The sequence below is a fragment of the Pseudomonas sp. GW821-FHT09C09 genome, from assembly GCF_059418105.1.
On record NZ_JBWKPF010000014.1, the window covers coordinates 1 to 52,637 of the forward strand.

50 protein-coding genes and 1 pseudogene are annotated in these 52,637 nt (G+C 60.5%); 21 read left to right on the forward strand and 30 right to left on the reverse strand.

The genetic code is table 11. The features are described 5' to 3' along the window. Window positions 1-224: 224 nt before the first annotated feature. Window positions 225-995 (forward strand): annotated as a pseudogene (locus AC07NR_RS28810) (MCP four helix bundle domain-containing protein); the annotation flags it as partial. Further along, entirely contained in the window at window positions 987-1,850 is an 864-nt protein-coding gene (locus AC07NR_RS28815; protein ID WP_412546978.1) for a methyl-accepting chemotaxis protein, read from the forward strand. The pseudogene AC07NR_RS28810 and the gene AC07NR_RS28815, both read left to right, overlap by 9 nt. Before the next feature lie 88 nt (window positions 1,851-1,938). On the opposite strand, the gene AC07NR_RS28820 is transcribed toward AC07NR_RS28815, so the two are convergent. The 4 genes from AC07NR_RS28820 to AC07NR_RS28835 all read right to left on the reverse strand — a co-directional run bounded on the left by AC07NR_RS28820 (window position 1,939) and on the right by AC07NR_RS28835 (window position 4,866). Next, a complete protein-coding gene (locus tag AC07NR_RS28820) occupies window positions 1,939-2,346 on the reverse strand; it encodes an HvfA family oxazolone/thioamide-modified RiPP metallophore (RefSeq protein WP_114885602.1) in 408 nt (135 codons plus the stop codon). Between the two features lie 210 nt (window positions 2,347-2,556). Beyond that, window positions 2,557-3,855, reverse strand: a complete 1,299-nt coding sequence (locus AC07NR_RS28825; RefSeq protein ID WP_248740441.1) for an NAD(P)/FAD-dependent oxidoreductase — start codon at window positions 3,853-3,855, stop codon at window positions 2,557-2,559. A gap of 66 nt (window positions 3,856-3,921) precedes the next feature. After that, on the reverse strand, window positions 3,922-4,095 hold the full coding sequence (locus AC07NR_RS28830) for a DUF3094 domain-containing protein (RefSeq protein WP_495079988.1): 174 nt from the start codon (window positions 4,093-4,095) through the stop codon (window positions 3,922-3,924). A 144-nt stretch (window positions 4,096-4,239) separates the two neighbouring features. Continuing rightward, the gene (locus AC07NR_RS28835; protein ID WP_065261573.1) at window positions 4,240-4,866 is read right to left on the reverse strand and encodes a DUF1780 domain-containing protein; all 627 of its coding nucleotides are present in this window, start codon (window positions 4,864-4,866) and stop codon (window positions 4,240-4,242) included. Window positions 4,867-4,999: 133 nt separating this feature from the next. Between AC07NR_RS28835 and AC07NR_RS28840 the strand changes: the two genes are divergently transcribed. Further along, entirely contained in the window at window positions 5,000-5,689 is a 690-nt protein-coding gene (locus AC07NR_RS28840) for an energy-coupling factor ABC transporter permease (RefSeq protein ID WP_248740440.1), read from the forward strand. A 65-nt stretch (window positions 5,690-5,754) separates the two neighbouring features. Continuing rightward, entirely contained in the window at window positions 5,755-5,970 is a 216-nt protein-coding gene (locus tag AC07NR_RS28845) for a hypothetical protein (protein WP_007959584.1), read from the forward strand. Between the two features lie 6 nt (window positions 5,971-5,976). Here the strand turns inward: AC07NR_RS28845 and yacG are convergent, their stop codons facing one another. Genes yacG through pilB form a run of 5 tightly spaced genes read right to left on the reverse strand, consistent with a single transcriptional unit; the run spans window position 5,977 to window position 10,588 of the window. Then, entirely contained in the window at window positions 5,977-6,177 is a 201-nt protein-coding gene (gene yacG, locus AC07NR_RS28850; RefSeq protein ID WP_085712167.1) for a DNA gyrase inhibitor YacG, read from the reverse strand. Then, window positions 6,174-6,797 (reverse strand): dephospho-CoA kinase, encoded by a 624-nt coding sequence (coaE, locus tag AC07NR_RS28855; protein ID WP_423204319.1) that lies wholly within the window; start codon window positions 6,795-6,797, stop codon window positions 6,174-6,176. Before coaE ends, yacG begins: the two co-directional genes overlap by 4 nt. Beyond that, window positions 6,794-7,666: a prepilin peptidase gene (locus tag AC07NR_RS28860; protein WP_248743734.1), complete on the reverse strand. Its 873-nt coding sequence runs from the start codon at window positions 7,664-7,666 to the stop codon at window positions 6,794-6,796. Before AC07NR_RS28860 ends, coaE begins: the two co-directional genes overlap by 4 nt. Before the next feature lies 1 nt (window position 7,667). Then, a complete protein-coding gene (locus tag AC07NR_RS28865; RefSeq protein WP_495079989.1) occupies window positions 7,668-8,885 on the reverse strand; it encodes a type II secretion system F family protein in 1,218 nt (405 codons plus the stop codon). Window positions 8,886-8,887: 2 nt separating this feature from the next. Beyond that, window positions 8,888-10,588, reverse strand: a complete 1,701-nt coding sequence (gene pilB, locus AC07NR_RS28870; protein WP_423204317.1) for a type IV-A pilus assembly ATPase PilB — start codon at window positions 10,586-10,588, stop codon at window positions 8,888-8,890. Between the two features lie 226 nt (window positions 10,589-10,814). On the opposite strand from pilB, the gene AC07NR_RS28875 reads away from it, so the two are divergent. After that, window positions 10,815-11,258, forward strand: a complete 444-nt coding sequence (locus AC07NR_RS28875; RefSeq protein ID WP_114885593.1) for a pilin — start codon at window positions 10,815-10,817, stop codon at window positions 11,256-11,258. Window positions 11,259-11,557: 299 nt separating this feature from the next. After that, a complete protein-coding gene (locus AC07NR_RS28880; protein WP_065261581.1) occupies window positions 11,558-11,914 on the forward strand; it encodes a BON domain-containing protein in 357 nt (118 codons plus the stop codon). Between the two features lie 168 nt (window positions 11,915-12,082). Here AC07NR_RS28880 and AC07NR_RS28885 read toward each other — a convergent pair whose 3' ends face one another. The 15 genes from AC07NR_RS28885 to dksA all read right to left on the reverse strand — a co-directional run bounded on the left by AC07NR_RS28885 (window position 12,083) and on the right by dksA (window position 32,282). Beyond that, the gene (locus tag AC07NR_RS28885) at window positions 12,083-12,379 is read right to left on the reverse strand and encodes a DUF2845 domain-containing protein (RefSeq protein WP_495079990.1); all 297 of its coding nucleotides are present in this window, start codon (window positions 12,377-12,379) and stop codon (window positions 12,083-12,085) included. Then, entirely contained in the window at window positions 12,379-15,330 is a 2,952-nt protein-coding gene (locus AC07NR_RS28890; protein ID WP_495079991.1) for a DUF748 domain-containing protein, read from the reverse strand. The genes AC07NR_RS28885 and AC07NR_RS28890 overlap by 1 nt, the downstream gene beginning before the upstream one ends. A gap of 133 nt (window positions 15,331-15,463) precedes the next feature. Beyond that, window positions 15,464-16,480 carry a class I SAM-dependent rRNA methyltransferase gene (locus AC07NR_RS28895; RefSeq protein WP_085712159.1) on the reverse strand — a complete coding sequence of 339 codons (1,017 nt, stop codon included), beginning with the start codon at window positions 16,478-16,480 and terminating at the stop codon, window positions 15,464-15,466. Window positions 16,481-16,534: 54 nt separating this feature from the next. Continuing rightward, the gene (locus tag AC07NR_RS28900; protein ID WP_495079992.1) at window positions 16,535-17,404 is read right to left on the reverse strand and encodes an oxygenase MpaB family protein; all 870 of its coding nucleotides are present in this window, start codon (window positions 17,402-17,404) and stop codon (window positions 16,535-16,537) included. Between the two features lie 50 nt (window positions 17,405-17,454). Next, complete coding sequence (acs, locus tag AC07NR_RS28905; protein WP_495079993.1) at window positions 17,455-19,392, reverse strand: acetate--CoA ligase; 1,938 nt, start codon at window positions 19,390-19,392, stop codon at window positions 17,455-17,457. Window positions 19,393-19,582: 190 nt separating this feature from the next. Then, a complete protein-coding gene (gene pgi / locus AC07NR_RS28910) occupies window positions 19,583-21,247 on the reverse strand; it encodes a glucose-6-phosphate isomerase (RefSeq protein ID WP_085712156.1) in 1,665 nt (554 codons plus the stop codon). A gap of 358 nt (window positions 21,248-21,605) precedes the next feature. Further along, window positions 21,606-22,466, reverse strand: coding sequence for a pantoate--beta-alanine ligase (gene panC, locus AC07NR_RS28915; protein ID WP_495079994.1), 861 nt, complete (start codon window positions 22,464-22,466; stop codon window positions 21,606-21,608). Continuing rightward, entirely contained in the window at window positions 22,463-23,263 is an 801-nt protein-coding gene (gene panB / locus AC07NR_RS28920; RefSeq protein WP_114885579.1) for a 3-methyl-2-oxobutanoate hydroxymethyltransferase, read from the reverse strand. The genes panC and panB overlap by 4 nt, the downstream gene beginning before the upstream one ends. A 320-nt stretch (window positions 23,264-23,583) precedes the next feature. Then, complete coding sequence (folK, locus tag AC07NR_RS28925) at window positions 23,584-24,069, reverse strand: 2-amino-4-hydroxy-6-hydroxymethyldihydropteridine diphosphokinase (protein ID WP_248740429.1); 486 nt, start codon at window positions 24,067-24,069, stop codon at window positions 23,584-23,586. Window positions 24,070-24,072: 3 nt separating this feature from the next. Next, window positions 24,073-25,473: a polynucleotide adenylyltransferase PcnB gene (locus AC07NR_RS28930; RefSeq protein ID WP_248740428.1), complete on the reverse strand. Its 1,401-nt coding sequence runs from the start codon at window positions 25,471-25,473 to the stop codon at window positions 24,073-24,075. A 734-nt stretch (window positions 25,474-26,207) separates the two neighbouring features. Next, entirely contained in the window at window positions 26,208-27,644 is a 1,437-nt protein-coding gene (locus AC07NR_RS28935; protein WP_495079995.1) for a sigma-54-dependent transcriptional regulator, read from the reverse strand. 22 nt (window positions 27,645-27,666) lie between these two features. Beyond that, window positions 27,667-30,621 carry a sensor histidine kinase gene (locus tag AC07NR_RS28940; RefSeq protein ID WP_167748781.1) on the reverse strand — a complete coding sequence of 985 codons (2,955 nt, stop codon included), beginning with the start codon at window positions 30,619-30,621 and terminating at the stop codon, window positions 27,667-27,669. Beyond that, window positions 30,605-30,781 carry a hypothetical protein gene (locus tag AC07NR_RS28945; protein WP_003176118.1) on the reverse strand — a complete coding sequence of 59 codons (177 nt, stop codon included), beginning with the start codon at window positions 30,779-30,781 and terminating at the stop codon, window positions 30,605-30,607. Before AC07NR_RS28945 ends, AC07NR_RS28940 begins: the two co-directional genes overlap by 17 nt. Before the next feature lie 77 nt (window positions 30,782-30,858). Beyond that, window positions 30,859-31,755, reverse strand: a complete 897-nt coding sequence (gene gluQRS / locus AC07NR_RS28950) for a tRNA glutamyl-Q(34) synthetase GluQRS (protein WP_423204313.1) — start codon at window positions 31,753-31,755, stop codon at window positions 30,859-30,861. 83 nt (window positions 31,756-31,838) lie between these two features. Next, window positions 31,839-32,282 (reverse strand): RNA polymerase-binding protein DksA, encoded by a 444-nt coding sequence (dksA, locus tag AC07NR_RS28955; protein ID WP_085712147.1) that lies wholly within the window; start codon window positions 32,280-32,282, stop codon window positions 31,839-31,841. 333 nt (window positions 32,283-32,615) lie between these two features. Here dksA and AC07NR_RS28960 point away from each other — a divergent pair, with 333 nt between their 5' ends. Together AC07NR_RS28960 and sfsA are read left to right on the forward strand one after the other, a co-directional pair. Next, the gene (locus tag AC07NR_RS28960) at window positions 32,616-33,788 is read left to right on the forward strand and encodes a pyridoxal phosphate-dependent aminotransferase (RefSeq protein WP_085712146.1); all 1,173 of its coding nucleotides are present in this window, start codon (window positions 32,616-32,618) and stop codon (window positions 33,786-33,788) included. After that, the gene (gene sfsA / locus AC07NR_RS28965) at window positions 33,788-34,501 is read left to right on the forward strand and encodes a DNA/RNA nuclease SfsA (RefSeq protein ID WP_495079996.1); all 714 of its coding nucleotides are present in this window, start codon (window positions 33,788-33,790) and stop codon (window positions 34,499-34,501) included. The genes AC07NR_RS28960 and sfsA overlap by 1 nt, the downstream gene beginning before the upstream one ends. Here the strand turns inward: sfsA and AC07NR_RS28970 are convergent. Next, complete coding sequence (locus AC07NR_RS28970) at window positions 34,498-34,815, reverse strand: Rieske (2Fe-2S) protein (protein WP_248740423.1); 318 nt, start codon at window positions 34,813-34,815, stop codon at window positions 34,498-34,500. The genes sfsA and AC07NR_RS28970 overlap by 4 nt on opposite strands. Window positions 34,816-34,978: 163 nt before the next feature. Here AC07NR_RS28970 and AC07NR_RS28975 point away from each other — a divergent pair, with 163 nt between their 5' ends. The 4 genes from AC07NR_RS28975 to AC07NR_RS28990 are packed head-to-tail and all read left to right on the forward strand — an operon-like array spanning window position 34,979 to window position 38,522. After that, complete coding sequence (locus AC07NR_RS28975; protein ID WP_248740422.1) at window positions 34,979-35,851, forward strand: heme/hemin ABC transporter substrate-binding protein; 873 nt, start codon at window positions 34,979-34,981, stop codon at window positions 35,849-35,851. A gap of 50 nt (window positions 35,852-35,901) precedes the next feature. Further along, window positions 35,902-36,885 carry a FecCD family ABC transporter permease gene (locus tag AC07NR_RS28980; RefSeq protein WP_495079999.1) on the forward strand — a complete coding sequence of 328 codons (984 nt, stop codon included), beginning with the start codon at window positions 35,902-35,904 and terminating at the stop codon, window positions 36,883-36,885. Further along, window positions 36,885-37,652 carry a heme ABC transporter ATP-binding protein gene (locus AC07NR_RS28985; protein ID WP_495079997.1) on the forward strand — a complete coding sequence of 256 codons (768 nt, stop codon included), beginning with the start codon at window positions 36,885-36,887 and terminating at the stop codon, window positions 37,650-37,652. Before AC07NR_RS28980 ends, AC07NR_RS28985 begins: the two co-directional genes overlap by 1 nt. 21 nt (window positions 37,653-37,673) lie before the next feature. Then, complete coding sequence (locus AC07NR_RS28990) at window positions 37,674-38,522, forward strand: ChaN family lipoprotein (RefSeq protein WP_248740420.1); 849 nt, start codon at window positions 37,674-37,676, stop codon at window positions 38,520-38,522. A 226-nt stretch (window positions 38,523-38,748) separates the two neighbouring features. Here the strand turns inward: AC07NR_RS28990 and AC07NR_RS28995 are convergent, their stop codons facing one another. The 4 genes from AC07NR_RS28995 to AC07NR_RS29010 form a co-directional block, all read right to left on the reverse strand. Further along, window positions 38,749-39,540: a Crp/Fnr family transcriptional regulator gene (locus tag AC07NR_RS28995; protein ID WP_423204309.1), complete on the reverse strand. Its 792-nt coding sequence runs from the start codon at window positions 39,538-39,540 to the stop codon at window positions 38,749-38,751. A gap of 15 nt (window positions 39,541-39,555) precedes the next feature. Then, the gene (locus tag AC07NR_RS29000; protein ID WP_003228231.1) at window positions 39,556-39,828 is read right to left on the reverse strand and encodes a TfoX/Sxy family protein; all 273 of its coding nucleotides are present in this window, start codon (window positions 39,826-39,828) and stop codon (window positions 39,556-39,558) included. Window positions 39,829-40,047: 219 nt separating this feature from the next. After that, the gene (locus tag AC07NR_RS29005; protein ID WP_085712138.1) at window positions 40,048-40,392 is read right to left on the reverse strand and encodes a pentapeptide repeat-containing protein; all 345 of its coding nucleotides are present in this window, start codon (window positions 40,390-40,392) and stop codon (window positions 40,048-40,050) included. A gap of 91 nt (window positions 40,393-40,483) precedes the next feature. Beyond that, the gene (locus AC07NR_RS29010) at window positions 40,484-42,040 is read right to left on the reverse strand and encodes a bifunctional aminoglycoside phosphotransferase/ATP-binding protein (RefSeq protein WP_248740418.1); all 1,557 of its coding nucleotides are present in this window, start codon (window positions 42,038-42,040) and stop codon (window positions 40,484-40,486) included. 117 nt (window positions 42,041-42,157) lie between these two features. On the opposite strand from AC07NR_RS29010, the gene mrcB reads away from it, so the two are divergent. The 3 genes from mrcB to AC07NR_RS29025 are packed head-to-tail and all read left to right on the forward strand — an operon-like array spanning window position 42,158 to window position 45,586. Continuing rightward, on the forward strand, window positions 42,158-44,482 hold the full coding sequence (gene mrcB / locus AC07NR_RS29015; protein ID WP_085712136.1) for a penicillin-binding protein 1B: 2,325 nt from the start codon (window positions 42,158-42,160) through the stop codon (window positions 44,480-44,482). A 16-nt stretch (window positions 44,483-44,498) separates the two neighbouring features. After that, window positions 44,499-45,251: a tetratricopeptide repeat protein gene (locus AC07NR_RS29020; RefSeq protein WP_085712135.1), complete on the forward strand. Its 753-nt coding sequence runs from the start codon at window positions 44,499-44,501 to the stop codon at window positions 45,249-45,251. Then, the gene (locus AC07NR_RS29025; protein WP_096820921.1) at window positions 45,251-45,586 is read left to right on the forward strand and encodes a YqcC family protein; all 336 of its coding nucleotides are present in this window, start codon (window positions 45,251-45,253) and stop codon (window positions 45,584-45,586) included. The genes AC07NR_RS29020 and AC07NR_RS29025 overlap by 1 nt, the downstream gene beginning before the upstream one ends. Window positions 45,587-45,604: 18 nt before the next feature. On the opposite strand, the gene AC07NR_RS29030 is transcribed toward AC07NR_RS29025, so the two are convergent. Next, window positions 45,605-46,021, reverse strand: a complete 417-nt coding sequence (locus tag AC07NR_RS29030) for a DUF4124 domain-containing protein (protein WP_423204307.1) — start codon at window positions 46,019-46,021, stop codon at window positions 45,605-45,607. Window positions 46,022-46,422: 401 nt separating this feature from the next. Between AC07NR_RS29030 and AC07NR_RS29035 the strand changes: the two genes are divergently transcribed. The 6 genes from AC07NR_RS29035 (at window position 46,423) to msrQ (ending at window position 52,402) form a co-directional block, all read left to right on the forward strand. Continuing rightward, the gene (locus tag AC07NR_RS29035) at window positions 46,423-48,147 is read left to right on the forward strand and encodes an acetolactate synthase 3 large subunit (protein ID WP_134828122.1); all 1,725 of its coding nucleotides are present in this window, start codon (window positions 46,423-46,425) and stop codon (window positions 48,145-48,147) included. A gap of 2 nt (window positions 48,148-48,149) precedes the next feature. After that, complete coding sequence (gene ilvN, locus AC07NR_RS29040) at window positions 48,150-48,641, forward strand: acetolactate synthase small subunit (protein WP_003205610.1); 492 nt, start codon at window positions 48,150-48,152, stop codon at window positions 48,639-48,641. Between the two features lie 48 nt (window positions 48,642-48,689). Continuing rightward, a complete protein-coding gene (gene ilvC / locus AC07NR_RS29045) occupies window positions 48,690-49,706 on the forward strand; it encodes a ketol-acid reductoisomerase (protein WP_007959661.1) in 1,017 nt (338 codons plus the stop codon). A 147-nt stretch (window positions 49,707-49,853) separates the two neighbouring features. Next, on the forward strand, window positions 49,854-50,711 hold the full coding sequence (pssA, locus tag AC07NR_RS29050; protein ID WP_085712132.1) for a CDP-diacylglycerol--serine O-phosphatidyltransferase: 858 nt from the start codon (window positions 49,854-49,856) through the stop codon (window positions 50,709-50,711). Between the two features lie 63 nt (window positions 50,712-50,774). After that, complete coding sequence (msrP, locus tag AC07NR_RS29055; protein WP_248740416.1) at window positions 50,775-51,788, forward strand: protein-methionine-sulfoxide reductase catalytic subunit MsrP; 1,014 nt, start codon at window positions 50,775-50,777, stop codon at window positions 51,786-51,788. Beyond that, window positions 51,788-52,402 carry a protein-methionine-sulfoxide reductase heme-binding subunit MsrQ gene (gene msrQ, locus AC07NR_RS29060; RefSeq protein ID WP_495079998.1) on the forward strand — a complete coding sequence of 205 codons (615 nt, stop codon included), beginning with the start codon at window positions 51,788-51,790 and terminating at the stop codon, window positions 52,400-52,402. Before msrP ends, msrQ begins: the two co-directional genes overlap by 1 nt. Window positions 52,403-52,637 lie beyond the last annotated feature (235 nt).

The window sequence follows — 52,637 nt, forward strand, 5'->3', positions numbered from 1 at the left end:
GGGGTATAGCGCAGTCCGGTAGCGCGCCTGCTTTGGGAGCAGGATGTCAGGAGTTCGAATCCCCTTACCCCGACCATATTAAAAATCCTCGTATCGAAAGATACGGGGATTTTTTTTGCCCTTTGCTCAAGTCATCGTACAACTTGCCGATAGCCCGCTAACGAAAGGGGCCTGCCATCGATCGCCCCTTGAATCCGGCCAATACAAGAAAAAGGGCGTTCGTCATGTTGCTTCGTCAGTTGAATATTGCTCCCCGTGCCGCTTTGGGCTTCGCCCTGATCGCGGTGCTGGTGGCGTTGCTTGGCGTGTTTGCCCTGGGGCAGATGTCGAGCATCCGCGAAAGCGAGGTCGCGGTGGAGAACCAGTGGCTGCCGAGCATTCGTGGCGGCGACGAGATTCGCGAGATCATGCTGCGCATCCGCACCATTTCTTTGCGCATGGCGCTGGATCCTGATCCGAACAACGTTGCGACTTACCGCAGCCAGATGGACATCCGCGACAAGGAACTGAGCGAGAAGATCGCCGCGTACGACCGACTGGTGACTACTCCGGAAGGCCAGCAGTTGTACGATCAGTTCAAGAAAACCTTCGCGGCCTACCGCGCCGGCATCGCGCAATCGTTCGTCCTTGCACAGCAGGGCAAACGCGACGAGCTGACCAAGCTGCTGCTGGTCGACATGAAAACCGTGGTCGACGGCTCCGGCAAGCAACTCAACGACCTGGCGGACCTGTTCGCCAAACAGGTCGCGGCAGAAAGCAGCAACTCCGCCGCCCACTACGAAACCTCGCGCACCATCGTCAGCCTGTTCATCGCACTGGCGGCATTGGCGACCGTGGCTCTGGCGATGTTGCTCACCCGCAGTATCGTTCGCCCGTTGAGCACCGCCGTCAGCGCAGCAGAAAGTGTTGCGAAAGGGGATTTGACCCGACCGATCGAGACCCAGGGCAACGACGAAGTCAGCCGTTTGCTCAAGGCGCTGGCGACCATGCAACAGAACCTGCGCGAAACCCTGCAAGGCATCAACGGTTCTGCGACGCAACTGGCGACCGCCGCCGACGAACTCAATGCCGTCACGCTCGACAGCACCCAGGGCCTGCAACAACAGAACAACGAAATCGAACAGGCCGCCACCGCCGTCAACGAGATGACCACGGCGGTCGAAGAAGTCGCACGCAACGCGGTGTCGACCTCCGACGCGACGCGCCAGTCCAGCGAATCGGCGCATCTGGGGCAAGAACGGGTCAGTGAAACCGCCAGCGCCATCAACGCCCTGGCCGGTGAAGTGCAGCACACTGGCGAACTGGTGCAATCACTGGCCGACCAGTCACAAGACATCGGCAAGGTGCTGGACGTGATCCGCGCGATTGCCGAACAGACCAACCTGCTGGCGCTCAACGCCGCCATCGAAGCGGCGCGGGCCGGGGAGAGTGGGCGCGGGTTTGCCGTGGTCGCCGACGAAGTCCGGGCGCTGGCTTATCGCACGCAGCAATCGACCCAGGAAATCGAGCAGATGGTGCAGGGCATGCGCAACGGTTCAAGCCTCGCGCTGGAGTCGATGCAGGCCAGTGCCTCCCGCGCGTCCACCACGTTGGTGCTGGCCGAGCGGGCCGGTGAGGCGCTGCAAACCATCACCGCGTCGGTGCATGAGATCCATGAACGCAATCTGGTGATCGCCAGCGCCGCCGAAGAGCAGGCGCAGGTGGCGCGGGAAGTGGATCGTAATCTGGTGAACATTCGCGACCTGTCGGTACGTTCGGCGGCCGGCGCCGATCAGACCAGCGCGTCCAGCCATGAGCTGTCGAAACTCGCCAATGCATTGCAGGGCATGGTGCGGCGCTTCCAGCTGTAATCCCGGCAGACATAAAAAAGCCGCGCTTCTCGTGAGAGACAGCGCGGCTTTTTTTTGCCGGGGCTGTTTTGCCGGGACGGACTGAATATCAGGCACCGTCACGCTCTTTCAGGTGTTCGAACAGGCCTTTGGGCATTTTCTTGCCGTTGGCTTCGTAGTTGGCTTTGACGTTGTCGTAAGCCTCTTGCTCGTCGATGAAGCCATCGTGGTTGGTGTCGATCTTGTCGAAGTCGGAGTGCGGTGCGACCTTCAGGAATTCGGCGCGGGAGACTTTGCCATCACCATCGGTGTCGGTCTTGGCCATCGACGCGTCGCCGCATTTGCCTTCACCGCATTTGCCTTCCGGGGTTTTCACCGAGGTTTCGGCCGAGGCGACCATGTAGCCCTGGGCTAGCGGTTGTGCGGCGAACACCGAGCCGGACAGCATCAGGCCGCCGGCCAGTACGGCACCGACCAGGCCAAGGGAGGTTTTGCCGATTTTCGAAGTGCGGGTCATTTCATTCTCCTTCGGTTGCGCTGCGCAACCACACGTTAAGGGCGATCAGCCGGAGCAGGTGCGCTCGGGTGTGGCCATTAAGCGGTGACGGTGTATCGCGTCTGTGTCGAGGAGCGGGGCGTTTGTAAGCGAAGGTGGGAAAGCGGGGGGCAGATACAGTAGAAGACAAAAACCGTGGGGGCGAGCAGGCCCGCCCCCGCGGTTTTTACATCAGTGCAGCTTCAGACGTGGCTCGGTGCCGCGTCCGATCTTGCTGCCCAGCATCAGCATCGCCGTGCGGAATGGGCCGTACAGCGCCATCTGGTGCATGCGGTACAACGAAACGTAGAACATCCGCGCCAGCCAGCCTTCGAGCATCACGCTGCCGGTCAGGTTGCCCATCAAGTTACCCACAGCCGAAAAACGCGACAGCGAAATCAACGAGCCGTAGTCGGTGTACTTGTACTCCGGCAGGCTCTTGCCTTCGATCCGCAGTTTCAGCGACTTGGCCAGCAACGATGCCTGCTGGTGTGCAGCTTGGGCCCGTGGCGGCACGTTGCGATCCGAACCCGGTTGCGGGCAGGCGGCGCAATCGCCGAAGGCGAAGATGTTTTCGTCGCGGGTGGTCTGCAGCGTCGGCAGCACTTGCAGCTGGTTGATGCGGTTGGTTTCCAGGCCATCGATGTCCTTGAGGAAACCCGGTGCGCGGATCCCGGCGGCCCAGACTTTCAGGCTGGCCTTGATCTCGTTGCCATCGGCGGTGATCAGGCTGTCGGCAGTAACCTGGCTGACCGAGGCGTTGGTCATCACGTTGACCCCGAGTTTCTCCAGGGTCTTGTGCACCGGCCCGCTGATGCGTTCCGGCAGTGCCGGCAGCACCCGTGGCCCGGCTTCGATCAGGGTGATGTGCATGTTTTCCGGTTTGATCCGGTCCAGACCATAGGCCGCCAGTTCATGGGCGGCGTTGTGCAGCTCGGCCGCCAGTTCAACGCCCGTGGCGCCGGCGCCGACGATGGCCACGCTGATCTGCTGAACCACGTCGGTCTGCCCGGCGTGAGCACGCAGGTAGTGATTGAGCAGTTGCTGATGGAAACGCTCGGCCTGTTTGCGGGTGTCGAGGAACAGGCAGTGCTGCGCTGCGCCCTGGGTGCCGAAATCGTTAGTGGTGCTGCCGACCGCGATCACCAGCGAGTCGTAAGGCACTTCCCGCGCCGGCACCAGTTCCACGCCGTTTTCGTCGTAGGTGGCGGCGAGCTGGATCTTCTTCTGCTCACGATCGAGCCCGCTCATGCGCCCCAGCTGGAACTCGAAGTGGTTCCATTTGGCCTGGGCGACATAGTTGAGTTCGTCTTCGGAGGAGTTCAGCGATCCGGCGGCCACTTCGTGTAACAGCGGTTTCCAGATGTGCGTCAGGTTCGCGTCGACCAGCATGATGCTGGCAGTGCCGCGCTTGCCCAGAGTCTTACCCAGACGGGTAGCCAGCTCCAGACCGCCGGCGCCGCCGCCGACAATGACAATACGATGGGACATGGTGATAGCTCGCAAGGTTTTTAAAGGAAATCGTTGTCGTCGTAACCCGAGCGAGCGCGATGCAGCTCATAGCGTCAGGTAACTGATAAATCGGCTCAACAGGCCCAGACCGATGGTCACTGCCAGCACCACCACCAGGAGCATCCACGGCCGGAATGGCCGGCGCTCGACACGGTGCTGGGACAACTGCAGGTACTCTTCGACATGCTTCTGGTCTTCGGGGTTCAGGCGGCTGGTCATATGAGGCCTCGTCAGGGATAGACGTTGCTGAATGCGCAGACGTTACAGCGGTTTGTCTGCGAGCGTTGAACGGCGCATGTCATCCGGGCGAATGATTGCGCTTTTGTAACATCCGGCCAGTGTTTGCGCCATCCTGCTTAGGGCTTACAGGCTGATCCCGACATCGAACAGAATGCTGCGGCCCAGATTGCTGCGCAGGAAATCCGGTGCATCGGGGTGGGCGAACAGCACTCGGGCGAACGTCGGCCCGACCAGTGACAGCGAGCGCCAGCCTTGACGCAGGTATTCGGTGGGCGGTGGAAAGTGGCTGTTGAGGTCGAGCACCTCTCGCTTGAGGCTGGCGAAGGCGATGATGTCCAACTCACCGAGGTCCATGCCGCGTTCCTTGTAGTTGTGCGCTTTCTTGCGCAGGGTCGGCGCCAGCCTGAGCAGGAATTCGTTGGCCGGAATTCGTCGTGGCTTGGCTTCGCGACGCACCAGTTGGCTCAGGGAAAACGCACTGCGCCGACGTTGCAGCTCGTCGCGCCATTCATCGTTGAGCCGGCGGCCTTCGTCGAGGACGAAAAACACCTCGAAGTTGGCATCGCGAAACAACACGTCCGGCGGCTCACCGGCCGGGGCGAATTCGTCGGCGCGATACGGAATATTCAAGCCTTGCAGCAGGCGCTGGCAGACCCAACGCTCACGCTCCCATTTGCGGGCATTGGACAGGAACGCGTTGGCCTGCTCGGCCGCGATGGTCAGCAGGCGTAAATAATCTGAGTCATCCATAGGCCCAAGCTTAGCGTTCAATTGCGACAAGCAGAAAGCTTTGCATCGGCAGATTCACCCGGGTGGCGGTGTAGACTTCGACACAGGAGCGCCAATCAAGGGAGTCTGCGGTGCGAATGAAGGTGATGGGATCATGATCGGTGCAGAACTGCTGTCATCGACGAGTCTGACCCTCGGCTGGCTGATTTACCTGCCGGTGCTGCTCTGGGCGATCTGCCGTGCGCCGTGGGTCGAGTTGTTCAGTGACAGCCGTCGACAGCACCTGCTGTTCGGCACCGTGTTTGCGCTGTTTCTGTTGTGGATGGTGCGCAGGGACTTCGACACGGGCGTGTCGTATCACTTCATCGGAATGACTGCCGTGACCTTGCTGCTCGACTGGCCGCTGGCGATTGTCGGCGGACTGGTGGCGCAGATCGGGCTGGTTCTGCTGGGACGCCAGGATCTGGTGGCGGTCGGGGTCAATGGCGCGTTGCTGATCCTGCTGCCGGTGCTGATCACCGAGGGTGTGGCGATTCTGGTCGAACGGGCGCAACCGCGTAATCCGTTTGTGTATATCTTCTGTTCCGGCTTCTTCGCGGCGGCCTTGTCGGCGCTGTCATGTCTGATTCTGAGCCTGACCTTGCTCTGGTACGACGGCCTGTTCGCCATGCCCGAATGGCTGGAAGACTTCATCGGTTACCTGTGGCTGTTGATTTTTCCGGAGGCGTTCATCAACGGCATGGTGATCAGCGCACTGGTGGTGTTCTGCCCGGAATGGCTGGAGACCTTCAACCGCACCCGCTACCTTTCGGCGCCCTGGAAGGACGACGATCCCAAGTCTTGATCCACATCAAATCCACACCGCGCGCGGCATTTCATGCTCGGCCAAATCCCTTCAGGAGCAGCGGCATGAGCGTTTACGAGTGGGCGAGGCAGGAAACCCGGCAGAGTCTGGAGATGGCGCAGGAGGTGGGATTCGATCCGGGTCTGAGCCTGCGTGCCTTGCTCAGTGCGGTGGTGCAGCAGAGCAAGGCGGTGCGCAATGCCGAAGACCTGGCCGACGAGTTGCGCTTTCTGGCGGAAAACCTCGACGACGATCAGGACTACGGCTTCATGCGGCCCTGACCGGGATCAGTGGCGCGGGTCGAAGTCGCCGGAAAACAGTTCGTCCTCGGCATCCGGGGCTACCGGGATCTTGTGTTCTTCCGACGCCCAGGCGCCGAGGTCGATCAGTTTGCAGCGGTCCGAGCAGAACGGCCGGAATTTGTTTGCGGGGGTGAATTCCACCGGGGCGCCGCAGGTCGGGCAATTAACGGTTGGGGTCTGGCTCATGACTGGCCTCCGGATAAAGTCAGGTAAAAGTGATGCAGGCGCTCGACCTCGCTGTGCAGCCAGGCGAGGTCGCGGTCGTTGACCACCACATCGTCGGCACGGCTCACGCGGTCTTCGCGGCTGGATTGGGCCTTGAGGATCGCCTGGACCTGCTGTTCGCTGGTCTGGTCACGCTGCAGGGTACGTTCGATCTGCAGTTGCTGCGGCGCATCGATCACCAGGATTCGGTGGGTCATCGCGTACTGTCCGGACTCGATCAACAGCGGTGAAACCAGAATCGCGTAAGGTGATTTTGCCAGCGCCAGGTGATGGGCGATTTCCTCGGCGATCAGCGGATGCAGCAGCGCTTCGAGCCAGCGGCGTTGCTCCGGCACTTCGAAGATCAGCTTGCGGAGCGCCGCGCGATCCAGCGTGCCGTCGGCCTGCAGGACATCGGGGCCGAAGTGCTCGGCAATTTTCGCCAGCGCCGGGCGTCCCGGCTCAACCACCCAGCGCGCTGCATGATCGGCGTCCACCACATGGATGCCGAGGTCGATGAAGTGCTGGGCGGCCGCGCTTTTGCCGCTGCCGATGCCGCCGGTCAGGCCGAGAATCCAGGGTTTTTCCACAGGGGTATTCATTTCAAACCGACAAACTGCCAATAGAAGTCGGTTATTTGACCACCCCAGAGCAAGGCAATCCAGCCGGCAATTGCCAGATAGGGCCCGAAGGGGATCGGCGTCGAGGTTTTCCGGTCGCGCAGCTTGAGCAGAATCACCCCCAGTACGGCCCCCACCAGCGAAGATAACAGGATGGTCAGCGGCAGAATCTGCCAGCCGCCCCAGGCCCCGAGCAGCGCCAGCAGCTTAAAATCGCCGTGACCGATGCCGTCCTTGCCGGTGAGCAGCTTGAACAGCCAGAACACCGACCACAGCGCCATGTAACCGGCCACCGCGCCCCACATCGCATCGTGCAGCGAGACGAACAGGCCGAAGCTGTTGACGATCAACCCCAGCCACAGCAGCGGCAGCACCAGCACGTCGGGCAACAGCTGATGCTCGGTGTCGATCAGGCTCATCGCCAGCAAGCCCCAGGTCAGCACGATCAGCAGGCATGCCGGCCAGCCGAAGCCCAGGTGCCAGGCGATGAACGCCGAGAGCAGGCCGCAGGCCAGTTCGGTCAGTGGATAACGCTTGCTGATCGGCGCCGCGCATGACGAGCAGCGCCCGCGCAAAAACAGGTAGCTGAGCAGCGGGATGTTTTCCCACGCACGAATGCGGTGGGCGCAATGCGGGCACTGCGAATGCGGCAACATCAGGTTGTAGACCGGCAATGGCGTTTCGACGGGCAGCCCGAGCACGTCGTGGGCCTGCTGGCGCCATTCGCGCTCGAGCATCTTCGGCAGACGCCAGATAACCACATTGAGGAAGCTGCCGACCACCAGCCCGAGTATCAGAGCAGTGAAGACAAAGGCCAGCGGATAGAGGGCGAAGAGTTCGTCGATGGGCATGTCAGATCGCTGAGCCGAGTTGGAAGATCGGCAGGTACATGGCCACCACCAGTCCGCCGACGATCACCCCGAGTACCACCATGACGAAAGGCTCCATCAGGCTGGTGAGGTTGTCGACCATGTTATCCACTTCTTCCTCGTAGAACCCGGCCACCTTGTCGAGCATGTCGTCCAGGGCGCCGGATTCTTCGCCGATGGCGGTCATCTGCACGGCCATGTTCGGAAAGATTCCGCTGGTACGCATCGAAAAATTCAACTGCATGCCGGTGGCCACGTCCTGGCGAATGCGCAGCACCGCGCGTTTGAACACCACGTTGCCGGTGGCTCCGGCGACCGAGTCCAGCGCTTCGACCAGCGGCACGCCGGCGGCAAACGTGGTCGACAGGGTCCGGGCAAAACGGGCGACGGCGGACTTGTACATCATGGTGCCCACCAGTGGCAGTTTCAGCAGCCAGGCATCTCGGCGGTCACGCAGGGCCTGGGATTTCTTCAGCGCGTGGCGGGTGCCGAAAAACGCCACGATCAGCACACCCAGAATCGCCCACCACCATTGCTGCATGAACTCCGACAGGCCGATCACCATCAAGGTAAACGCCGGCAGTTCGGCACCGAAGCCGGAAAACACCGACTGGAACTGGGGCACCACTTTTACCAGCAGAATGCCGGTGACGACCGCCGCCACCAGAATCACGGCGGTGGGGTAGGTCATGGCTTTCTTGATCTTGGCCTTGAGGCTTTCGCTCTTCTCCTTGTAGGTCGCCACGCGTTCGAGCAGGGTGTCGAGAGCACCGGACTGCTCGCCGGCATCGACCAGGTTGCAGTACAACTCGTCGAAGTATTGCGGCTTCTTGCGCAGGGCTGCGGCGAAGCTGTTACCGGCGGCGACTTCCTGTTTCACCTCGTCCACCAGCTTGCGCATCGCCGGGTTCTCGAAGCCTTCGCCGATGATGTCGAATGACTGCAACAGCGGTACGCCGGCCTTCATCATGGTCGCCATCTGCCGGGTGAACAGGGCGATGTCCAGCGGCTTGATGCGTTTGCCGAAGTTCAGCCACGACGCGGATTTCTTGCGCACCTTGCCGGGGTTGATGCCCTGCTTGCGCAACTGGGCCTTGATCAGCGCGGGGTTTTGTCCGCTCAGTTCGCCGCTGATCCGGGTGCCTTTCTTGTCGGTGCCTTCCCAGGCGTAGACGCTGATTTTCGCTGCCTTGACGGCCATGTTCAGTCCTTGGTGACCCGGTTGATTTCTTCAAGACTTGTAATGCCTTGCATGGCCTTGATCAGCCCCGAAGTGCGGAGGTCGTTGAAGCCGTCCAGGCGCATCTGGCTGTCGATTTCCAGTGAGTTGCCTTCGGCCATGATCAGCCGTTGCAGCTCGGGCGTGTTCCTGACCACTTCATAGATGCCGGTGCGGCCCTTGTAGCCGCCGTTGCAGTGATCGCAACCGACGGGCTCATAGATCGTGAAACTGCCGATGCGTTCCTCGGGGAAGCCTTCCTTGAGCAGGGTTTCGCGGGGAATCTCGATGGGCTTCTTGCAGTGGCTGCAGAGTTTGCGCGCCAGACGCTGGGCGATGATCAGGCTGACCGACGTGGCGATGTTGAAGCCGGGGATGCCCATGTTGTGCAAGCGGGTCAGCGTTTCCGCGGCGCTGTTGGTGTGCAGCGTGGAAAGCACCAGGTGACCGGTCTGTGCCGCCTTGATCGCAATCTCCGCTGTTTCGAGGTCGCGTATCTCACCGACCATGATCACGTCCGGGTCCTGACGCAGGAACGAGCGCAGGGCCTGGGCGAAGTCCAGCCCCTGCTTCGGATTGACGTTGACCTGGTTGATGCCTTCCATGTTGATCTCCACCGGGTCTTCGGCGGTGGAGATGTTGATGTCGACGGTATTCAGAATGTTCAGCCCGGTGTACAGCGAAACGGTCTTGCCGGAACCGGTGGGACCGGTGACCAGGATCATGCCCTGTGGCTGCTTCAGGGCGGCCAGGTACAGCTCTTTCTGCTCCGGCTCATAGCCGAGGGCGTCGATGCCGATCTGCGCGCTGGACGGGTCGAGAATCCGGATCACCACTTTTTCGCCCCACAGGGTCGGCAGGGTGTTGACCCGGAAGTCGATCGACTTGGTTTTCGACAGGCGCATCTTCAGGCGTCCGTCCTGGGGTTTTCGGCGTTCCGAGATGTCGAGGCTGGCCATGACCTTCAGCCGGGCGGCAATGCGTCCGGCCAGTTGAATCGGCGGTTTGGCTACTTCGCGCAGGATGCCGTCGGTACGCACCCGCACCCGGTAGTTTTTCTCGTAAGGCTCGAAGTGCAGGTCGGAAGAGCCGCTCTTGATCGCATCCAGCAGCATCTTGTGGACGAAGCGCACCACCGGCGCGTCGTCGGCGTCCATTCCACCGATGGCGTCTTGTTTGCTGTCATCGACGGATTCGACGTCCAGCCCGTCGAGGTCGACATCGGCCATGTCTTCCAGGCCTGAGGCGTGGGTGTCGAAGAATTTCTCGATGGCATCGGTGAGCTTGTCGTCCTCTACCAGGATGGCTTCGGTGGTCAGCCCGGTGCTGAACTGAATGTCGTTGATCGCCTGGTGATTGCTCGGGTCGGAAATGCCCACGAACAGTTTGTTGCCGCGTCGCCACAGGGGCAGGGCATGGTGCTGGCGGACCAGTTTTTCGCTGACCAGACCCTTGGGCTGGGTTTCCTTGTCCAGGCAGTTGAGGTCGAGGAACGCCATGCCGAAGTGCTCCGAGGCGATTTCGGCAACCTGCGAACTCTTCACCAGTTTGTTCTGTACCAGATAACTGACCAGCGACAGGCGATTGCGCTGGGCTTGCTGCCAGGCCTGCTGGGCGCTTTTTTCCGTGAGCAGTTCGGCCTGTACCAATTGCTTGGCCAGACCGCTCAGAGCGATGTCATTCATGGGAATCCCGGATGCAGACAGTTCATGACTTATAGCCTAGTCAAGTGACAGCGCCAAACCGCCTCGGTGCAGGTGACAAAAAGTGTCAGATAGTGCGGTTACAGGTTGTAGGAAACACCGCGATAGCGTGATCGCGCCCAGCCTGCGCAGGTGCGGGCGCCTTGGCACGGGCTGTGCTGAGTCCTGTTCAGATCATGAGATTCCGACTCATGCATGGAGCGTGTCTATGAAAAAACAACAAGGTTTCACTCTGATCGAGCTGCTGATCGTCGTGGCGATCATCGGTATCCTGGCCACCATTGCGCTGCCGCAATACACGAAGTATCAGGCACGGTCCAAGGTGACGGCGGGGCTGGCGGAAATCAGCGCGCTGAAAGTGCCGTTCGAGGACACCATCAATCAAGGTACCGACCCGAACAGTACGCTGGTGACCGGTTCCGCAACTTATGTAACGACCAACTGCGGTACTGTCAGCGTGTCGGGTACGGCGAATACCGGGGCAGGCACTATCGTTTGCACCATCGCGAATGCCCCGGCGCCTGTGCTGGGCAAAACCATTACGCTGACCCGTACCGGCGGCGCCACCGGTAACGTGGCCGGTGTCTGGAGCTGCGCTTCGACAGTCAACCCTGACTACGCCCCCAAAGGTTGCCCTGGCAGCGGTACTTGATTGCTTGATTCCTGCTCATCAAATGCCCCGCTTTGCGGGGCATTTTCTTTTGCGCAGTGCTTCACAAAAAGCTTCAATCTTTTCAGCGTGTTAGGAACTTTCCCAAAAGCCGCAAGTTGCATGTAGATAATTCAGGGGTCATGCAATTTGCATGATTCCGAGAATTTTCAAATTTTTTAACTTGTTGATTTATAAAGACTTATTGAATACTCAAAAGTTGGCACAGCGTTCGCAGTATCTACGGTAACCCTGCTGACAAGACACGCAGCAGACTTTCCAGAAAAACAGGAGTTACTCGTATGAAGAAGTTCGCTATCACTGCCGCTGCTGCTACCGCGCTGACCCTGACCATGGCCACCGGCGCATTCGCACAATCCACCCAGGCGACCCAGGCTCCAATGACTCTGGCTGCCGGTGAAATGACCAAGGCGAAAGAAGCCACTTCCGACACCTGGATCACCACCAAAGTCAAAAGCGACCTGGTGACCGAAAAAGGCATTCCAGGCACTGACATCAAAGTAGAAACCAACAAAGGCGTCGTGTCTCTGTCCTCCACTGTTGCAGTGACAGAAGCACAGAAAAAGATGGCCGTAGACATCACCAAGAAAATCAAAGGCGTCAAAGCGGTCTCCGCTGACGGCCTGAAAGCCGAGTAAGGCAAGACTTCTCGCCTGGACCGGGAGAAGACGCGACAGGCGGGCCGAGCAATACGTCTGCCGCCCTTTAGAGTTCATGCGAACGGCCACACGGAATGTGGCCATTACAGGCCCCGGCATTCATGTCGGGGCCTGTTCTATTTCAAGGGCTGGAAAAGTGCAGAGAAGTCAGTCGCCGCGCTTGCTGTTGATCTGCCGCAGGCGATTGCCTTCGAAGCGCAGGTATTGATACATGCCGTTGCTCGGGCCGTAGGTCCATTCCTCGACCTGAAACTCTTCACGGCGATTGGCGCTGCGCTTGTAGCCCAGCACGTCGCGGCTGACCGGTTCACCGCATTTCTGCAGTACCTCGCTGGCGCGATCACCGAGGCTGACCAACTGGCTGCCACAGCGCAGGGTATCGGATGCCGAAGCCTGGCTGGCGACGAGCGCCAGCGCCATTGCGGTCAGCCATTGACTGTTCATCACTCGGCGTCCAGATGCATTTGTGTCACCACGCGACCGTCGCTTTCGGCTTCGCCAAGATTGGCGTCGATGAAGTACACGCGGTCGTCGGCCAACTGGCCCTTGTCCACCAGGTAATCCTTGATGCTGCTGGCACGGTCCTGGCCGAGCTGGCGCAACAGCACATCGCTGGAACTCCAGAACTTGATCACGTCGGCGCGCATTTTCGCCGTGCGTTCTTCCTTGCCCAGATCCTTCCATTCAGCCGGCGGCTGGGTTTTCAGACGGGTGCGGTAGATGCCTTCGAGCAGCGGACCTTTTTCATTGTCCGGCACCTGGATCAGCGAGGCCTGGGCCGGCACCTTGTCGCCACGACGCTGGAGCATCTTGTAGTAGTTGTACTGGTATTCGCGTTCCAGGCGCTGTTCGGCAAGCAACGGGCCGTCGCTGCTCTGTGCAGCGGTGCCTTCGATTTCCAGACGCAGGGCCGGACGCTCCTTCAAGGCCTGGGACAATTTGACCAGCGCCGCTTCGGCATCCTTGTTCAGTTCGCTGGAGCCCGGTGCGAAGGACACGGTGCCCAGATCTTCCGATCCGCCACCGCTGACCAGACCGCCAATCAGCTTGAACGGTGCGGCGGCGGCTTTGACGATCAGGTTGCGCAGGGTCTGCCAGACAATCGGCATCACGCTGAATTGCGGGTTGTTGAGGTCGCCGGTGACCGGCAGTTCGATGGAAATCTTGCCGTCCACGTCCTTGAGCAGCGCAATCGCCAGTTTCAGCGGCAGGCTCACGGCATCCGGGCTGTCGACCTTCTCGCCCAGTTGCAGCTGCTCAACCACCACTTTGTTTTCGGCCTTGAGCTGACCCTTGGTGATCAGGTAATGCAGGTCGAGATTGAGCCGGCCCTTGCGAATCCGGTAACCGGCGAATTTGCCGGAGTAGGGGGTCAGGGTGGTCAGTTCGACCCGTTTGAAACTGGTGGCGATGTCGAGGCTGGCCATCGGGTCGAACGGGTTGACCGCGCCTTTGATGGTCACCGGCGCATAACGGTCGACCTTGCCCTTGACGTCGACGCTGGCGGGTTTCGCCTGCCGACTGTCGATGGTGCCGATCTGGCCGTTGAGTTGCTGGATTGCCGTGGCGAAATTCGGGGTCAGGCTGAAGTCGGCGAAGTTCGCCGAGCCGTCATTGATCACGATGCCGCCGATGTGAATGCCCAGCGGTTTCGAGTTACTGGCGGGTTTGGCCGCTGCGGTTTTCGTCCCGGAGTCGGCAGGTTGCGGGATCAGTAAATCATCGATGTTGGTGGTGCGGTCATCGTTGATCATGAAGCGCGCATACGGCTGGAACAGGTTGATCCTGTCGATCGACAGGCTGTCACCGTGCTGATAGTTCAGGCCCTCGACCACCACTTGCTGCCACTTGAGGAAGTCGCGGGTCTTCAGGGTGTCGAGGGTGTGCAACTGATCGACCTGAGCGCGGCCGGTGACACTGAGTGCCAGCGGCTCGGTACTTTTCAGGTTCACTTTCAGGTCGCTGCCGAGCATGCCGCTGCGCAGTTCCAGACGAATGAACGGGTTGATGTAGGACTGGGCGACGCGCAGGTCGATGTCCTGGGTTTTCACGTTGAGCTGGGCGGTGACCGGCGCCAGGTTGACCACGCCGTCGGCGTTGATCTTGCCTTGCTTGCCCAGGCCCGCGTCGAGTTTGACGTTGAAGGGCGAGCCGTTGAGGCTGTCGAAATTTTGCAGATCGACGTTCAGCGGCGTGACATCCAGCGTGACCTCGGGCTTCGCCGAGCGGTCCGCCAGATGCACCTTGTAGTCACGCAGTTGCACGTCCTTGAGCAGCACTTGCCATGGCTTGCCCGGCGCGGTCGGTTCCGTTTTCGGCGAGTCGGCGGCGGCCGGAGTGCTTTTCGGTTCAGCCGCTACTTTGGCGGCAGGTTTGGATGGCTGGCTGGCGAACAGTTTCTGCCAGTCCAGTTGCCCGTCCGCTTCGAGGGCAGCCCAGGTTTCGAGTTTCTGGCTGCGGATCTTGCCGACCACCACTTGTTGCTTGGCCAGGTCCACGGTGGTTTCGCTGACGTCGAGGCGGTCGAGCTTTGCCAGCGGACGTCCGTCCGGTGCCTTGATCGCAAACGGCGCGACGCTGACTGAGACGTTGTTCAGCAGCAGTTCGGTTTCCTTGGACAGGTTGAGCTTGTAATCGGTGCTGAGGCTGACCACGCCGTTTTCCAGCACCAGTGGCACGGCGTCGCGCACGTAGGGCCAGAACGCTTTCATCTGGCCATCGGTGACCTTGAGGGTGCCTTCGGAGGCAATCGGGATCAGGCTGAAGTTGCCTTTCCAGTCGATCTGCCCGCCAGCCGGGCCGATGGCGACCAGGGTCATGTCGGCGTTGTCTTCAGGCAGGGTGCTGAGGTTGTTCAGTTCGAAATCGAGTTTGTCGTAGAGGAATTCGATCGGCTCGCTCGGGCGTGCATCCTCGAAATGCACGTTGCCACCGGCCAGTTTGATCCGGTCGATACGCAGCGGAAACGGCTTGGCATTCGGATCGGCCGGCGTCGGTTCGCTGGCCGGCAGTTTGAACAGACCGAGCAGATTGAGTTTGCCGTCCTTGGCGAACAGGATTTCGGTCTTGGGTTTGTCCAGTTCGATGTCGGACAGGTGCAGGGCTTTTGTCCACAGGCTGTCGAGTTGCAGGTTGGCGTACAGGCGTTCGAAACCGACCTGTTCCTTGCCCGGCTCGCCGATGACCAGCCCCCAAAGCGCGACTTCGAGGCTGAACGGATTGAGTTCGATACGCTGGAGGTGCGCAGGCACCGTGGCGTAGTTGGCCAGTTGCTGGTTGGCCACTCGGAGCGCGATGCCCGGCAAAATCAGAAACCCCAGCAGGCTGTAGAGGGCCAGAGCAGTCAACAGGGCGCCAATCGCGCGAATCAATCCTTTGGGCATGTGCGGCTTCATCTGTCTGAATCGGAGTGCCTTGGAGTATGGCACGCGATTCCGGTTCCGAAGTACATCGCACGAGACAGGATTGTTCAGATTTGTCTGCAATGTCTGTAGGAGTTGCCGAAGACGGCTCCTGCCGGGAGAAATTTCAGAGCTGGAGAATCAGGGTCTTGAGCGGCGGTTGCCCGTCCAGTGAAGGGAAATCCCGGCCCGGGGTCATCACGCTCCATTCGCGCACCGGGCGCCCGGCCTTCTCGGCGCAACGCAGCACCTGTTCGCGCCAGTCGTCCATGCTGACTTTTGCCAGGTTGTTGCAGCAGATCAGCACGCCGTTTTCGGCGGTGGTCAGCAGGGCGGGCTTGAGCAGGCTCTGATAATCGCGCAGCAGGTCAACAGTGCCGAACGCGCTTTTGGCCCAGGCCGGCGGGTCGAGCAGCACCAGATCGTACTGGCGTTGTTCGAGGCGCTGATAGCTAGGCAGTTTCTGCCCGCGACGCTGGCTGATCGGCAGACCGGCCAACTGGCGGATCGCCGGGAAGTAGTCGGACTGGATGAATTCCATGGTCGGCAGTTGCGGATTGAGGAGGCCGTTCTCGCGGCCGACTGCCAGATTGCCCTCGGCGAAATCCAGGTTGCACACCTCGCGAGCACCGCCGGCGGCCGCGCTGAGGCCGACGCCGCAGGTGTAGGCGAACAGATTGAGCACGCTTTTGCCCTTGGCGTGATCCTTGACCCAGCCGCGGGTGTTGCGCAGGTCGAGGAACAGCAGCGGATCCTGGCCGGCATGGCGTCCGCGCACGCGGTAGTTCAGGCCCCACTCGTGGCCGACCAGATCGACCAGCGCTGCGTCGTCGGCGCGGTACACGTTGTCTTCGCGGTCGATGCGCGAGTTGCCACGGGAGCGGTCGTTGTAGACCAGCAAGGTTTGCAAGCCCAGGGTTTCGTTCACTGTGGCGTGCAGTTGCAGCAGGTCGGCGAGTTCCAGCGTCTGGTGGAAACTCTGCACCATCAGTTGCGGGCCGTAGCGGTCGACGGTCAGGCCGCCGGCGCCTTCCTGGCTGCCGTGGAACAGGCGATAGCAGTCGGTGCCCTGGCGGTGCAGCTCGGCGAGCAGATCCTGGCGTTGATCGAGGGCGGCGCGCAGCGCCTGATTCAGGGAAGACATGCTTGCGCCTTGCTGGAGGGAATCGGGGCGCGGGAGTTTAGCAGCTACTGCGCTTCATCTCAGCCCCATCCGCCGTTGAGCCCGCTGCACCGAACCATTGCGCATCGCCCAGCGCAACATCGGTGCGCTGCGCTTGACGCTGGCGCGGATCAACTGACGTTGCAACGGATTCTGCCGGGCATCCAGCATGTCGCTGGCCCAGTCCGGCAGCAGGTCGATGCCGGCCTTCATCATCAGGTCGCCAAACGGCCGTGCCAGTACGCTGGGCGCCGGGGCATCGAGCAACAGGCGCAAGACTTCGCGGCTGCGTTCGTCACACAGCAACTGCGGGCGCATGCGTTGCAGGTAATCGGCCACGGCCTGGCGCGATTTCGGAACGTCGCGAGCCCCCAGGCGTTCAGCGACCACGGCGATTTCTGCGTAGTAACGGTCCTGATCCTTCGGTGACAACAGCGGGTTGCGGTAACGCAAATGGGCGGCGAGAAAATTGCTGACTTCCGCCACATGCACCCAGGTCAGCAGATCCGGATCACTGGCCGCATAGGGCCGGCCATCCGGCGCGGTGCCGACGACTTGCAGGTGAATGGTGCGGACTTTTTCGATCAGCCATTCGGCGTCCCGTTTCGAGCCGAACGTAGTGCCGGAGACAAACTGGCTGGTTCGGCGCAGGCGACCGAGCATGTCCTGGCGGAAGTTCGAGTGATCCCAGACGCCGGCCAGCGCCAGTGGATGCAGGGCTTGCAGTAGCAAGGCACTGATGCCGCCGATCAACATGCTGCTGAAGTCGCCGTGCACTTGCCAACTGATCGAGTCCGGGCCGAACAGGCCGGGATCGCCCTTGGGGTTTTCCAGATCGAGCTGGCCGAGGGACAGACCGGTCAGGCTCATGAGCTGGTTTTCGATACGGCTGCGAATGAATTCCATGGCAACTCAGTGGTGAAGGGCGGCGCGGCCGGTTGACCGCGCCCGTGATTCTACTGGTTAAGGCGCTTGTCGATCAGCCCCTGCACCACGCTCGGGTCGGCCAGGGTCGAAGTATCGCCAAGGCTGTCGAGCTCGTTGCAGGCGATCTTGCGCAGGATCCGTCTCATGATCTTGCCCGAGCGGGTTTTCGGCAGGGCCGGGGCCCACTGGATCAGGTCCGGTTTGGCGAAGCTGCCGATCTCCTTGCTGACGTGGGCCAGCAGTTCCTTCTTCAGCTCATCGTTGGGTTCGGCGCCGTTCATGGGCGTGACGAAGGCATAGATGCCCTGGCCTTTGACGTCGTGGGGATAACCGACCACGGCGGCCTCGGCGATGCTGTCGTGCAGCACCAGCGCGCTCTCGACCTCGGCGGTGCCGATGCGATGGCCGGAGACATTGATCACGTCATCGATGCGCCCGGTGATCCAGTAGTCGCCATCCTCGTCGCGGCGGGCGCCGTCGCCGGTGAAGTAGTAGCCTGGGTAGGGCTTGAAGTAGGTGTCGACCATGCGCTGCGGATCACCGTAGACGCTGCGGATCTGCGCCGGCCAGCTCGACTTGATCGCCAGCACGCCACTGCCGGCGCCCTTGATTTCCTTGCCGTGTTCGTCGAGCAGCACCGGTTGCACGCCGAACATCGGCTGGGTGGCGCAGCCCGGTTTGATCCGCTGGGCGCTGACCAGCGGGCTGAGCATGATGCCGCCGGTCTCGGTCTGCCACCAGGTATCGACAATCGGGCAGCGCTGTTCGCCGACCACATTGAAATACCATTCCCACGCTTCCGGGTTGATCGGTTCACCGACGCTGCCGAGCAATCTGAGGCTTTCACGGGATGTTTCCTGCAGGGGGCCAGCACCTTCACGCATCAACGCGCGCAGGGCGGTGGGGGCAGTGTAGAAAATGTTGACCTTGTGTTTGTCGATCACCTGCCAGAACCGCGAAGTGCTTGGGTAGCTCGGCACGCCTTCGAAGATCAGCGTGGTCGCGCCGTTGGCCAGCGGGCCGTAGACGATGTAACTGTGGCCAGTGACCCAGCCGACGTCGGCGGTGCACCAGAACACTTCGCCTTCGCGGTAATCGAGCACGTACTTGAAGGTCATCGCCGCTTGCAGCAGGTAACCGCCGGTGGTGTGCAGCACGCCCTTGGGTTTGCCGGTGCTGCCGGAGGTATAGAGGATGAACAGCGGATCTTCGGCGTCCATCGGTTCCGGCGGGCAATCGTCGCTGACGTCGCGCACGGCCTGGTGATACCAGAGGTCGCGGCCTTCGGCCCAGTCGACCTTGTTCTGGGTGTGTTCGACGACCACGACAGTGCTGACCTTGGGGCAACTCTGCAGGGCCTTGTCGACGTTCTGTTTCAACGGCACGAACTTGCCACCGCGCACGCCTTCGTCGGCGGTGATCACCGTGCGGCAATCGGCATCGAGAATGCGGTCGCGCAACGAGTCCGGCGAAAAACCGCCAAACACCACCGAGTGAATCGCGCCGATCCGTGCGCAGGCGAGCATGGCGTAGGCTGCTTCGGGGATCATCGGCATGTAGATGCACACCCGGTCGCCTTTCTTCACGCCGCGGCTTTTCAGCACGTTGGCCAGGCGGCAGACGTGGTGATGGAGTTTGTTGTAGGTGATTTGCGTGGATTCGGCGGGATCGTCGCCTTCCCAGACAATGGCGGTCTGGTCGCCGCGTTTCTCCAGGTGGCGATCGATGCAGTTGTAGCTGACATTCAGTTTCGCCCCGGCGAACCAGGAAGCCTCGCCGGTCTTCAGGTCATAGCGCTGGACGGTCTGCCACGGGGTGCTCCAGTCGAGGAAGCGGGTGGCCTGTTCGGCCCAGAAGGTGCTGGGGTGTTCAATGGATTCGCGGTACAGGCGATGGTAGTCGTCCTGACTCAACTGGGCTGCCCGGCGGACGGCATCGGCTTTGGGGAACGTGCTGATATCGAACATGACGGTTCCTTATTCTTGTTGTGCGACAAGGATAAAGATGCGCCGAGAGTCCAAGAGGTTCAAGTCATCCACAAACGACTGTGGGAGCGAGCTTGTTGGCGATGGCGTCATGTCAGTCAGCCCTTGGGCTGACTAACAGATTGCTATCGCGAGCAGGCTCGCTCCCACAGGGTGAAGCAGTGAGGCTGGATCAGCCGCGGTGACGGCCGCGGAAGTAGTTGATCAGGCCTTGAGTGGACGCATCTTCGGCGGCGGTTTCCTCGCTGCCGACCAGGCGGTTGTAGACGCCCTTGCCCAGTTCCTTGCCCAGTTCCACGCCCCACTGGTCGAAGGCGTTGATGCCCCAGACCACGCTCTGCACGAAGACTTTGTGTTCGTACATCGCCACCAGTGCGCCGAGACGACGCGGGCTGATGCGCTCGACCACCAGGGTGTTGCTCGGACGGTTGCCCGGGATCACTTTGTGCGGTGCGAGTTTCTGCACCTGTTCTTCGCTCATGCCCTTGTCGCGCAGTTCGGCTTCGGCTTCCGGCAGGGTCTTGCCGAGCATCAGCGCCTGGCTCTGGGACAGGCAGTTGGCGTACAGCCACTGATGGTGGTCGGACACCGGGTTGAAGCTGACGATCGGCACAATGAAGTCGGCCGGAATCAGCTGGGTGCCCTGGTGCAGCAACTGGTGGTAAGCGTGCTGGCCGTTGCAGCCGACGCCGCCCCAGATCACCGGGCCGGTATCGGTCGACACCGGAGTGCCGTCCTGACGCACGCTTTTGCCGTTGGATTCCATGTCCAGCTGCTGCAAGTGCTTGGTGATGTTACGCAGGTAGTGGTCGTACGGCAGGATCGCGTGGCTTTGCGCGCCCCAGAAGTTGCCGTACCAAACACCGAGCAGGGCCAGCAGCACCGGCATGTTCTGTTCGAACGGCGCGCTCTGGAAATGCTGGTCCATGGTGTAGGCACCGGACAGCAGTTCCTTGAAGTTGGACATGCCGATGGCCAGGGCAATCGGCAGACCGATGGCCGACCACAGCGAATAACGACCGCCAACCCAGTCCCACATCGGGAAGATGTTCTCTTCGCGGATACCGAAGGCCACGGCCGCCGCGTTGTTGCTCGATACGGCGATGAAGTGACGATACAGCTCGGCTTCCGAACCGCCCTGGGCCAGATACCAGGCGCGGGCGGCCTGGGCGTTTTTCAGGGTTTCGAGGGTGTTGAACGATTTCGACGAAACGATGAACAGCGTGGTCTCGGCGCGCAGTTTTTGCGTCAGCTCGTGGAATTCGCTGCCGTCGATGTTCGCCAGGTAATGGCAACGCACGCCTTTCTGGGCGTAGGACAGCAGGGCTTCGGAGACCAGTTCCGGGCCGAGGAACGAACCACCGATACCGATGTTGACCACGTCAGTGATCGGCTTCTCGGTGTAACCGCGCCACAGGCCGTCATGGATCTTGCCGACCAGATCGGTGATCTGGTTCAACACCTTGTGTACTTCAGGCATCACGTTGACGCCATTGACCGACAGCTTGTCGCCCACCGGGCGACGCAGGGCGGTGTGCAGCGCCGGGCGGCCTTCGGAGGAGTTGACGATTTCGCCGTCGAACAGCGCCTTGATCGCGCCCTTGAGATCGACTTCGTTGGCCAGACCCACCAGCAGGTTGCGGGTCTCGGCGTTGATCAGATTCTTCGAATAATCGAGAAACAGTCCGCAGCTGCTGAGGGTGAATTGAGTGAAGCGCTGCGGATCGGCGTTGAAGGCTTCGCGCATGCTGAAATCCTGCATGGCTTGGCGGTGGTCTTTCAACGCCTGCCAGGCAGGCAGAGCGGTAACGTCATGAGGAGTGCGGTAGTACGCCATCGCTGCGGTTTTCCTTTTTACTTGAACGGCCTTTTGAACACTGAAAAGACCTCCCCGCCATGTTTGGGCGAGGGGGCAACTGCGTCGACACGATTACACTGGCGCAGGGCGAATACAGTAAACCCAGCGCCGCGATCTGTCTTGGCTTCTTCTGACCTGTTACCTGTACTTTTTTAACATCGATAACAGCAGACGCCGACAGACGGCGGGTAATGCGAGCAAGTCCCTGCTTTCGCGCGCAGTGGATCGGCGGGCAGTTTGCCCGATGGTCAGGTGCCCGGCAATACGATCTGGAAGGGGGATGAAAGTCGAATGAGGGAGCGAACAGGCTCGCTCCCTCATTCTGCTGTTGCGGTGTTCAGGCGGGGGTATCGAGGTTCAGGTGCAGGTTGTCGATCAACCGGGTGGTGCCGAGGAACGCCGCAACCAGAATCACCAAGTCACGATCTTCCGCCGTGGCCGGGCGCAGGGTCAGGGCGTGGCGGATTTCCAGGTAATCCGGGCGCAGGCCGGCGGCTTCCAGCTGTTGCCGCTGTGCCAGGATCAAGGCCGGGAAGTCGCGCTCCCCCTGTTTGATCGACTCGGCAATGCTGCTCAGGGCGCGGTAAACGACTGGCGCCACGGCGCGTTGTTCCTCGCTGAGGAAACCGTTGCGCGAGGACAGCGCCAGGCCATCGGCAGCACGGACGGTCGGCTCGCCGATGATCTGGATCGGCATGTTCAGGTCATGCACCAGCGCACGGATCACGGCCAGTTGCTGGTAGTCCTTCTGACCGAAGATCGCCAGATCCGGCTGGACCATGTTGAACAGCTTGCTGACCACGGTCGCCACGCCTTCGAAATGCCCCGGACGGCTGGCGCCGCACAGTCCTTCGGAAAGCTGCGGCACGCTGACCCGGGTCTGCCCGGCCATGCCGTCGGGGTACATTTCTTCGACGGTCGGGGCGAACAGCAGGGAGCAACCGGCTTCCAGCAGTTTTTCCTGATCCGCTGCCAGGGTGCGCGGATATTTGTCGAGGTCTTCGCCAGCGCCGAACTGCAGCGGGTTGACGAAAATGCTCGCGACCACGAAGTCCACTCGCTGCCTGGCTTTAGTGATCAACGCGATGTGGCCGCTGTGCAGGTTGCCCATGGTCGGCACGAAGCCGATGCGCTTGCCTTCACTGCGGGCGCGCGCCACGGCAGCGCGCAGTTCACGTACGGTTTTGACGGTGTTCATGCAGAGAATCCGTGTTCGATCCCAGGGAAAGTGGCGGCTTTGACTTCGTTGACGTATGCCTTCAATGCGGACTGGATGCTGTCCTGACCCTGCATGAAGTTCTTCACGAATTTCGGTACGCGGCCGCTGATCGACAGGCCGAGCATGTCGTGCAGCACCAGGACCTGACCGTCGGTGTCGGTGCCGGCGCCGATGCCGATCACCGGGATTTTCACTGCCTGGCTGATTTCGGCCGCCAGTTCGCTCGGCACGCATTCCAGCAGCAGCATGGCCGCGCCGGCCTGTTCCAGGGAGATCGCGTCGGCGCGCATCTGGCGCGCCTGGTTTTCGTTGCGACCCTGCACTTTATAGCCGCCGAGAATGTTCACGGCTTGCGGGGTCAAGCCCATGTGGGCGCAGACCGGCACACCGCGTTCGGCCAGCAGGCGGATCGATTCCGCCAGCCACAGCGCACCTTCGACCTTGACCATGTGCGCGCCGGCCTGCATCAGCATGGCGCTGTTGGTCATGGTTTGTTCGAGGGTGGCATTGGCCATGAACGGCAGGTCGGCCAGGATCAGGGCGTCGGTGTTGCCGCGCTTGACGCAGGCGGTGTGGTAGGCCATTTCCGCAATGGTCACCGGCAGGGTGCTGTCGTGACCTTGCAGGACCATGCCGAGGGAGTCGCCCACCAGCAGCACTTCGACACCGGCCTCGTTGCAGGCGTGGGCGAAGGTCGCGTCATAGCAGGTCAGCATGGTGATCTTTTCACCTTTCTGCTTGAGGCTCTGGAGCGTGGTCAGGGTGATGGCTGGCATGTAAGAAATCCTCGTTCAGGCGCTTTGGAAACTACTGCGAGTAACGCGCGTGATTCGTCATCTATTCAGGCGCACGCTCTTTTGTCGTGCTTATAAGGCCTGGATTGCGCCCTTGTATGCCGGGTTGGCGGCAGCGGGACGCCTATAGTCGTGATGAGGCCTCAGGAAGTCAATTGCATGTGTTACCGCATTGTTACGACGGGAGTGTTACCGGCGTTACTGATGCGATTCAGCGGGCCGGCGGGCCTGACCTGCGGAGTTTTTGTCCTACAAGAACGCAAAATACGGGAGCCGGTTTGCTCCCGCATCGGCGGTTTGGGTCAGGCGTGGGAGAGACGTTCGAGGCCGACGAACGGGCAGGCTGCGAGCAGATCGGCAAGGGTGCGGCCGTCGGCCAGGCGCAGATCTTCGGGGGCCAGTTCGGCCAGGGGATAAAGTACGAACGCGCGTTCCTGCATGTGGTAATGCGGGACTTTCAGGCGCGGTTCATCGATCAGACGGTCACCGAACAGCAGAATGTCCAGGTCCAGCGTGCGCGGGCCCCAGCGTTCCAGGCGTTCGCGACCCTGGCCGTTTTCGATGGCTTGCAGGGCGTCGAGCAGTTCCAGCGGGGCGAGTGTACTGTCGAGCGCCGCAACCGCGTTGGTGTAACGCGGCTGGCCCGGCAGCAACGAGTCGCTCTGGTAAAAGGCCGAGACGCCGACCAGTGCGCTGTCTGGCAATTGCCCCAGCGCGTCGACCGCGCTGCGCAGTTGTTCGGCCGGGTCAGCCAGGTTGCTGCCCATGCCGATGTAGATGCGTTCCATGCCTTATTCGCCCGTAGCACTCGGTGCGCCGGCGCGTTTGCGCTTGGAACCGCTGCTGCGGCGACGCTTGCGCGGAGCACCGCTGGCGCCGTCTTCCTTGCCGCTGAGGTCGCGGATCATGTCGCGGCGCTCGCTGTCGTTGGCGTCCTGATAGTCGGTCCACCATTCGCCCAGGCCATCGGTCTGCTCGCCGGCGCTTTCACGCAACAGCAGGAAGTCGTAGCCAGCGCGGAAGCGCGGATTGTCCAGCAACAGGTCGGCGCGTTTGCCGCTGCGGCGTGGCAGGCGTTCCTGCATGTCCCAGATCTCGCGGATCGGCATGGTGAAGCGTTTTGGAATCGCAATACGCTGGCACTGTTCGGCGATCAGCTCGTGGGCGGCTTCCTGCATCGCCGGAATCGGCGGCATGCCACGTTCCTGCAGACGCAACACGCGAGCCGGCAGGGCAGGCCACAACAGGGCGGCAAACAGGAACGCCGGGGTCACCGGTTTGTTCTGCTTGATCCGCAGGTCGGTGTTGGTCAGCGCTTCGCTGATCAGCGTGTGAGTGTATTCCGGGTTGTATTCCAGCGCATCGGCGCTGGCCGGGAACAACGGCGCGAACAGTTGCAGGTCGACCAACATCTCGAAGGTGATGGCGCCATGTCCGGAGAGGAACAGCTTGAGCACTTCCTCGAACAGCCGGGCCGACGGAATCTCGCGCAGCATCGGTGCCAGCTCGCGGATCGGCTGGACGGTGTGCTTTTCGATGCCGAAGTTGAGTTTGGCGGCGAAACGCACGGCCCGCAGCATCCGCACCGGGTCTTCCTGGTAACGCTGCTTGGGGTCGCCGATCAGGCGGATCAGATGATTGCGGATGTCGTGCACGCCATTGGCGTAATCGAGGATGCGCTCGCTGACCGGATCGTAATACAGGGCGTTGATGGTGAAGTCGCGACGTTGCGCGTCTTCTTCCAGGGTGCCGTAGACGTTGTCGCGCAGAATGCGCCCGCTCTCGTTGCGCGAGGACTGGTTGCTGTCTTCGTCGTCTTCGTTTTGCGGGTGGTTGGCGCGGAAGGTCGCGACCTCGATGATTTCGCGACCGAAATGGATGTGCACCAGCTTGAAGCGGCGGCCGATGATCCGCGCATTGCGGAATTCGGCGCGAACCTGCTCGGGCGTGGCGCTGGTGGCGACGTCGAAGTCTTTGGGCGTGATGCCCAGCAGCATGTCTCGCACGCAGCCGCCAACCAGGTAGGCCTGGTAGCCGGCGCCCTGCAGACGTTCGACGATGTTGACCGCGTATCGGCTGAATTGCGCCTTTTGCAGCGAATGTTGGCCGCTGTTGAGGACTTCAGGCGTGCTACGGATGTGTTGCGTACGACGCAGGGGAGTTCGGAATGACTGGAACAGCTTCTTCAGCATGGGATGCACTGTTTGAAGGAATGTTCGGCCATACCAGAGAATGACCGCATGATGGGCGGGGATTCTAGCATTTAGTCGAGGGATGGTGTAGGACGCTGCCGATTTGCGCTGCAGGCCGCAGGCTAGAGGGGTGAAGATGCGTCAGGAGGGGAGGTTTTTCCGGGAGGGAGAAACTACAAGGGGAGCCGAAGCTCCCCAAGAAGTAGTTGCGTGCTCTTTTTATTATTGATTCGGGCTTCTTGTTTTTGTTGAGTGCCCTCGCCATGAAGCTTTTCCTTCATGACCCTCCCAATCGGGAGCCAAGAGCAAACGGATTGCTTTGGTCGCTGAATTGCAGTGATCTCTCGATCCAACCAGTACAGGCTCTGTCTTAGGACAGTTTTTGTTGTTCTCGGCCTGGTCGTGGGGCAAGCCCCAAATACAACGCCTCTCCAAAAGAATCAGTTAGCTGCGCCTCTCGCCGTCTTGTTTTTATTGTGCGTGAGTCGATTCGTCTTATTTTTATTGTCTTGTGCATTGCTTGTTATTGTTCTTGTACCAAACATGTAGCAGGGGGCGTGCCAACTTTTGCGAACCCCAATAAAACAAGGGGTTAGGTCGATATAACCGTTTTCGCGGGGCGAAAAAAAGCCGGGGTTTCGTTACCGATAACCCCGGCTTCTGTTACGTGAAAAGACTGAGGTAACAGTTTTTTCACACATTCAACGGTTACCCGCACACTCGACAGGTAACGTTCAGCTCTCGCTGGCGACCCCGGTCTTGCGCCGTGGAATGCCCAGGCGCTGGCGGCGTTCCCACAGGCATTTGCGGCTGACGCCCAGTTTGCGCGCCAGTTCGGTCTCGGTCATGTGGTCCTGATGCTCGAGAACGAAATGCTGGAAGTAGTCTTCCAGCGACAGGTCTTCGGTCGGCTCGTGGCTGCTGTTGCTGGCGTTACCGGCCGGTTGCGCCGGCAGACCGATGAACTCGTCGTCCTCCAGATCCCCCAGCTCAATGTCGATGCCCAGCAGGTCGGCGGAAATTTCCGGGCTTTCGCTCAGGATGACGGCGCGCTCGACGGCGTTTTCCAGTTCCCGCACGTTACCCGGCCAGGAATAGTGCCGGATCGCCTGTTCGGCATCGGCGGCAAATTTCAGGTCGGTGCGGTTGATGCGTGCGCTCTGGCGGGCAAGGAACGCATTGGCGATTTCATTGACGTCGGCACCACGCTCGCGCAGGGCCGGCAGTTTCAACGCGATCACATGGAGGCGGTAATACAAGTCTTCGCGGAACTGGCCGATTTTCGCCAGGCTCTTGAGGTCGCGGTGGGTCGCGGCGATCAGTCGGACATCGACTTTCTGCGACTGCACCGAGCCGACCCGGCGAATTTCGCCTTCCTGCAAAACGCGCAACAGGCGGGCTTGGGCTTCAAGAGGCAATTCGCCGATCTCGTCGAGGAACAGCGTGCCGCCGTCCGCCGCTTCCACCAGACCCGCACGACCGGCGCTGGCGCCGGTGAACGCACCTTTCTCGTGCCCGAACAGTTCGGACTCGATCAGGCTTTCCGGAATGGCGGCGCAGTTCACCGAAATCATCGGTGCCTTGGCGCGTTTCGACAGATTGTGCAGGGCGCGGGCCACCAGTTCCTTACCGGTGCCGGACTCGCCCTGGATCAGGACATTGGAATCCGTCGGGGCGACTTTGCGGATCTTGCCGTAAAGGTCCTGCATCGGTGGGCAGGAGCCGATGATGCCGATCTCGCCGTTGCTGTTGTCGATGGCGGATTTGCCGTTGCTGTTGGCAGTTTTGCCGGCAACGACTTCGCCGGTAGCCGGCGCCGACTGGCGATCACGCAGGATCCGGGCGACGGCCTGAAGCATTTCATCGTGGTCGAAAGGCTTGGCGATGTAATCCACCGCGCCCATCTTCATCGAGTCGACCGCCGAACGCAGGCTGGCGTAGCTGGTCATGATCAGCACCGGCGTACCCTGACCGAGCTTGATCAGTTCGGTGCCCGGCGCACCCGGCAGACGCAGGTCGCTGACGATCAGATCGAATGTGGGAATACTGAAGCGTTCTTGTGCTTCCTGCACTGAACCGGCTTCGCTGACCTGGTACTGGTTGCGTTCCAGCAGGCGGCGCAAGGCGGAGCGGATAATGGTTTCGTCTTCGACGATCAAAATGTGCGGCATTGATTCGATACTCTCGACGGTCTCAGTTCACAGCGGACGTCGCTTCGACATGGCGCGGCAATGTCACCCGGATACGGGTGCCGCGCTGGCTCTGAACATCAGCCGGGCTGTCGATGGTGATTTGTCCATAATGCTCTTCAACGATGGAATAGACCAGTGCAAGGCCCAGACCGGTGCCTTCGCCAGGATCCTTGGTGGTGAAGAAAGGTTCGAACAATCGGTCCATGATGCTCGACGGAATGCCGCTGCCTTCGTCCTCCACGATCAGATCGACCGTGTGTTCGCCGGCTTCGCTCTTGACCCGCACCGCACTGCCGGCAGGCGAGGCGTCACGGGCGTTGGAGAGCAGATTGATCAGCACCTGGGCGAGCCGCTGCGGGTCGCCTTCGACCCAGTGATCGGGGTCGCACAGGTTGTAGAACTGGACTTCGAAATTGCGCCGGTTCAGGGCCAGCAGACCAATGGCATCCTGAGCCACTTCCGCCAGACAGACGGGCTCGTCACTGTGCTGATGGCTGCCGGCGTGGGCAAAACTCATCAGCGACTGCACGATGCGTGACACGCGTTTGGTCTGTTCGAGGATCTGGCCGCTGATTTCCGTCAGCTCGCCATCTTCTTCGCGTTCTTCCCGAAGGTTTTGCGCAAGACAGGCAATGCCGGTGATCGGGTTGCCGATTTCATGGGCCACGCCGGCCGCGAGTCGACCGATGCTGGCCAGCCGTTCGGAGTGCACCAGTTTGTCTTCGAGCATCTGGGTTTCGGTCAGATCTTCCACCAACAGCACGAGGCCGCTGTTACCCGGTGCCAGCGGCTCGTCGATCGCCGCTTTGTGCAGGTTCAGCCAGCGGGTCTGGCCGTCGAGGGCCAGGTGCTGTTTGTGCAGGTGCTCGTCGGGCAGGTTGATGAAGCCTTGCAGCAATTCTTTCCACGGATTGGCGATGGTACTCAGGCGCGATCCGACCACCCGTTGCGCGGCAATCCCGGTCAGCTCTTCCATGGCCTTGTTCCACATCAGGATCTCCTGATCCTTGGCCAGCGAGCAGACGCCCATCGGCAATTCCTGCAAGGTCTGGCGGTGGTAGCGGCGCAGGGCGTCAAGTTCGGCAGCGAGACCGGTGAGGCGCGAGTGATAGTCCTCGAGGCGGCTTTCGATGAAGTGGATGTCTTCGGTGACGTAGTTTTCGCCGCCGGCCTTGTAGGGCAGGAAGGTTTCCACCATGTCCTGGGCGACGCTCGGGCCCATCAGGCCGGACAGGTTGGCTTCGATCCGGTCGCGCAGTCGACGCAAGGCGTAAGGGCGGCGTTCATCGAACGGCAGATAGAGGTCGCGCAGGGCCTGTTCGACTTCCTTTTGCGCAGCCTTGGCGCCCAATGGCTTGGCCAGTTGCGTGGCGAATTCCTGGGGCGAGGCGGCATGCAATTCCCGACGTTGCGGACGACGCACGTTATCCACAGCGCAGGCTTCGGCGGCGCTGGCCTCTTCGGGGCTGGCATTGGTGAACAGCGAAATCAAAGTGAACATCAAGACGTTGGCCGCCAGCGAGGCGATGGCCGCCATGTGCCAGCTTGTGTCGTCCAGCACGTAGATCATGTTCAGCAGCGGAATATAGAAACCCTGAAGATTGCCGACCAGCGGCAGCAGCATGGTCACTACCCACACCAGGATCCCTGCCAGCAGCCCGGCGATGAAGCCCCGGCGGTTGGCGGTCGGCCAGTACAGCACCGACAGCACGCCGGGCAGGAATTGCAGGGTCGCGACGAAGGCGACGATGCCGAGGTTGGCCAAATCCTGTTCCGCGCCGAGCATCAGGTAAAAGCAGAAACCGGCCATGATGATCGCGACGATCAAGGCGCGGCGGGTCCATTTCAGCCAGCGGTAGATGTTGCCTTCAGCCGGAGGCTGGTAGAGCGGCAGCACCAGATGGTTCAGGGCCATGCCCGACAACGCCAGCGTGGTGACGATGATCAGGCCGCTGGCCGCCGACAGGCCGCCGACATAGGCCAGCAATGCCAGCGCCTTGCTGTTGGCGGCGATGCCGATGCCGAGGGTGAAGTATTCCGGATTGGTGGTGGCGCCGAGTTTCAGGCCGGCCCAGAGAATCAGCGGCACCGCCAGGCTCATCAGCAGCAGGAACAGCGGCAGGCCCCAGCTCGCGCTGACCAGCGAGCGCGGGTTGAGGTTTTCGGTAAAGGTCATGTGATACATGTGCGGCATCACGATCGCCGAGGCGAAAAACACCAGCAGCAACGTGCGCCACGGGCCTTCCTGCAGCGGCGTGTGCAGGGCGGCGAGGGCGGTCTGGTTCTGCAGCAGCCACAGTTCAAGTTGTTGCGGGCCGTCGAATACACCGTACAGCGCGTAGAGGCCGACGCCGCCGAGGGCAGCCAGTTTGATCACCGATTCGAAGGCAATCGCGAACACCAGTCCTTCGTGTTTTTCACGGGTGGCGATATGGCGCGAGCCGAAGAAGATCGTGAACAGGATGATCAGTGCGCAGAACGCCAGGGCCACGCGATTCTGTACCGGTTCGCCGGTGAGGATGCCGATGGAATCGGCCACGGCCTGGATCTGCAGGGCCAGCAACGGCAGTACGCCGATCAGCATGAAAATCGTGGTCAGCGCACCGGCCCAGGTGCTGCGGAAGCGGAAGGCGAACAGGTCCGCCAGCGACGACAGTTGATAGGTGCGGGTGATCTTCAGGATCGGATACAGCAACACCGGCGCCAGCAGAAACGCACCGGACACCCCGAGATAGCTGGACAGAAAGCCGTAGCCATACTGATAAGCCAGCCCGACCGTACCGTAGAACGCCCACGCACTGGCGTAGACCCCCAGCGACAGGGTGTAGGTCAGCGGATGGCGAATGATCGCCCGGGGGATCATGCCCCGCTCACTGATCCATGCCACGCCGAACAACGCGGCCAGGTAGGCGGCGCTGATCAGCAGCATCTGGGTCAGGCTAAAGCTCATCGGCATCTTTTTGGCTCTGCAGGATGAAGGTCACGACAATCAGGATCAGCCAGAGCAGATAAGGGCGATACCAGGCGCCCGTAGCGTCGATCCACCAATCCATGATGGCGGGAGAAAACAGGTAGATCCCCACGACCAGAAGCAGGACCAAGCGATAGATGTACATCCCGGCCTCTCTTTTTTATGCGCGTGCCCGAAAACGTGCGGCGATGGTAACGGATGGGCGCGCCACTGCAAGTGTCGTCACAGCAGTTGCGCTTCGGGCAGGGTCAGTGTGCGCGGGATTTTCGAGGCATCCCAGTGGGCGCTGCCCCAATTCAACAGCTCTTGCGGTGAGGCGTGGGCCAGTTCGGCGCCAGGGTTTTGCCCCAGCGCGCGCAAGGCCCGCAGCAGCAACGGGGTAGCTTGATCCGCTTCCAGTGGTGGCGAGCGGTAGGACTTGCCGAGCTTGTTGCCGTCGGGCTGGGTAATCAGCGGCAGATGCAGATAACGTGGCTGGCGCAGGCCCAGCAGTTCTTGCAGATAGAGCTGGCGTGGCGTCGAGTCGAGCAGGTCGGCGCCGCGCACGATGTCGGTGATGCCCTGCCACGCATCGTCCAGCACCACCGCCAGTTGATAGGCGTAGAGGCCGTCGCGGCGGCGGATCACGAAATCACCCACGTCACGGCCCAGATGTTGACGGTATTCGCCCTGCACCCGGTCGATGAAGTGATATTCCAGTTCCGGCACACGCAGGCGGATCGCGGCGTCTTCCTGGCCATGGCCGGCATTGCGGCACAGTCCCGGATAAATGCCGTGATAGGGCTCCAGTTGTTTGCGCGAGCAGGTGCAGGCGTACGCGAGGCCATGATTGAACAGGCTGTCGAGCACTTGCGCGTAGGCGTCATGCCGGTCGCTCTGGCGGATCATTTCGCCGTCCCATTCGAAACCGTAGCTTTCCAGGGCCTTGAGAATCGCTGCCTGCGCCCCCGGCTCTTCCCGGGGCGGATCGAGATCTTCCATGCGCACCAGCCAGCGGCCGTTCACCGAGCGGGCATCCAGGTAAGAAGCCAGCGCAGCCACCAGTGAGCCAAAGTGCAGGTGTCCACTGGGTGTCGGGGCAAAGCGGCCGATGTAGGCGGGGGAGGTGTTGGCAGTCATGAGGGCGATGTTACTTGAAGAGTAAAAAACGGCAGAAACAAAAACGGAGCGTTCGCACGCTCCGTTTCTCGTTCAGGTCGGGATTACTTGCCGACCTGCTTTTCCTTGATTTCCGCAAGGTTCTTGCAGTCGACGCACATGTCGGCAGTCGGGCGGGCCTCGAGGCGCTTGACGCCGATCTCGATGCCGCAGGAATCACACCAGCCGTACTCTTCGTCTTCGATCAACTGCAGCGTCTTGTCGATCTTCTTGATCAGTTTGCGCTCGCGGTCGCGGGCACGCAGCTCAAGGGCGAATTCTTCTTCCTGGCTGGCACGGTCGGCCGGATCAGGGAAGTTGGCTGCTTCGTCTTTCATGTGATCAACAGTGCGGTCGACTTCCTGCATCAAGTCCAGTTTCCACTTGGTCAGGATCTTGGTGAAGTGCGCGCGCATGGGCTTGCCCATGTACTCTTCGCCTTCGGCCGGAACGTAAGGTTCGAAACCGCTGATCGCCTGTTGCTGCTGTTGCTTTGCTTGGGTGGGCATGAAATGGACCGCCTCTACTCTTGTAATCCATTGCGCAGGATTGCTCCATCACCGACACCTGCCGGCCCTGCGGCTGCAAGCGGGCGAACTTACCAGATCAATTCGGCCCGCGCTACTCCCGGATGTCGAGCCCGCGGCCGGTGGTGCCTGCAAATGTTTGCCAAGCCATGTCTGGTGGTGCTGGAGACCTGACAATCACTGATTTTAGTCAATCCTGGAGCGTACGTTTGCCTTGTTACAGTCCAGCGTTCTTGAGGCTGTGACCGCTGCGGGTTCTCGCTCGTTCCGGCAGATGGGTAGAATCGTTTCTTTTCACTCGTTGAAGGAAGGCCAATGGCTCAGCCCTACAGTGCGCGCAGTCGTGCGATCGAACCGTTCCATGTGATGGCGTTGCTGGCGCGGGCCAATGAATTGCAGGCCGCCGGTCACGACGTGATCCACCTGGAAATCGGCGAGCCGGACTTCACGACCGCCGAGCCGATCATCCGCGCCGGCCAGGCTGCGCTGACAGCGGGGAAAACCCGTTACACCGCCGCCCGTGGCATTCCTGAGCTGCGCGAGGCGATTTCCGGTTTCTACCAGACCCGCTATGGCCTGAATATTGATCCACGGCGGATTCTGATCACCCCGGGCGGCTCCGGGGCGCTGTTGCTGGCCAGTGCGTTGCTGGTGGACCCGGGCAAGCACTGGCTGCTGGCCGACCCCGGTTATCCGTGCAACCGGCACTTTCTGCGACTGGTTGAAGGCGCTGCGCAACTGGTTCCTGTCGGGCCGGACGTACGCTATCAACTGACGCCTGATCTGGTGGAGCGCCACTGGGATCACGACAGTGTCGGCGCACTGGTCGCGTCACCGGCCAACCCGACCGGCACGATTCTGACCCGCGATGAGCTGGCGGGGTTATCCACAGCCATCAAGGCGCGGCACGGGCATCTGGTGGTGGACGAGATCTACCACGGCCTGACTTACGGCACCGATGCCGCCAGTGTGCTGGAAGTCGACGACAGCGCGTTTGTCCTCAACAGTTTCTCCAAATATTTCGGCATGACCGGTTGGCGTCTCGGCTGGCTGGTGGCGCCGGATGCGGCGGTCAGTGAGCTGGAAAAACTCGCGCAGAACCTCTACATCAGCGCACCGAGCATGGCTCAGCATGCGGCGCTGGCCTGTTTCGAGCCGGACACCATCGCCATCCTCGAAGAGCGCCGCGCCGAATTCGGCCGTCGCCGCGATTTCTTGCTGCCGGCATTGCGGGAGCTGGGTTTCAATATCGCCGTAGAGCCGGAAGGCGCGTTCTATTTGTACGCCGATATCAGCCAGTTCGGCGGTGATGCCTTCGCGTTCTGCCGTCACTTCCTTGAAACCGAGCACGTAGCGTTTACCCCGGGGCTGGATTTCGGTCGTTATCAGGCCAGTCACCATGTGCGTTTTGCCTACACGCAAAACCTCCCTCGCTTACAGGAAGCAGTGGAACGCATTGGTCGCGGCTTGAAGAGCTGGCAAGGCTGATGCGCTTTCTTCCTCCTCTTGAAGAAGGCCGGTTGATCCGCCGTTACAAGCGCTTTCTCGCTGACATCGAAACCGTTGGCGGCGAACTGCTGACGATTCACTGTCCGAATACCGGTTCGATGCTCAATTGTCAGGTCGAAGGCGGACAGGTCTGGTTCAGTCGCTCCAATGACCCCAAGCGCAAGCTGCCCGGCACCTGGGAAATCGGCGAAACCCCGCAGGGGCGGCTGTTCTGTGTGAATACCGGGCGCGCCAATGCCCTGGTCGAAGAGGCTTTGCAGGCCGGTGTCATCAGCGAGTTGAACGGTTTTACCGCACTGAAGCGCGAAGTGGCCTACGGACAGGAAAAAAGCCGCATCGACTTTCGCCTCGAATACCCGACAGGGCCGGCGTACGTGGAAGTGAAGAGCGTCACGCTGGGCTTTGACGGTACGGCGGTGGCGGCCTTTCCCGATGCGGTGACCGATCGGGGCGCCAAGCATTTGCGTGAGCTGGCGCATCTGGCGCGGGACGGGATTCGGGCGGTGCAGTTGTACTGCGTGAATCTGACGGGTATCGAAGCAGTACGCCCGGCCGTGGAGATCGATGCTGCCTACGCCGATGCCTTGCGCGAGGCGGTGGCGTCCGGTGTCGAGGTGCTGGCTTATGGCGTGCGCTTGAACCACGAAGAAATGTTGATCGATCGTCGACTGGACGTATTGCTCGACGGTTAAACGTCGACCCACAGTCCTTGTGCATCTTCACGGCAATCGATGACCGTCAGCGATTGCCCGGCGCAAGGGCCAGCGACGCATTCACCGTTCTCGATCAAAAACAGTGCGCCGTGAGTGGCGCACTGAATCAGACTGTTGCTCGGGTCGAGAAACTGGTCGGGTTGCCACTCGAGCCCGACACCGCGGTGCGGGCAGCGGTTGAGATAGACGTACGCCTTGCCGGCCCGGCGCACGGCGAACAGTTTTTTGCCGTCGATCTCGAACCCGCGGCTGGTGGCTTCGAGCAAATCGGCGCCCGTGCACAGAAACTTCATGGCTATCCTCAAGTGTCAGCTCGTGTCCGGATATGTCCGAGCTTGACGTTTAAATGCAAACAATTATCAAATGGCCGCCTTCGTCCGCCGCGCGGTGGCCGCTGCCGAGGATACTTGGCCTGCCGCCCCGATGCCCGGGAAAATCCTATAAAGGAAGCTGTCTATGCGCCTGAGTACCCGCGTTGCCGTGCTGTGTGTCGGACTTTTGGTCAGCCACCAGGCTGCAGCGGCCCAATTGCCGCAACGCTGGGTCAGTGCCGGCGGTGCGTTGTCGGAATGGGTGAGTGCGTTGGGCGGCGAGGCGAAACTGGTGGGCGTCGACACCACCAGCCAGCATCCCGAGTCCCTCAAGTCGCTGCCGAGCATCGGTTATCAGCGCAGCCTGTCGGCGGAAGGCATTCTCAGCCTGCGCCCGGACATCCTGATCGGCACCGAAGAAATGGGCCCGCCGCCGGTCATTTCACAGGTTCGCAGTGCCAAGGTGCAGGTGGAGTTGTTCTCCGCTCAGCCGGACCTTCCGACGCTGGAAAAGAACGTCACCCATCTGGGCCGGTTGCTGGGCGCCGAGACTCAGGCGACTCAGCTGCTGCAAAGTTATCAACAGCAACTCGATGCACAGAAGGCGCGCGTGGTGGCGGTGCAGTCGAAACAGAAAGCTCCGGGTGTGCTGTTGCTGCTCGGACATGCCGGCGGCAAACCATTGATTGCCGGCAAGGACACCGCTGCCGACTGGATGCTGCAACAGGCGGGCGGACACAACCTGGCCACTCACACCGGCTACAAGCCGTTTTCCGTGGAATCCCTGGCCGGGCTCGACCCGGAAGTGCTGGTGTTCGCTGATCGCGCACTGACCGGCGAAGCGGCGAAAGCGGCACTGTTCAAGGAAAACCCGATCCTCAATTCCAGTCGTGCGGCCAAATCCGGACGAGTGCTGGAGTTGGACCCGACGCTGCTGGTCGGCGGTCTCGGGCCACGTTTACCTGCTGCGTTGAAAACCCTGTCTGACGGTTTCTACCCGACCCAGAGCGGCCAATGACCACGCTGGTCAAACCCCGTGGCTTGTTCATCGGCCTGATTCTGTTGTGCCTGTTGGCGATCTGGCTGTCGCTGGCGTTGGGGCCGGTCAGCCTGCCGCTGATCGATACCTTGCGCGCGGCGTTGCGCATGATCGGCGTGCCGTTGGCCCCGGACGGGCTGGAGCAGGCAGAGCTGATTCTCGGGCAGATACGTCTGCCTCGGACCTTGCTTGGGTTGGCGGTCGGCGGCGTGCTGGCGTTGTCCGGTGTGGCGATGCAGGGCTTGTTTCGAAATCCGCTGGCCGATCCCGGCTTGGTTGGCGTATCCAGTGGCGCTGCTTTAGGCGCGGCGGTGGCGATTGTCGGTGGTTCGTTCTTCGGCGGTTTGCCGGAATGGTTCGGCCCGTATCTGCTGTCTGTGTGTGCGTTTCTCGGCGGTCTCGGGGTGACGGCGCTGGTCTATCGGCTCGGCCGTCGCAACGGGCAGACCAATGTCGCGACCATGTTGCTGGCAGGCATCGCCCTGACTGCGCTGGCCAGTTCGGCAGTGGGGCTTTTTACCTATCTGGCGGACGACGCCACCCTGCGAACCCTGACTTTCTGGAACCTTGGCAGTCTCAACGGTGCAAGTTATGCGCGGTTGTGGCCGCTGCTGATCATCAGTGCCGGCGTCGCGTTGTGGCTTCCGCGCCGGGCGAATGCTTTGAATGCGTTGTTGCTTGGGGAATCGGAAGCCGGGCATCTGGGGATAGATGTCGAGCGGCTCAAGCGTGAGCTGGTGTTCTGCACGGCGCTGGGTGTCGGTGCCGCGGTGGCGGCGGCGGGGATGATCGGCTTTGTCGGGCTGGTGGTGCCGCATCTGGTGCGTTTGCTCGCCGGGCCGGATCATCGGGTGTTGTTGCCCGCGTCGGTGCTGGCCGGGGCCAGTCTGTTGTTGCTGGCGGATCTGGTAGCGCGGCTGGCCCTGGCGCCGGCAGAGTTGCCGATCGGTATCGTCACCGCATTCATCGGCGCGCCGTTCTTCCTTTATCTGTTGTTGCGAGGACGTGCCTGATGTTGCGTGCGCACAATCTGCACATCCGTCGTGGTCGCAAGACGGTACTGGCGGACGTCAGTCTGCAATTGGAACCGGGTGAGGTGCTCGGCGTGCTCGGTCCCAACGGTGCCGGCAAGAGCACGTTGCTCGGGGCGTTGTGCGGTGAACTGAGCGCCAGCGAAGGCAGTGTTCTTCTCGACGGTGAAAACCTTGGCCATTGGAGCGGCACCCAGCGTGCGCAGCGGCTGGCGGTATTGCCGCAGGTATCGACGCTGGATTTCGCCTTTCGCGTCGAAGAGGTGGTCGGAATGGGGCGTTTGCCTTATCAGACCGGCGTCGTGCGCGATGACGAGATTGTTGCCGCCGCGTTATCGGCTGCGGATGCTGGTCACCTGAGCGGGCGCAGTTATCTGGCGTTGTCCGGTGGCGAGCGCCAGCGGGTGCATCTGGCCCGCGTGCTGGCTCAGTTGTGGCCGGGGCAGGCCGGGCAGACCCTGTTGCTGGATGAGCCGACTTCGATGCTCGATCCGCTGCATCAACACACTACGCTGCAAGCCGTGCGCGAGTTTGCCGATCGCGGCGCTGCTGTGATGGTGATCCTGCATGATCTGAACCTGGCGGCGCGCTATTGTGATCGCATCTTGCTGCTTGAGGGCGGGCGTCCGGTGGCGCTGGACACGCCGCAGCAGGTGTTGCGTCCGGAGTCGCTCAAGGCCGTATTCGGTCTGGAGGTTTTGGTGCAGTCACACCCGGAGCGCGGGCATCCGCTGATCATCGCCCGCTGATTTCGTCATCGAGGTGAAAGCATGCGTGGGATTTTGCTGTTTGCGTTGTTGTTGCTTGGCGGTTGCCAACATGTCGCTCCGCCACCGGTCACTGGCGAGATTCGCGACCTGCGCAGCGGAACGCTGATTACCCCGCAAGAATTGCTGACGCGTCTGGGTGAGCCGGCGCGGGTGATCGTGGGTGAGCAGCACGACAACGCCGATCACCATGCCGTGCAATTGTGGCTGCTGCAGAGTCTGGGCGAAAAGCGCCCTCAGGGTAGCCTCTTGCTGGAAATGCTGACCCCCGATCAACAATCGCGGGTTGATGGTGTGCGGCGTGCACCAAAGCCTCCCGCTGATCTTCCGGTCGAGCTGGCGTGGCAGGAGGGTTGGGACTGGAATCTCTACGGGCCGATTGTCCGGTTTGCTTTCACGCAACCGTATCCGCTGCTGGCGGCCAATGTTGATAACAGTGAAATTCGTGCGTTCTATCGCCAGCCTCCGGTTCTGCAAGGGGAACGCAGTAACGCCCAGTCGGTGAAAAACGAATTGGCCGGGCAGATCAGTGATTCGCACTGTGGCTTGCTGCCTCAGTCGCAGATGCCGGCGATGCTGGCGGTGCAGCAGCAACGGGATCGGCGGATGGCGACAAGGTTGTTGGCGGCGCCTGCGCCGGCGTTGTTGTTCGCTGGTGCGTTCCATGCGCGCAAGGATGTGGGTGTGCCGCTGCATGTGCTGGATCTGGGCGCACCCGAAACACCGACGGTGTTGATGCTTGCGGAGCAGGGCAGCGAGGTTACGGCGGCCATGGCCGATTATGTCTGGTTCACACCGGCTACGCCGAAACCGGATTACTGTGCCGAGATGCGCAAACAGTTCGGCCAATGACTTTCTTGCAGGCAAAAAAAGACCCGGAAAAACCGGGTCAAATAACCGTGATTAGCCTGATGAGGAGATAATCTGAGAGTCCGAACCAAGGGCTTTTCAGAATATCGACTGATCTCGCGACCAGTTGTGATAATCATAGCGATTCTCATTAACAAGTCAACGAGTGTTTTTCCATTTCTTCGGTTTTGTTTGGGGAATGGCTGAAAAGCCCCGAAAAAACTGGGCTTCAGCTTGGACGGTCAAGTGCCGTGAGCTGCTTGTTGAGCTGGTCGATGCGCCGCGCCATGCTTTCGATCAGGCTGTGGGCGATTTTCGGATTGCTGCGGGTCATGCTCAGAAACTGATCGCCGGGAATCAGCATCACGGTACTCGGTTCGCAGGTAACGACGGTTGCGTTGCGGGGTTCACCGGTGAATATCGCCATGGCGCCGAAAATCTCGTCCCTGGGCACTTCACCAACCTTGTGCCCGTCGACGAACGCTTGTGCATGTCCTTCGATTATCACGAACACGTGATCGGCGGGATCGCCTTCGCGGATCAACACTTCTCCGGCCTCGACCCGTTTAAAGCCATTGGTGCTGCGAAACTCCCGTGGCTTCAGTTCGCCAATCGCATGGGCCAGCAGCGCCATCTGGCCCAACAGATAGTGCAGAAACTGCTCCGAGCGCGCGGGCTCTGAATACACATGCTGGAACAAATCGTGTCGACGGAAGGGCAGCAGACTCAACGGACCGTCGGAGCAAAGAATGCAATCCGCCCAGTCAGGACCCTGCTGCAGGCCAATCAGATCACCTTCTTGCCAATAGAACAGCGCTCGACCTCCGAAGCGGCCATTGATGACGCCGTCCATCAGTAGAAACAGTTGATCGCCCGGCAACCGGGCCATCAGATCATCCGTGGCTTCCAGCTCCAGCACGGGCCCGCACGGTGCAAGGTCCCGCAGAAATTGACCGGGCAGGTTCTGCAAGCGGTTGATCATTGATTCGGCCGGCGCCGATTGTTCCCCGAGCAGATACATGAAGGTGGGTGCCCGTCAGTTCTTGTGGCGAGAGGAAATGGCTTCGAGCTGTTTGTTCAGAGCGTCCTTGCGTTCGGCGGGAATGTCGTTCCAGTGCACATCCATCAACGCCCCTTCGATCGCATACAGCAACACCTTCGACGCCCGGAACCCGCGCGTGCGCACGGCCCGATAGGCATCCACGGCGCCCAGGCGACGTAGATCCGAGGCGCTGTGGATGCCCACGGCATGCAGCCATTGCGCCGACGTCTTGCCAAGATTCTTCAAGTGTTGCAGTTCATCATTCATCAAGCCTCCTTGCGACGGCCGAATGGTGCGTGGGCGATCATCTCAGGAGTGTAGCCATCAGTAGGAAAAGCGTGGTTGTTTGGTCGGATTCGACGCAAAAGCTTCTAAGAAGGGTCAGGTTTTCACTGAAGGATCAGGATGGGGAGGGCGCGAAAAAGCTCGAATAACACGCAGTCCAGCGCAAAGCGGGGGCGCTGGACGGGTCAGCCTTTGGGTGGCTCAGCGGGTGCGATAGCGCAGGCGGGTGCCGAAATTCATCGACATCAGAATTTCGTCTGCACTCAGCTCCGGCGGGAAGTAAGCCCCGGAAATCTGCGCGTGGGCCAGGCTGGCTCCCTCCAGGGATGCATTGCGAAAGTCGATGCCGCGCAGATCAGCGGAACGGAAGTAGGCGTCCCGGAAATCCACGCCATCAGCGTTCAATTCGCGCAAGTCGAGGCCGCGAAAATCACCGCCGACCATATCGATCGGGCCGTCTTTCGGACGTTCTTTGTTGAAACCGGTTATGTCGTCTTTGTGCAGCAAGGCATAAAGCGGGGTGTCGAGAAGTTTCGGCTGGCTCATGTCAGATCACCTGTTGGTTTTATGACGCCAGTATAGTGCCACTATTTGACGGCCGTGAATCGAGCGAGGGCTTCACGGCCGAAATAGTTTCTTACAGACCTGGCAGGCGCTGGCGGATTTGCGCCACGACGGTATCCAGGGTGCCGGATTCGTTGGTCTGCACGCGTTTGCTGCGCAGGATTTCATCCGGGGTCAGGGCTTCACGATTGGCCTGCTGGGCTTCGATCACGGCCAGTGTGGCGTCGGACGGATCCTTCTTGTCTGCCTGACGAATCGCCAGCCAGCTCTCGATCACTGCTTGCGGCGCGTTGCAGTCGAGGATCAGGAACGGCGTGCCGGTGGCCTCGGCAACCTTGGCTGCACTGTCACGTTGTTCGCGCTTGAGGTAAGTGGCATCGATCACCACCGGGAAGCCGGCGTGCAGGATCACTTCGGCGATTTCATGCAGGCGAGCATAGGTGGCGGTGCTGGCATCGGCGCTGTAAATACCGGCCTGAACATCATTGGCGACGGTTTGTTCGCCGAACAGACGTTTGCGCTCGACATCGGAACGCAGGCGAATCGCGCCCAGAGCTTCGACCAGACGCATGGCCACGTGGCTTTTGCCTACAGCGGATACGCCGTGGGTGATCGCCATGAAACGCGAAGGAATGGTGCTGTAGCTTTCTGCCAGGTTGGCGTAGTTGCGGTACTGGCGCAGGGTGGTGGCGCGCTGCACCGGCGTCGCGTCGGCAGGCATGCTGAACAGGGCAACTTTCGCACGCACCAGTGCACGGTAAGCCTTATAGAAGTTCAACACTTCCAGGCCCTGGTAGTCACCGGTCAGTTCCAGGTACTGGCTGATGAAACGGCGGGCCAGGGATTTCAGGCCGCGGTCTTCCAGGTCCATTGCCAGGAAGCCGGTGTCGGCCCAGACGTCGGTGAAGCGGAACGGTTCGTTGAATTCGATGCAGTCGAAGATCACCACTTTGCCGTCGATCAGCGTGGCGTTGCCCAGGTGAATGTCACCGTGGCATTCGCGGGTGAAGCCTTCGGCCTTGCGCTGGGCGAACAGAGGCTTCAAACGTTCGAAGCTGCTTTCGGCCCAGGCTTGCAGGGCATCCAGTTGCAGCAGGTCGGCTTTGTCGCTGAGGAACGGCAGGATCTGCTCGAAGTTCTGGCGAACCGGCGCCATCACGCTTTCCGGAGTACCGGCATCGTGCTCGGCCGGGACTTTCGGCGCGCTGAGGTGGAAACGGGCAATCTGCTCGGCCATTTCGTCGATGTGCGTGGTGGTCAGCTCACCGTTGGCCTGCAGGGTGCTTAGCAGACCGGTCTGCGGGAACTGGCGCATTTTCAGCACGTATTCGATGGCCGGGCCTTCGCCACCCAGTTGCGGGGCTTCGACAGTGCCGGTGACTGGAATCACTTCCAGATACAAATCTTCGGTCAGGCGCTGGTTGAGGCGCAGCTCTTCGCCACAGAAGTGCTCGCGGGATTCGAGGCTGGTGAAGTCGAGAAAGCCGAAGTTCACCGGCTTCTTCACTTTATAAGCGTAAGGGCCGGTGAGCAGGACCCACGAGATATGGGTTTCGATGACCTGAAACCCTTCGACAGGGTGCGCAAACAGGGCAGGGTTTTGCAGGGCGGCGATCAGGGACTGGCTCACAGGCGATCCTTCAGAGACTGGGGAAATTCGAGGCCGCCATTATGGCCGCTCGCCAGCCCGACGCAAACCTCGGAGCGCTCCTGTTGAGTATGAATAAAGTGCGTATAATCCGCCGCCATGACTCGTACTCGATCCCCCCGCACTCCTAAAAAACCACCTTCCCGGGGCCTGCGCCCATGGTTGGGCTGGGCCCTGAAACTCAGTCTGGTCGGCCTTGTGGTGCTGGCCGGCTTCGCCGTTTACCTCGATGCCGTGGTGCAGGAGAAGTTCTCCGGCAAGCGCTGGACCATCCCGGCCAAGGTATACGCGCGGCCGCTCGAACTGTTCGTCGGACAGAAGTTGAGCAAGGACGATTTCCTTACCGAACTCGATGCCCTGGGCTATCGCCGCGAAGCCGTGAGCAATGGCCCCGGCGCTGCAGCCGTCAACGGCAATACCGTCGATCTGAACACCCGTGGTTTCCAGTTCTATGAAGGTCTGGAGAAACCGCAGCCGGTGCGCGTGCGGTTCTCCGGTGACTACGTGGCCGAGCTCTCGGCGACGAACGGTTCGAAGCTGTCGGTGGTGCGTCTGGAGCCACTGCTGATCGGCGGGATCTACCCGAAAAACCTTGAAGACCGGATTCTGATCAAGCTCGATCAGGTGCCGCCGTACCTGCTGGAAACCTTGGTCGCCGTGGAAGACCGGGATTACTACAGTCACTGGGGCGTGTCGCCGAAGTCGATTGCCCGGGCGATCTGGGTCAACACATCCGGCGGCAAGATGACCCAGGGCGGCAGTACGCTGACCCAGCAACTGGTCAAGAACTTCTACCTCACCAACGAACGCAGCCTGACCCGCAAGCTCACCGAAGCGATGATGGCGATGCTGCTTGAGCTGCATTACGACAAGAAGGAAATTCTTGAGGCTTATCTCAACGAAGTCTTCGTCGGTCAGGATGGCCAGCGTGCGGTGCACGGTTTCGGTCTTGCCAGCCAGTTCTTCTTCGGCCAGCCATTGTCCGAGCTGAAACTGCATCAGGTCGCGCTATTGGTCGGCATGGTCAAAGGGCCTTCCTATTACAATCCGCGACGCAACCCGGAGCGGGCGCTGGAGCGACGTAACCTGGTGCTCGACGTACTTGAGCAACAGGGTGTCGCCACCGCCGAGCAGGTCGAAGCCGCGAAGAAAATGCCGCTGGGCGTGACCTCGCGCGGCAAACTGGCCGACAGTTCGTTCCCGGGCTTCATCGATCTGGTCAAACGCCAGTTACGAGAAGACTACCGCGACGAAGACTTGACTGAAGAAGGCCTGCGGATCTTCACCAGTTTCGACCCGATCCTGCAGATGAAAGCCGAAGCTTCGGTCAATGACACCTTCAAGCGTCTGTCCGGGCGCAAAGGTGCCGACGATGTGGAAGCGGCGATGGTCGTGACCAATCCGGAAACCGGTGAAGTCCAGGCGATGATCGGCAGCCGTCAGGCCAGTTACGCCGGGTTCAACCGGGCACTGGATGCGGTGCGACCGATTGGTTCTCTGGTCAAGCCTGCGGTTTATCTGACCGCACTGGAAAAACCGAGCCAGTACACGCTGACCAGTTGGCTGTCGGATGATCCGCTTTCCATCAAGGGCGCGGACGGTCAGGTCTGGAAACCGCAGAACTATGATCGTCGCTCCCACGGTACGGTGTTCCTCTATCAAGGGCTGGCGCATTCCTACAACCTGTCGACCTCGCGTCTCGGGCTGGCGGTGGGTGTTCCGAATGTCCTCAAGACCATCGGGCGCCTGGGTGTGACCCGTGAATTCCCGGCGTTCCCGTCGATGTTGCTGGGTGCCGGTGGCATGACGCCGATCGAAGTCGCGACCATGTACCAGACCCTCGCCAACGGTGGCTTCAATACGCCGATGCGCGGGATTCGCAGCGTGCTGACCGCCGAGGGCGAGCCGCTCAAGCGTTATCCGTTCCAGATCGAGCAACGTTTTGATCCGGCCTCGATCTACCTGATCCAGAACGCCATGCAGCGCGTCATGCGTGAAGGTACCGGCAGCTCGGTTTACAACGTATTGCCCAAGACCCTGACACTGGCCGGCAAGACCGGTACCAGTAACGATTCGCGCGACAGCTGGTTCGCCGGTTTCAGCCAGGATCTGCTGGCCGTGGTCTGGCTCGGACGCGACGATAACGGCAAGACGCCGTTCACCGGTGCAACCGGTGCGTTGCAGGTCTGGACCAGCTTCATGCGCAAGGCCGACCCGCTGCCACTGGACATGCCGCAGCCGGACAACGTGGTGCAGGCGTGGGTCGATTCGCGCACTGGCCAAGGCTCCGATGCCAACTGTCCGGGCGCCGTGCAGATGCCGTATATTCGCGGCAGCGAACCGCCACCCGGCGCCTCCTGCGCGGGCGAAAGCCCGGCCTCGAGCGAGTCGGTGATGGATTGGGTCAAGGGCTGGATGAATTAAGCGAAGAGGGTTTCAAGTGAACAAGTGGTTGATTCCAGCGGTGACCGCCGTGGCTTTGCTCAGCGGCTGCTCCACCGTACAGCGTGGTTCGATTCCGGTTGTGGATTCCGGCACCACCGTGTCCAACAGCGAGCGTCTTTCGGCCAACGGCGGCTTCCGCAAGACGACGGTGAAACGACCTGTGCAGGGTCAGGCGCAATCGCAGGCCATCCCGCAAGGCGATACCGGTGTAGTGGTCATGGTTCCTGGTGGCGCTGCGGCTTCGACACCGATCAGCAGCTCACCGATCGTGCCGGGCCCGGCGTCCGGCGGTATCACCGCAGGGCCGTACAACCCTTCGCCGGTCGAATCGGCACCGATCAGCTCCGGCAGCTACAGCATGCCTTCGACGCCGAGCGGCATTCCTTCGGCCAGCAGCGGCGGCGGTCTGTCTGCCGACGAGCAACTGGATGGTCCGGTGCTCGCTTTGTTGAGCACGGCGCAGCAACAGCAGGCCGGCGGCGACCTCAACGGCGCGTCCTCCAGCCTTGAGCGTGCTCAACGCGTAGCTCCGCGTGAGCCGCAAGTGCTTTACCGTCTGGCACAAGTGCGCATGGCCCAGGGCGATGCCCCGCAAGCCGAGCAAACCGCCCGCCGCGCGTTGACCATGGCCAATGGTCGTCCGGACTTGCAGGCAAGCCTGTGGGAACTGATCGCTCAGGCGCGTGAGAAACAAGGTGATTCCGCCGGCGCCGCACTGGCCCGTCAAAAGGCCAAGGTTTCGCTGTGATGGACGCGCGCTTCTCGAAAGTCGCCGATCAACTGTTGTTGATCGAGCGCGAACTGCGTGCCCAGGGATGGTGGGATGATGTCCAGCCTTCGGCTGAAGCCTTGAGCAGTGTCGAGCCTTTTTCGGTCGACACCCTCGATTTCGAGCAGTGGCTGCAATGGATCTTCCTGCCGCGGATGAAGATGATCCTCGAACAGAACCTGCCATTGCCCAACGCCTCGGGCATACAGGAAATGGCCGAAATGGTCTTCGCCCAGCGCAACCTGCAGGGCAAGGACCGGCAGTTGCAGGTGTTGCTCAAAGAGTTCGACCTGCTGATCACCGCTTCGCGCTGAACGGCCGACTGCCAGTGATCACTGGCAGTTTTCGGCAATCTGTTTCTGTGTCTCTGCGATACGCTCCTGACGCTGCGTATCGCTCAGTCGACGTAACTCCCCCTCGGTCTCTTCCCTCAGGCGCGGATTGTTCTGCAGCTGCGCCAGGTTCGTGCGTGCCTGTTCACAGAAGGTCTTGAGCTGAGCCTGTTGCTCGGCGACCTGTTTCCTGACCTTGTCGTCGATGGCTTTCTGATCGCCCAGCGCGCCGCTGCCGGGGATCGCAGTTGGGCGCGGAGCGGGCGAGGGCGGCGTTTGCAATGTGGTCGCCGGCTGACCTTGTGGCGGCTGCGCATCGAAGTGCGTGACACCTTGGGCATCGACCCATTTGTAGATCTGACCGGCCGTGCACCAGGGGCTGAGGCCGATCAGCAGTATGACGAGGAGCGTTCGCATGCTGATTCCTTGGCAAAATTGCGCAATTGACGCTAACAGAGTAGCGCTTTTCAGGTTTTTTCTTGCGTTCTCATGTGCTTACCCACAATTAAGCACATTGACGGCTTGACTTGGAGAGGGCGAAACAGAAGAATCCAAAGTCCGCTGTACAGGGACTGCCAGAAGCAGACCCTCTCGGCAGATCATGAGGCGCATATCCGCGTCGACCTGTTACACCCGCAACGCGTTACCTCGCGCTGGGTGGGAAAGGCCCGCAACACTTGGGACGATCCCAATACTTGCTCAGTCAGTGCTGACGTAGTCGGCGACCACCGTCGCTCATGCTCTGCCGAGAAGTAAACCTATTAAGACCCGTTCGCCTTTTTTGTGGACGGTATTCTGGCGTTTTAGAGGTGAACAACGTGGAGCTTTTATCTGGCGGTGAGATGCTCGTCCGCTTCTTGCGTGACGAAGGCGTCAAATATATCTACGGGTACCCGGGTGGTGCTCTCCTTCATGTTTACGATGCCCTGTTCAAAGAACCGGAAGTGACCCACATCCTGGTTCGTCACGAACAAGCGGCTACCCATATGGCTGACGGCTACGCCCGTGCCACCGGTAAAGCCGGCGTGGTATTGGTGACTTCCGGTCCAGGCGCCACAAACGCCATCACCGGTATTGCCACAGCCTACATGGACTCGATTCCAATGGTGATCATTTCCGGTCAGGTGCCAAGCACCATGGTCGGCACCGACGCGTTCCAGGAAACCGACATGATCGGTATCTCCCGGCCGATCGTGAAGCACAGCTTCATGATCAAGCACGCTTCGGAAATCCCGGAAGTCATGAAGAAGGCCTTCTACCTGGCGCAATCCGGTCGTCCGGGCCCGGTCGTGGTCGATATCCCGAAAGACATGACCAACCCGGCCGAGAAGTTCGAATACATCTTCCCGAAGAAAGCCAAACTGCGTTCCTACAGCCCGGCCGTTCGCGGTCACTCCGGGCAAATCCGCAAAGCGGCAGAAATGCTCCTGGCGGCCAAGCGTCCCGTGCTGTACTCCGGCGGTGGCGTGATTCTCGGCAACGGCTCCGCGCCGCTGACCGAACTGGCGCAAATGCTCAACCTGCCGGTTACCAACACCTTGATGGGCCTGGGTGGCTACCCTGGCACTGATCGTCAGTTCATCGGCATGCTCGGCATGCACGGCAGCTACACCGCTAACCTGGCGATGCACCATGCCGACGTGATCCTGGCGGTCGGTGCGCGTTTCGACGATCGTGTGATCAACGGCGCGCCGAAGTTCTGCCCGAACGCCAAGATCATTCACATCGACATCGACCCGGCTTCGATTTCCAAGACCATCAAGGCCGACGTGCCAATCGTTGGCCCGGTGGAGAGCGTCCTGACCGAAATGGTCGCGATCCTCAAGGAAATCGGCGAAACCCCGAACAAGGAAGCCGTTGCCAGCTGGTGGAAGCAGGTTGATGAATGGCGCGGTGATCGTGGCCTGTTCCCTTACGACAAGGGCGACGGCAGCAAGATCAAGCCACAGACCGTGATCGAAACCCTGTGCGAAGTGACCAAGGGCGACGCCTTTGTGACCTCCGACGTGGGCCAGCACCAGATGTTTGCTGCGCAGTACTACAAGTTCAACAAGCCGAACCGCTGGATCAACTCCGGTGGCCTGGGCACGATGGGCTTCGGTCTGCCAGCCGCGATGGGTATCGCCTTGAGCTTCCCTGAGTCTGACGTTGCCTGCGTCACCGGTGAAGGCAGCATCCAGATGAACATCCAGGAGCTGTCGACCTGCCTGCAATACGGTTTGCCGGTCAAGATCGTGATCTTGAACAACGGTGTACTGGGCATGGTTCGTCAGTGGCAGGACATGAGCTACGGCAGCCGTCACTCGCATTCGTACATGGAATCGCTGCCTGATTTCGTCAAGCTGGCCGAGGCCTATGGCCACGTCGGCGTGCGCATCACCGAATCGAAAGATTTGAAGTCGAAGATGGAAGAAGCGTTCGCCCTGAAGGATCGCCTGGTCGTGATCGATATTTCGGTCGACACCAGCGAGCACGTCTACCCGATGCAGATCAAAGACGGCTCGATGCGCGATATGTGGCTGAGCAAGACGGAGCGTACCTAATCATGCGGCACATTATTTCCTTGCTTCTGGAAAACGAACCCGGTGCTTTGTCTCGCGTAGTAGGCCTGTTCTCGCAGCGCAACTACAACATCGAAAGCCTGACCGTGGCGCCAACCGAAGACCCGACCCTGTCGCGTCTGACGCTGACCACTGTCGGCCACGATGAAATCATCGAGCAGATCACCAAAAACCTGAACAAGCTGATCGAAGTGGTCAAGCTGGTGGACCTGTCGGAAAGTGCTCACATCGAGCGCGAACTGATGCTGGTCAAGGTCAAGGCCACTGGCGCCCAGCGCGCCGAGATCAAACGCACCACCGATATCTACCGTGGACAGATCGTCGACGTCAGCGCCAGCGTGTATACCGTTCAACTGACCGGTACCAGCGACAAGCTCGACAGCTTCATTCAGTCCATCGGCACCGCATCGATTCTGGAAACCGTCCGCAGCGGCGTTACCGGTATTGCCCGCGGCGACAAAGTACTCAGCATCTAAACCAAATTAGCGATTGGCCTGAACGGCCTGGATATAAAGGGGAAATTCATGAAAGTTTTCTACGATAAAGACTGCGACCTGTCGATCATCCAGGGCAAGAAAGTTGCCATCATCGGTTACGGCTCCCAGGGCCACGCTCAAGCGTGCAACCTGAAAGACTCCGGTGTCGACGTTACCGTTGGTCTGCGTAAAGGTTCGGCCACCGTTGCCAAGGCAGAAGCCCACGGCCTGAAAGTGACCGACGTGGCTGCCGCTGTTGCCGGCGCCGACCTGGTCATGATCCTGACCCCGGACGAGTTCCAGTCCCAGCTGTACAAGAACGAAATCGAGCCGAACATCAAGAAAGGCGCCACTCTGGCCTTCTCCCACGGCTTCGCGATCCACTACAACCAGGTTGTTCCGCGTGCCGACCTCGACGTGATCATGATCGCGCCGAAAGCACCGGGCCACACCGTACGTTCCGAATTCGTGAAAGGCGGCGGTATCCCTGACCTGATCGCGATCTATCAGGACGCTTCGGGCAACGCCAAGAACGTTGCGCTGTCCTACGCCGCCGGCGTGGGTGGCGGTCGTACCGGCATCATCGAAACCACCTTCAAGGACGAGACCGAAACCGACCTGTTCGGCGAACAAGCCGTTCTGTGCGGCGGTACCGTTGAACTGGTAAAAGCCGGTTTCGAAACTCTGGTTGAAGCTGGCTACGCGCCGGAAATGGCCTACTTCGAGTGCCTGCACGAACTGAAACTGATCGTTGACCTCATGTACGAAGGCGGTATCGCCAACATGAACTACTCGATCTCCAACAACGCTGAATACGGCGAGTACGTGACCGGTCCGGAAGTGATCAACGCCGAATCCCGTCAGGCCATGCGCAACGCCCTGAAACGTATTCAGGACGGCGAATACGCCAAAATGTTCATCAGCGAAGGCGCAACCGGCTACCCTTCGATGACCGCCAAGCGTCGTAACAACGCCGCTCACGGTATCGAAATCATCGGCGAGCAACTGCGCTCCATGATGCCGTGGATCGGTGCCAACAAGATCGTCGACAAAGCCAAAAACTAAGTCTTCGACTCTTGTAAGAAAAAACGCGGCCTCGGCCGCGTTTTTTCGTATGGGCGGGCGGTTCTGGTATAAAGCTGCATCGTTTGTGGCCGAACCGTCGTCCCAGACACCTGTCGAAAATGTCCAATCCGTTGCAAGGTAATGTCCATGAGCGAACGTCCCGAAGAGCCGAACCAGGCTTCAGACGCCGAAAGCCTGCTGCCCATCGATGAACATGTCGAAGAAGGGCATGACGCAGAAGGTCGTAAAGTCCGGCATCGTGGTATCTATCTGCTGCCGAATCTGTTCACCACTGCGAACCTGTTCGCGGGGTTCTATTCCATCATCAATTCGATGAGTGCCCAGGCTGCCTTGAGCGCCGGTGACTCGGCGAATGCGAGCAAGTACTTCGCCTTCGCGGCCATCGCGATCTTCGTCGCCATGGTGCTCGATGGTCTCGACGGCCGCGTGGCACGCATGACCAACACGCAAAGTGCATTCGGTGCCGAGTACGACTCGCTGTCGGACATGGTTGCCTTTGGCGTCGCGCCGGCATTGCTGGCATTCGGTTGGGCCCTGGGTGACATGGGCAAGGTCGGCTGGATGGTCGCCTTCATCTATGTGGCGGGTGCGGCGTTGCGTCTGGCGCGCTTCAACACTCAGGTCGGCACTGCCGACAAGCGCTACTTCATCGGCCTGGCCAGCCCGGCTGCTGCCGGTGTGGTGGCGGGGATTGTCTGGGCATTCAGCGACTACGGAATCCAGGGTTCGAAGATGTCGTTCCTGGTTGCGCTGATGGTGGCGGCTGCCGGCATGCTGATGGTCAGCAACATCAAGTACAACAGCTTCAAGGAGCTGGATCTGAAGGGGCGCGTGCCATTTGTTGCGATCCTGGCGGTGGTGCTGGTGTTCGCCGTGGTGTTCAGTGATCCTCCACGTATCCTGCTGCTGGTGTTCCTCGCCTATGCGGCTTCGGGCCCGGTGCAGTACCTGTTGCATCTTCGTCGCCACAAAAACGTCGAGTGATGTAATTTCCCTCATACTCCGCAGTCTATGGGTGCATCTGTCCTCCAAAACTGCGGAGTTGTCATGCTGATCAAAATCCCCAAAGCGTCCGACTGCCACGAGTCGGACGTCACGCCTGAATCCATTTATCTCTCTCGCCGGCAATTGCTCGGTGCTACGGCGGCCGGTCTGGCCATGAGCAGTCTGCCGCGTTGGGCTAGTGCCGAAGAGGCCGCTCGTTATGCCGATGTCGAGCCCGGAAATGCGCCCGCCTGGTTTGCCGAGAAGCATACTTCTATTAAATGGGGGGCCGTGAACGTCAAGGATGAGGCGATCACGCCCTATAAGGACGCGACCCACTACAACAACTTCTATGAGTTCGGTACCGACAAGGGTGACCCGGCGGCAAATGCCGGATCGCTGAAGACCGAACCGTGGAGTGTGGTGGTGGACGGGGAGGTGGGTAAGCCGGGGCGCTATGCACTGGAAGACTTCATGAAACCTTACCAGTTGGAGGAGCGCATCTATCGCCTGCGTTGCGTTGAAGCGTGGTCGATGGTCATTCCCTGGATCGGCTTTCCCGTTTCGGCGCTGCTCAAGCAGGTCGAGCCAACGTCCAACGCCAAATACATCCGTTTTGAAACATTGCAGGATCCCAAGAGCATGCCGGGACAGCGTTCAGGATTTGCCCTGATCGACTGGCCTTATGTAGAAGGCCTGCGTCTGGATGAGGCAATGAATCCGTTGGCGATCCTGGCCGTCGGGATGTACGGCCGGGAATTGCCGAATCAGAACGGCGCGCCGTTGCGTCTGGTGGTGCCGTGGAAGTATGGCTTCAAGAGTGTCAAATCCATCGTGCGTATCAGTCTGGTCAGTGAACAGCCGAAGACGACCTGGCAGAGCATTGCGGCGGATGAATACGGCTTCTATGCGAACGTGAACCCGACGGTTGATCATCCTCGCTGGACTCAGGCTCGGGAGCGGCGTCTTCCCAATAGTCTGTTCAAGCCGAATGTGCGTGATACGCAGATGTTCAACGGCTACTCGGACGAAGTCGCTTCTTTATATACAGGGCTCGATCTGCGGAAGAACTACTGATGCGATATCCGTTCTGGCGTGTGAGCGTTTTTATTGCGGCGGCTATCTGGCCGTTGTGGTGGTTCTATCAGGCCTTTGAGGATCAGCTCGGGCCGGATCCCGGAAAAGTGCTGGTCGATCGGCTTGGGCTTGGGACATTGGTGTTGCTGTTGATTACTTTGAGCATGACGCCGTTGCAGAAGCTTACGGGGTGGGCAGGGTGGATCGCTGTGCGCCGGCAGTTGGGGCTTTGGTGTTTTGCGTATGTGGTTTTGCATTTATGCAGCTATGTGGCATTCATCCTGGGTTTCGACTGGTCGCAACTGGGCGTGGAGTTACGCAAGCGTCCGTACATTATTGTCGGCACGCTCGGGTTTCTGGGGTTACTGGCATTGGCGGTGACGTCCAATCGTTATAGCCAGCGTCGATTGGGCGCGCGCTGGAAGAAGTTGCATCGGTTGGCGTATGTGATTCTCGGGTTGGGATTGCTGCATATGTTGTGGATTGTGCGCGCCGATCTTAAAGAGTGGGCGGTCTATGCCTTCATCGGCGGGCTGCTTCTTGTGCTGCGACTACCACCGGTGGCTCGCCGAATCCCGCGTTTGCCGGGTAAAAGGCAGGTTTTGCAAGAATAGCGAAATTAAAGGTTGACGGCAGATTCTGAGTCTCTATAATTCGCCCCACTTCCAGCGCAGTCGAAACGGAAAACTCCTTGAAATTCAACGAGTTGTGTAAGTTTCGATAGCGGGTGGCTTCAGATCATCGAAGCCTGGAAGGAGTTGGAAATGCCGGCTTGTCTGGCGCTTTCAACGGTTCGATCTTCTCGATCGAAAGCGGAGAAAAAGAGGTGTTGACAGCAGCGTGTAACGC

Bases quoted from the DNA above. Each gene is read 5' to 3' on its own strand.
- AC07NR_RS28815 (WP_412546978.1), top strand. From the start codon at position 987: ATGCAACAGAACCTGCGCGAAACCCTGCAAGGCATCAACGGTTCTGCG.
- AC07NR_RS28820 (WP_114885602.1), bottom strand. From the start codon at position 2,346: ATGACCCGCACTTCGAAAATCGGCAAAACCTCCCTTGGCCTGGTCGGT.
- AC07NR_RS28825 (WP_248740441.1), bottom strand. From the start codon at position 3,855: ATGTCCCATCGTATTGTCATTGTCGGCGGCGGCGCCGGCGGTCTGGAG.
- AC07NR_RS28830 (WP_495079988.1), bottom strand. From the start codon at position 4,095: ATGACCAGCCGCCTGAACCCCGAAGACCAGAAGCATGTCGAAGAGTAC.
- AC07NR_RS28835 (WP_065261573.1), bottom strand. From the start codon at position 4,866: ATGGATGACTCAGATTATTTACGCCTGCTGACCATCGCGGCCGAGCAG.
- AC07NR_RS28840 (WP_248740440.1), top strand. From the start codon at position 5,000: ATGATCGGTGCAGAACTGCTGTCATCGACGAGTCTGACCCTCGGCTGG.
- AC07NR_RS28845 (WP_007959584.1), top strand. From the start codon at position 5,755: ATGAGCGTTTACGAGTGGGCGAGGCAGGAAACCCGGCAGAGTCTGGAG.
- yacG (WP_085712167.1), bottom strand. From the start codon at position 6,177: ATGAGCCAGACCCCAACCGTTAATTGCCCGACCTGCGGCGCCCCGGTG.
- coaE (WP_423204319.1), bottom strand. From the start codon at position 6,797: ATGAATACCCCTGTGGAAAAACCCTGGATTCTCGGCCTGACCGGCGGC.
- AC07NR_RS28860 (WP_248743734.1), bottom strand. From the start codon at position 7,666: ATGCCCATCGACGAACTCTTCGCCCTCTATCCGCTGGCCTTTGTCTTC.
- AC07NR_RS28865 (WP_495079989.1), bottom strand. From the start codon at position 8,885: ATGGCCGTCAAGGCAGCGAAAATCAGCGTCTACGCCTGGGAAGGCACC.
- pilB (WP_423204317.1), bottom strand. From the start codon at position 10,588: ATGAATGACATCGCTCTGAGCGGTCTGGCCAAGCAATTGGTACAGGCC.
- AC07NR_RS28875 (WP_114885593.1), top strand. From the start codon at position 10,815: ATGAAAAAACAACAAGGTTTCACTCTGATCGAGCTGCTGATCGTCGTG.
- AC07NR_RS28880 (WP_065261581.1), top strand. From the start codon at position 11,558: ATGAAGAAGTTCGCTATCACTGCCGCTGCTGCTACCGCGCTGACCCTG.
- AC07NR_RS28885 (WP_495079990.1), bottom strand. From the start codon at position 12,379: ATGAACAGTCAATGGCTGACCGCAATGGCGCTGGCGCTCGTCGCCAGC.
- AC07NR_RS28890 (WP_495079991.1), bottom strand. From the start codon at position 15,330: ATGAAGCCGCACATGCCCAAAGGATTGATTCGCGCGATTGGCGCCCTG.
- AC07NR_RS28895 (WP_085712159.1), bottom strand. From the start codon at position 16,480: ATGTCTTCCCTGAATCAGGCGCTGCGCGCCGCCCTCGATCAACGCCAG.
- AC07NR_RS28900 (WP_495079992.1), bottom strand. From the start codon at position 17,404: ATGGAATTCATTCGCAGCCGTATCGAAAACCAGCTCATGAGCCTGACC.
- acs (WP_495079993.1), bottom strand. From the start codon at position 19,392: ATGTTCGATATCAGCACGTTCCCCAAAGCCGATGCCGTCCGCCGGGCA.
- pgi (WP_085712156.1), bottom strand. From the start codon at position 21,247: ATGGCGTACTACCGCACTCCTCATGACGTTACCGCTCTGCCTGCCTGG.
- panC (WP_495079994.1), bottom strand. From the start codon at position 22,466: ATGAACACCGTCAAAACCGTACGTGAACTGCGCGCTGCCGTGGCGCGC.
- panB (WP_114885579.1), bottom strand. From the start codon at position 23,263: ATGCCAGCCATCACCCTGACCACGCTCCAGAGCCTCAAGCAGAAAGGT.
- folK (WP_248740429.1), bottom strand. From the start codon at position 24,069: ATGGAACGCATCTACATCGGCATGGGCAGCAACCTGGCTGACCCGGCC.
- AC07NR_RS28930 (WP_248740428.1), bottom strand. From the start codon at position 25,473: ATGCTGAAGAAGCTGTTCCAGTCATTCCGAACTCCCCTGCGTCGTACG.
- AC07NR_RS28935 (WP_495079995.1), bottom strand. From the start codon at position 27,644: ATGCCGCACATTTTGATCGTCGAAGACGAAACCATTATCCGCTCCGCC.
- AC07NR_RS28940 (WP_167748781.1), bottom strand. From the start codon at position 30,621: ATGCCGATGAGCTTTAGCCTGACCCAGATGCTGCTGATCAGCGCCGCC.
- AC07NR_RS28945 (WP_003176118.1), bottom strand. From the start codon at position 30,781: ATGTACATCTATCGCTTGGTCCTGCTTCTGGTCGTGGGGATCTACCTG.
- gluQRS (WP_423204313.1), bottom strand. From the start codon at position 31,755: ATGACTGCCAACACCTCCCCCGCCTACATCGGCCGCTTTGCCCCGACA.
- dksA (WP_085712147.1), bottom strand. From the start codon at position 32,282: ATGCCCACCCAAGCAAAGCAACAGCAGCAACAGGCGATCAGCGGTTTC.
- AC07NR_RS28960 (WP_085712146.1), top strand. From the start codon at position 32,616: ATGGCTCAGCCCTACAGTGCGCGCAGTCGTGCGATCGAACCGTTCCAT.
- sfsA (WP_495079996.1), top strand. From the start codon at position 33,788: ATGCGCTTTCTTCCTCCTCTTGAAGAAGGCCGGTTGATCCGCCGTTAC.
- AC07NR_RS28970 (WP_248740423.1), bottom strand. From the start codon at position 34,815: ATGAAGTTTCTGTGCACGGGCGCCGATTTGCTCGAAGCCACCAGCCGC.
- AC07NR_RS28975 (WP_248740422.1), top strand. From the start codon at position 34,979: ATGCGCCTGAGTACCCGCGTTGCCGTGCTGTGTGTCGGACTTTTGGTC.
- AC07NR_RS28985 (WP_495079997.1), top strand. From the start codon at position 36,885: ATGTTGCGTGCGCACAATCTGCACATCCGTCGTGGTCGCAAGACGGTA.
- AC07NR_RS28990 (WP_248740420.1), top strand. From the start codon at position 37,674: ATGCGTGGGATTTTGCTGTTTGCGTTGTTGTTGCTTGGCGGTTGCCAA.
- AC07NR_RS28995 (WP_423204309.1), bottom strand. From the start codon at position 39,540: ATGTATCTGCTCGGGGAACAATCGGCGCCGGCCGAATCAATGATCAAC.
- AC07NR_RS29000 (WP_003228231.1), bottom strand. From the start codon at position 39,828: ATGAATGATGAACTGCAACACTTGAAGAATCTTGGCAAGACGTCGGCG.
- AC07NR_RS29005 (WP_085712138.1), bottom strand. From the start codon at position 40,392: ATGAGCCAGCCGAAACTTCTCGACACCCCGCTTTATGCCTTGCTGCAC.
- mrcB (WP_085712136.1), top strand. From the start codon at position 42,158: ATGACTCGTACTCGATCCCCCCGCACTCCTAAAAAACCACCTTCCCGG.
- AC07NR_RS29025 (WP_096820921.1), top strand. From the start codon at position 45,251: ATGGACGCGCGCTTCTCGAAAGTCGCCGATCAACTGTTGTTGATCGAG.
- AC07NR_RS29030 (WP_423204307.1), bottom strand. From the start codon at position 46,021: ATGCGAACGCTCCTCGTCATACTGCTGATCGGCCTCAGCCCCTGGTGC.
- ilvN (WP_003205610.1), top strand. From the start codon at position 48,150: ATGCGGCACATTATTTCCTTGCTTCTGGAAAACGAACCCGGTGCTTTG.
- ilvC (WP_007959661.1), top strand. From the start codon at position 48,690: ATGAAAGTTTTCTACGATAAAGACTGCGACCTGTCGATCATCCAGGGC.
- pssA (WP_085712132.1), top strand. From the start codon at position 49,854: ATGAGCGAACGTCCCGAAGAGCCGAACCAGGCTTCAGACGCCGAAAGC.
- msrP (WP_248740416.1), top strand. From the start codon at position 50,775: ATGCTGATCAAAATCCCCAAAGCGTCCGACTGCCACGAGTCGGACGTC.
- msrQ (WP_495079998.1), top strand. From the start codon at position 51,788: ATGCGATATCCGTTCTGGCGTGTGAGCGTTTTTATTGCGGCGGCTATC.